The organism is Haematospirillum sp. H4485 (assembly GCF_012102745.1).
Classification (GTDB): Bacteria; Pseudomonadota; Alphaproteobacteria; order Rhodospirillales; family Rhodospirillaceae; genus Haematospirillum.
The window spans coordinates 1-56038 of sequence record NZ_JAAVSY010000011.1 but is presented as its reverse complement, the minus strand read 5'-3'; the positions used below and the strand labels follow the sequence as shown (position 1 = coordinate 56038).

Below are 56038 nucleotides of genomic sequence, written 5' to 3'. Positions count from 1 at the left end.
AGCGTTGTTTGACATCGTAGCTTTTCCCTAGCATCCCGCAAGTGCCAGGAAATGCCATGCACAGTCATACCAAGAGAGGCTGCCATGGCCTCGTTGGAAAATCCGGCAAGGGACATATGTAAAATTTTCAGCGTGTTCTCGTGCAAATCAATGGACACAGGAACCGGCGGAGATTTTTTGACATACTCCTGCACAAAACCAAATGACAATCCTGCCAGAGCAGACCGGACAGGCTTGGTTACCTCTTCTTTCCGCGCCGTTGCAAAACTCAGAAGGTAGACCCTTCGGGGCAAACGGACAGGCACCGAGAGACCGGTACACAAACCAAAGGAACGAGCTTCGTCAAAAAAGTCTGGCGCCAGACGACGCAGCTTGCTCCAGATCATGACCGTGGATCCAAACGGAGCCAAACGCACAGTCGGATCGAGCTTATGGTACGAGCAATCAATATACCTCCGCTGCCATTCCACTGGAAGCGATGACAAAACAAAGGGGTAGCCAAGCGCGAAGGAGGCGGCGTCATCACCGGCAACACCAAGAAAGGCAACATGCTCGAACCCCAAGCCTGATGCCTCAGAACAAATGCTTTCAAATAATTCTTTCGTGCTTTTGCAGTCTACTAGACTCTTCACATCTTCAACCACCGAAACAATCCCCTGACAAGGGTGTGGAAAAACTTGCAATTTTTATTACTACATGATGGTGTAGTAACACATCCCTGCACTGTAACAGCAGCATCGTATCAACCGAAACAAACCTTTTCCATCGAAGTTTTGGCTGCATGCATGTCTCGCTCGCCTGTCAGCAGGAAAACAGAAAAACATATTTGGTACCATGAGCAAGAGACCTGATTATACCCAATGATAACGTGCCCGCCCATCTACAGACAGCCGGCACCTGTCTGTACACAACCTTCCTTTTTCGTCTGCTTGTATCGAAGCCGGATCCGCGCCCCGCGTCTTTGCCGTCGGGGCAGCGGTATGCTGTGCAATTGACGATGCTGTGACGTTTGAACACGGAAGGTGTGCCAAGGAAAAGACCATGAGCAACCATAATACTGAACAACCGTTCTACGCACAGGGACGCTGTGTCTACCGTAGTACGCTCTGCCGGTACGACACCGACGGGCGCCTTCTGGCCATGACCTTCGGGAACCCGGTCTGCACGCTGTCGGGTCATGAAAACGAAGCCATCGCACAAACCATCGCCGATGCCCTGAACCGCTACACAACCTCACAACCATAGGTACTATGACACCACACTTCACGTTAAACAACAACGATAGGACATTAAACAATGAAAACGTCAATGAGAACCGAGAATTCCTATGGGTACGGCGAAGGTCAACCAAACCCGGTTGATATACACGTTGGCGCCAGGGTCCGTTTTTGCCGCACCGTACAGCGCATCAGCCAGACTACTCTGGCCGATGCGCTGGGGTTGACCTTTCAGCAAATCCAGAAATACGAGCGGGGAACAAACCGTATCAGCGCATCCCGCCTGTGGGATATCAGTCAGGCGCTGGGAGTCCCGGTAACCTATTTCTTTGATGATCTACCCGATGCGATGTCCCGTGAAGAGGCACACCAGCAAGAATCCGTACCTGAATTAACCCGCGAGCTTGTATCTCTTCTGGTTGCATTCAACAAGATCAACAAAAAGTCTGTCCGTCGTCAGATTTTTGATCTGACGCGTACGCTGGCTGACACACACCATGAAGCAGAAAAAAAGCGCATAGAGTATTCTATGAAACAACGCATCATGCAGGGTAAAATACAGCGGATCTCCATATCGTGCAGAAAAGGCAACAAGACTTTGCGTGCGCCTGTTTCTCGGGTAAAACCGGCATTTGGTCATCCTGACCCCTGACCTCTTCATCAACGAGGTGTCTGTGCAAGCCCTGCTTTCCGGTATACGGCCTTGGGTTATTCTAGCCCTGCTGTGTTGCGCCCTGTATCTGCCCGGCATGGCAATGCTTCCGGTCATGGACCGTGATGAGGCTCGTTTTGTGCAGGCCACGCGGCAAATGGCCGAAAGCAACGACTACATTGTTGTTCGATTCCAGGACGAGCTACGGGCCAAGAAGCCTGTCGGGATTTATTGGTTACAAGCTGCTGCCGTCAGTCTGTTCAGCCATCCCGCCGATACCGCAGTGTGGCCGTATCGCGTTCCATCGTTCCTTGCTGCACTGGCCACAGTACTTCTGGTATTCCGATTCGGCAGCACCTTATTTGACCGACGCACTGGCTTTGTCGGCGCCTTGGTCATGGCAAGCTCTTTGCTCCTGTTCAGCGAAAGCCACCTGGCCAAAACGGATGCCGTCCTTCTTGCCCTGACCACCGCCGTCATGGGTGGGATGGGAATGGTTTACATGCAGTCCTGTGGCGGGAAAGCAGCTCCGTCATGGGTCTCTCCGGCTCTATGGCTTGCAATGGGTGCAGCCATTCTGGTCAAGGGACCGGTCACGCCCATGATTGCCATCCTGGCGGTCATAAGCTTGTGTCTGGCAGATCGCAAGGCATCATGGCTGCACGGTCTACGCCCCGTGATGGGAGTGGTGCTCAGCATCGCCATGGTCGCCCCGTGGATGGCAGCCGTCTCTGCGGAAACGGAAGGCGCTTTCATAACACGAGCCATACAAGAAGACCTGATTCCCAAACTGCTCGGCGGGCAGGAAAGCCACGGTGCCCCGCCCGGCTATTACCTGCTTCTGGTCGGGGTAACGCTTTGGCCCGGGTCCCTGTTTCTGTGGCCTGCGGTGTGGCGTTCGTGGAAAGAGCGTGCCCTGCCCGGGCTGCGTTTCCTCCTCGCCTGGACTATCCCTGCGTGGTTGGTCCTGGAGATGATTCCAACCAAGCTGCCTCACTATACGCTGCCGCTGTACCCACCTCTGGCCTTGATGATTGCAACAACTGTTCTGGCCGTTCGCGACTCAACGCGCGCCGATTTATCGCGGCTTTCCCCCATGCTGTGGTACGGAGTCTGGAGTCTGGTCGGACTCGGACTGGCTGGAGCAGCTATTGCCCTGCCCATATACCTCCAGGGTGAGTTGTTCTTATGGTCACTCCTGCCTGCTGTTGCGTTGGGTGGGGTTATGCTATTGGTGTGGCGTAGTATCGTGCGCCAGCACTTTTTGCCTGCGCTTGTTTTTGCCATGGCGGGAGCTGCCGTGGCCTTCCCGATGATCATCGGAACTCTCTTGCCCAGCCTGAAAAGCCTGTGGGTCAGCCAAGAAATTGCCTCTGCCGTTGATCGTTATGCACCGGGCAAACGCCTTGCTGCAGCTGGCTATCATGAACCAAGCCTTGTCTTCCTGTGCGGAACTGAAACCCTGTTGCAGGATGCGGCGGGCGCAGCCCAATCCCTTATACAGGGAAAAGCAGGCGCCGCTGCTATAGAGGAAAGAGAGCTTCCCGCTTTTCTGTCTATGGCATCCCGTCAGCCCGATATACAGGAAGCAACTACCATCAGCGGCCTGAATTACTCACGCGGGAAGCCTGTTGTGCTTCATATCTTTATTAAAGGGAAAATACCGGAATGAAAGGTCATGGTCCCGCACGTTCATGGCTGGCGTGGGTCCGCAACATGCCGTGCACAACCGCACTGCTTGGCGCCTTCATCCTGTCCCTGCTTTTGCAGTGGACAATTGACCGCCCTCTAGCCTTCTTTATGCGTGACATGCGGGATACACCCATGGGGCACTTTTTTTCCTTTGTAACGGAAATTGGGCTCGGGTGGCCTTGGTATATCGGGTTCCTTCTGGCGGTCCTGATTTGTCTGTCGGCATCGAAGCTGGCCTTGACCATGGACCGGTATGATGTATGGCGGGCCCGGACACGCCGCTTCATTTTTGCACTGACTGCCCTGGTGGCATCAGGGCTGGCCGTAACCGTCCTCAAGCAGCTTTTTGGCCGCTATCGCCCGAAGATGCTGTTTGCCGAGGATCTGTATGGTTTTGCGCCGTTTTCAGGGCACACGTCTTTCCCCTCCGGTCATGCGCAGGTGATTTTTGCATCCATGGCTGCCCTGTGGTTCCTGTTCCCACGCTGGCGGCTTGTATGGGGGGCAACAGCGTGCCTGGTCGGTTTCTCACGTGTCGTAGTGACCGCTCACTATCTTTCCGACATTGTCATGGGGGGAACCTTGGCAATCGTCATAACCGTAGGCGTACACCGCTGGTTCGAACAGAATAGAACAACGTCTCTGACAGTGCGCTGATTCAGCAAGCCAGAAAAACCGTATAGACACTGGAACAAGAGAGAAGACTGTGCTACGTCCTCCCCTGTACACACATAATTTATAGGGGTTTGTGATGAAGGTCGGAATCATCGGCGCCGGGATGGTCGGCAGCGCAGCGGCCTATGCCCTTGTGATGCGGGGGGATGCCAGTGAAATCGTGCTGGTGGATCACAATGCACGGATGGCCGAAGCCCAGGCCCAGGACATTCTTCATGCAACGCCCTTTGCCCACGCCGCACGCGTGCGGGCGGGAAGCTGGTCAGACCTGGCTGGTGCCGGTGTTGTCATCATTACCGCCGGCGTGACCCAGAAACCAACCGAAACACGGTTGGAACTTCTGGAACGCAACACAGCCGTCTTTGCCGATATTATTCCAGCAATCCTGAATGTCGTCCCCGATCCGGTACTCTTGATTGCCACAAATCCGGTTGATGTCATGACCGAGGTGGCATGGCGCCTGTCCGGACTTCCCCGTGACCGGGTCATTGGATCAGGTACAATTCTTGACAGTGCCCGTTTCCGTGCGCTGCTGGGGGAGCATCTGGGGATCTGCTCGCGCTCCATCCATGCATGGGTTCTGGGGGAGCACGGTGACTCAGAAGTCCTGTGCTGGTCATCCGCATCGGCAGGCAGTGTGCCACTGGCTGATGTCGCGCAACAGGTCGGGCGCCCGCTGAGCAAGGATGTCCGTCAACGCATTGATGCCGGCGTACGGCGTGCTGCGTACCGGATTATTGAAGGCAAGGGAGCAACGTGGTTTGGCATCGGTGGCGGGCTTGCACGTATCATCCAGGCCATCCGCGCTGACGAGGATGCCATCCTGACGGTATCCCGCGTCGAGGACAGCGTGGAAGGCATCGGACCCGTGGCCCTTTCCCTGCCCCGGCTTGTCGGCGCCAAGGGTATTGCCGGCACCCTGATGCCAAAACTGGATGACGTGGAACGGGCGGAATTGCGGAATTCCGCTGCCGTACTTGTCCAAGCTTCGGGACGCACACCCTGAAGACGTGACAAGCGCCATAACATCGTGAAATATCGGCTCTATGGAAGAAGAGCGTACATCATCCGGATTGCTTGGTTGGCTCGCCGCGTTTGTTTTGACAGCGGTAGTGGCCGGTCTGGCTGTATTCTTTATCGATCTGGGACCCAAGAAAGAGGAACCGGCGATTCCGTCCATGGTCTCGGCCTTGTCACCGCCGCCGCCACCGCCCGAGGCAACATCGGCCAATGCAGAACCTGAAACACAGGCCGCAGAACAACCCGCCGAGATGAAGGACCAAAAACCGGCCAAGTCGGAGAAAGCCTCACCGCCAAAAGATGCCAAGGCGGCACACGGCACGGCAACCATGTCAGCCCCGCCCCAGCCGGCAGATGCACATCAAGGAACAGCGCCCGTTCCTGATGTGATATCCGGTGTTGCGGGACTGGACGATGCTGTTGGTCTGCCAACAGAATCAGAGGTAGCGGTATCCCTTCTCGAGAAATCAACATTCTGCCGCAAGGGTCGCATTGCTCACCGGGCTCCAAGCCTGTTCGGCACGCGCGGGTTTGCCATCACATACGGGACAAATACGTTTGCAAACGGCGGCGATCCATTTCCCCGTCTGGAAATCTTTGTCAACGAAACCAACGGGCAACGCTTTGCCTCCGTGCTCAGCCTGACGGCAGATCCGGTTCCGGGTTTCCCGAACAATCAGGAAACAGCCATGCCATGGGATGATGGTGCCCTGCGCAGCGTTATCGCCCGATGGGTGGAAGGAGCATCAGACGGGGTATGCCCTGTGAAGGGGCAAACAGATGGGTCCTAACCTGTGGCGCGATCCATAGCGCAGGCAACGCAAGAAGAGAGACGAACACAAATGCCCCTTCAGGACAAGGAAACATCCAGTAAAGATATTTGCGTTCTGTTTGTATGCACAGGGAACATCTGCCGTTCACCAACAGCCGAGGGGGTTTTCCGCACACTGGTGGAACGAGAAGGGCTGAGCCAGTATATCCGGACAGACTCAGCGGGAACAACAGCAGCCCATGTCGGTGAATATACCGATGCACGATCCCGCGAAACAGCGGCTCAACGTGGCGTTGATCTGTCAACAATACGGTCACGCAAGGTCAAGCCTGACGATTTCCGGGCTTTTGACCTGATCATTGCCATGGATCGCAGCCACGAGAAAATGCTCCATACGATCAGACCCAGGGACGTGGGGCCGGATAAGATACGGCGGCTTCTGGAATTTGCCCGCAATCGGTCACTTGATGATGTTCCCGATCCCTACTACGGCGGGCCGGACGGTTTTGAAAAAGTGTTCGAGATGATAGAAGACGGCTGCAGCGGGTTGCTTGAGTACATCCGGCAACGCCTTGCGAAAACAGGCATTCCAACCTCATGACAGAGGCTGCATTCCCCAGCCTGCCCCCCTTTGTACGTGCCATCGCCACCCGGTACGGGCGGGTTGTACGGGTTCAGGGAGATACGCCTCTTGGGGTAGGCTGGTCTACCGAAGAGGTTCAGCACCGGCGGTTTGATGTCCTCCTCTCCCTTCTGGATCCCGCCGCCCCGGATATCCCCGTCTCCGTCAGCGATCTGGGGTGCGGGTGGGGTGCCCTGTGGGACAGGATCAAGGATCACAAGACACCACCTGTTGCCCGCTATGTCGGCTACGATATCTCAACAGAAATGATAACCCTCGCCCGGCAGCGTACGGGCCACGATACGCGGGCACATTTTGTTCTTGCGAGGGGAAACACAGAAAGCGTTGACTATGGATTTGTGTCCGGAACCTTTAATTTTCATGACAATACGCCCCCCCAGGTCTGGGAAGACTATGTAAGGAACACCCTGGACCGCTTTTCTAAAACATGCAAAAAAGGGCTTGCCTTCAATCTTCTGCACCACAGGGCAAGAACAAAGCGCCCGATGTTCTACGCAGATCCAGCCCTATGGTTGGACAGAGCACACACATGGATCAAGGACAGAGGGGGACAAGGATCAGTACGGCTGGAAGAAGACTACCTGCCCGATGACTTCACGATCCTGGTTCATTTTGATACCAAAACAGATCCGGAACATATTCAGGTATAAAAGTCTCAGCCGTGATCTGGAAGCCCCATCAGGCTGCGGGCAAAATCAGTCGCAGAAAACGGTCGCAGATCCTCTGCTGTCTCTCCAACCCCGATGTAGTGCACCGGCAACCCATATGTTGCCGCCAAGGACACCACAACGCCGCCCTTGGCTGTTCCGTCCAGCTTGGTCAGGACAAGCCCGCTGACATCCACCATCCGGCGGAACGCTTCAACCTGCTGATGGGCATTCTGGCCAACCGTTGCATCCAGAACCAGAAGCGTGCTGTGTGGGGCCTGTGAGTCAATACGGGACAGGACACGGCGAATTTTTGCCAGCTCCTCCATCAAGCCAACCTTGTTATGCAAACGGCCTGCCGTATCAACCAAAAGCACGTCATCCTGACGAGCGCGCGCTTCCTGCAGGGCATCAAAAACAAGACCAGCAGCGTCAGCACCGGAATCGCGGGCCACAACAGGACAGCCTGTACGCTCTCCCCACACCTTCAGCTGTTCCACGGCCGCAGCCCGGAAGGTATCGCCTGCCGCCAGGGTCACAGACAAACCCTGATCCCGGAACTGACGGGCCAACTTTCCAATTGTGGTCGTCTTCCCGGCTCCGTTGACCCCGGCAACCAAGATCACAAAAGGCCGACACGCAGAATCCGGAACCAAGGGAACAGCAACGGGTTCAAGGATGCGGATCATTTCACCGGCCAGAACGGAACGGACCTCTTCCGATGTCACATCCTTGCCAAATCGTTCCCGTGCCAAAACCTCAGTCAGGCGGGTCGCTGTAGCAACGCCGATATCAGAGGTAATCAACAAATCCTGCAAGTCCTCCAGAGCCTGATCATCCAGACGCCGGCGCAGGAAAAGATCCCCAATTCCAGAAGAAAGACGCTCCGAAGAACGGGACAACCCGTCACGCAGCCTCTGCAACCAGCCCTTTCCGGACGGAACCGGAGACACAGGATCATCAGCAGGAACAGCCGGTGCTTCCGTATCGGTTGGCTGAGAGGGCTGGACAGACGCCTGATCAGCCTCGACGCTCTGATCAAGCTCCGAGGAAGACACCTTGCTGTCACCGCGACCCAAAAGCCGCCCAAACCAGCTTTTGCGCTGCACCGACACGTCATGTTCACTCATCAGACAACCGTTCCTTCAAGACCAACCCCGAACGAAGACATAATCCGGACCGCATGGATAACCCCGGGCTGGACCGGCGTTGCAACACGCACCTGCGCATACTCGGCCGAATGACCACTTGTTTCGGTTTCGAAAAGAACCGAGAGGGTGCGCCCCACCTGCTTCTCCAGGAAGGACGACAGAGCAAAGGCTCCCACTTCACGAAGGCGGGATGCACGGGCGCGGATCACATCACCGGGCACAGCCGGCATCCTTGCAGCAGGTGTCCCCGGACGAACAGAATAGGGGAAAACGTGCAGATAGGTCAGCCCTGCCTCTTCCACCAAACGCAGGGTGTTGTCGAACATGGGCTCTGTTTCGGTCGGGAAGCCCGCGATCAGATCAGCTCCGAACACGACATCCGGTCGCCGGCTACGCAGCAGCGCGCATACATCCAGCACATCCTGACGAAGATGCCGGCGCTTCATCCGCTTCAGGATCATGTCATCACCAGCCTGAACTGACAGATGAACATGGGGCAGCAAGCGAGGCTCGGAGCCAAAGAGATCAACCAGGTCAGGATCGATCTCGACAGGATCAAGGGATGTCAGACGCAGACGCGGCAGATCCGGCACCAGCTGAAGCAAGCGACGCACCATCTGCCCAAGGGGCGGCTTGCCCGGCAAATCCTGACCATAGGCAGTGATATCCACACCGGTCAGCACGACCTCCCGGTATCCCTTGTCAACAAGCTGCTGCACCTGCTCGACAATAGGGCCAAGGGCAACCGAACGATTGGGGCCACGGGCAAAGGGGATAATGCAGAACGTACAACGATGATCACAGCCCTGCTGAACCTGGATGAAGGCACGGTCACGCCCTTCAAATCCCCCCAGAAGATGACCGGCGGTTTCCCTCACCGTCATGATGTCATCAACCAGAACCGGCTGGTTAGCACCAAAGCGCCAATTCTCCGCCTTCAATTTTTCTGCATTCCCCAGAACGCGGTCAACCTCGGGCATCTTGGCAAAGCTGTCGGGATCCAGCTGGGCGGCACAACCCGTCACCACAATCCGGGCCCCGGGGTTCTCCCGGCGCAGCCTGCGAATGGCCTGCCGGGCCTGGCGCTCCGCCTCCCGCGTGACGGCACAGGTATTGACGATAACGGTATTGCCAAGCCCTGCAGCGCGCGCATGCTCGCGCATCACCTCGGACTCATAGGTATTCATCCGGCACCCGAACGTTACAAGGTGCGGCTCATCCTGTACATCAACAGCACGGGATACATCAACGGCAAGGGATTCTGTCATCTTGTAAAGGCCTCATCAAGAAGACCGGTATACACGGAAGCAACCGGCCCGCCCATCAGAACGTGGCCATCGGATTCACGCCACTCAATGGTTAATTCCCCCCCATCGCAAACAACACGGGCCCGGCGGTCGGCAAGCCCCCGCCGCACAGCGGCCACCAGCACAGCACAAGCCCCTGATCCACATGCAGGCGTCAGGCCGGCGCCACGTTCCCAAACCCTCATCTTCAGATGATCACGGGAGCAGACCTCGACAATTTCAACATTGGTACGATCCGGGAACAGCGGATAGCTCTCGATGCGTGGCCCCAGAACAGCAAGGGGCACATCATCAAGACGGGAGACAAAGAAAACAGCGTGGGGATTTCCCATCGACACCAGGGATGGCCGGGAAAGATCGCCGACGGACAGGGCAACCTCCAGCGTGTCAACCGCCTCGGATACAGGAATAGACTGCCAGTCCAGGGATGGGGCTCCCATATCGACAACAACACCGCCCATGGATACGTCACGAAAAGCCTCCAGCAATCCGGCATGGGTCTGGATCCGGATGGCGGATAAATCAGACTTGTCCCCCAGAAGCAGGCTTGCAACACACCGTGTAGCATTACCACAAGCCCCGGCTTCGGACCCATCCGGATTGAAAATACGCATAAAAACAGCCGCCGACTGATGCTGCGGAGGCTCCAGAACCACAAGCTGGTCAAACCCCACACCACACCGACGGTCACCAAGGCGGGCAATCATGCCAGGGGCAAGAGCCACCGGATTCTTTCGGGCATCAATGACAACAAAGTCATTCCCCAGACCATGCATCTTTCGGAACGGAAGCGCCCCGGTCATCGCGTACCCTCACTCTTTGCCCAAGCTCGCGGACTATGCCCCGCCTTCCCCAAAAACGGAAGCGCCCGCTTGAATACAGCGGGCGCACCAGATCAAAAAAACAGCAGGATAGAACCAATCAGGCTGCCAAAAGAAGCTTTTCCAGCTTGGCCGCCGCTGCATCGGTTTCAATCTGTTCCAGAGCAGCAAGTTCGCAGGAAAGCCGCTCCAGCGCCTGTTCATAGATCTGGCGCTCGGAGTACGACTGCTCCGGCTGGTTGGCATTCCGGTACAGATCACGCACAACCTCGGCAATCGCAACCGGATCACCCGAATTGATCTTCTGCTCGTACTCCTGAGCCCGACGACTCCACATCGCACGCCGAATCCGGGCACGCCCGGTCAACGTGGTCAAAGCTGTATCCATGGTTTTACGGGTTGAAAGACGCCGCAAACCCGATGCCTTGGCTTTCGCAAGCGGAACCCGAAGAATCATCCGGTCACGCTCGAAGCTGATGACAAACAGCTCCAGCTCTTGACCACCAATAACCCGCTTCTCGATTTCCAGAACCTTGCCCACGCCATGGGCAGGGTACACGACGTAATCACCAGCAGCAAAGGTCAGGCTGGACATTCTTGTTCTCTCTTTCTCAAATACAAACGTTCAAAACCAGCCGCATGACCAGTGCTTGAAGTCGCTTCCCAAAAACAGACGGGGCCCGGAAAAACCACACCCACCCGGCTTCCACCAAAAGCGGAGAAAGCCGTCAATCATGGCCGTCAAAAGCCCAAAACCAGAAGAACCCGGAACATTCCGGGCCAAGAACGTAAAATTCAAAGGCGAGAAACAAAGACCCGGCCACAACCCGGGCTAACAACAGCGTTTATACCACGAACGGCCCTGCAACGTCAGACGAAAATACAATAGATTCTGTAGGGGAATAATACGACCCAACATAAATCCATATAAATCAATGGCTTTCAATTATGCATAGGTGGCATGCATCCAACGCAGAGGCAGGCCGATGCGCAAGAAAGAGGGGGATATTCATCCCCCCGGCTTCAAGCTGACCATATCTTTCTTTCCCGGCTTGTTCTGCCACTGATCCGCGTCAGGCAGAGGATCTTTCTTTCGGGTAAGGTTAGGCCAGAGCTTGGACTGCTCCCGGTTGAACTCAGCCCACTCGGCTGCTCTTGGTTCAGAATCAGGGAAAATAGCTTCAGCCGGACATTCCGGTTCGCAAACGCCACAGTCTATGCATTCGTCCGGATTGATAACCAGAATATTCTCACCCTCGTAAAAACAATCAACAGGGCACACCTCCACACAGTCGGTGTACTTACACTTTACACAGTTTTCAGTAACAACGTACGTCATCTGCGGCTTTATCTCCGCTTTGTGGACAATCAACTCCCGGCTACAAGAACAGGCCGGGAAGACTACGCGCCCCTGACCCTTGCGGCCCGGGACAATTGCAGGAAAACCCGCGCTACAATTTCAACCTCTGGCATGCCGGTCCTTTTGCAGTTCATCTCTGCCTCTAACAAAAGGTCCAAGGCACGGACAGTTCGAGTCGGCGACCACCGGGCGAGCTGGGCGAGAAAACGTGCCCTCAGCTTCCAGAACACAGGTGGCTTCAACAAGCCCAAAGCCCGGTCGCGGTCATATCCAGAAGCCAAAGCCCCACCAACCAGATGCAGGCGCTGGAAATGACGCACGGCAGCCCGTAACAAGGATACTCCCACAACGCCCTCCCCCGAAAGCCGGTCCAGGAGACGTTGCGAGCCTGCAATATCTCCATCGGCCACAGCAAACAGAAAATCATCAATGGCCAAGGCCGAAGCGTCACCAATGCAGGCCAGAACATCATCTGCCTGTATTATCGTACCACCACCGGCACCAACATACAGGATCAGCTTCTCAAGCTCCTGCCGGGTCACCGAGCGATCGCCACCCAAACAAGCCAGAAGGCAGGCCATGGCATCGCGGGATACCTCGAAACCCGAACGCACAATATGCGACCGTATCACAGCCTCCAGTGCAGCTCCTTCATCCAGATAGCAAGGCACGGCAGCAGCCAGTGCATGGGACTCGCAGAAGCGGCGCAGGGATGACTTGGCATCGCAGACACCAGCCTGAAGAACGACAAGGGAATCTCCCCTCCAGTCTTCTACCAGATCAGCCAATCCCCTGGACAGTGAATCACCGGCATCACGTATACGGATAACACGCCGCCCCCCGGTCAATGAAAGGGCAGAGATCTCCTCACCCAACCGGGCAAGGTCTTTTGCAACACCCGAACAGGATAACTCGGAAACCCGGAAGGGATCACCCGGATCACCAGCGACAGACGCCACCAGTGTCTGGGCACGCTCGCGCACCAACCCTTCATCCGGACCATAGAGCAAGACTATCCGGACACACGAGTCAGGCCGCTGGCAGAAGGCATCCGCACGCTCTGCGCTGATTTTCACGGCATCTGGTCCCGCTCGCCGGAAACCCCGGAAGAGAAGTACACGGCCAAAGACCGCGCAATATCATCGGCCAGTTGCTCCATGGCCCGTGTCCTGGCATCGCGCTCGGACACCACAGCAGCATAGTTCTCGGGCAACAGATTCCAGGCTACCAGCGCCTGGGAATGGCCCCGCCACAGAACTTTTGACTTTCCCGTCCGGTCTTCCGGGGCAGCCTGATCTTGGCCTACCCCGGGAATCTCGACCAGCACAGCCTTCGCAACAGTACGAAGAGACGCCCGGGTACCAAATCCTCCCTTTTGGAAGGCCTGATCCGCACGACTTTCTGTTACCGTGACGTCAAGCTTGTAACGCTTACGAACAGAACCGCCCGCACGTTCCAGCTTCCGCTCCAAGGCATTGCGCAGAATCTGCCCGCTCCGGTCATTGATAATACCAACATCCACAGCGGCCAACTGCCTGGCTACTCCCGCATCCTGGGTCTCACCCGCCGAATACAAGGGCGAAAAGCCACAACCAGCCAGCAACAGCGTACAGGCCAGAACACCCGCCCGCACCGCTTTGGTTCGATCAGGCCACCACATTGACAATCTTGCCCGGAACAATGATAACCCTCCGCACAGGATGCCCGGCAATCTGGGCCTGAACCGTGTCCAGTGCCAGGGCTATAGACTGGATTTCTTCCTCGGAGGCCGAACGGGCAACTTCAATCGTGCCCCGCAACTTGCCCCGAACCTGCACCGCCATGGTTACCGTCTCATCTTCCAGGAGCGCTGGATCAAAAACAGGCCATGACGTTTCAGCCAGTATGGCAGTATGCCCGAACTCTTCCCAAAGTTCCTCAGCAATATGAGGGGTCATCGGCGCCAGCAAGCGTACAGCCGTCTGCACGGCAAACCGGAAAGCGGCACAGGCCTGGCCATCCGCCTTGTCTAAAGCGGCAGCAGCATTGACCAGCTCACGGACACGAGCAACCGCTGTATTGAAGCGCAGCCGTTCAAGATCTTCAGTGACTTGGGCTATCGTCTTGTGCGTAAAACGTACCAGAGCCCCGGCAGCGGATGTATCAATGGGAAGGGCAGGGACCGCGTCCACAGCCATAGCTTCTCCAGCCATGCGCCATAGCCGGTTGACAAAGCGCCAGGCTCCTTCGATACCGGCATCACTCCAGTCAAAATCCCGTTCTGGCGGACAATCCGAGAGCATGAACAAACGGGCAGCATCCGCCCCATAAGCTTCAAGAATGCTGTCCGGATCAACACCGTTCTTCTTTGACTTGGACATCTTTTCGGACCGACCGACCACAACGGGCTTGCCATCGGCCACACACATCCAAGACCCATTCGGCGCCTTGTCTATCTCACCCTTCTCAAGCCAACGGCCATCAGAGGATCGGTAGGTCTCCATGCAAACCATGCCTTGGGTAAACAAGCCGTCAAAGGGTTCATCAAGATCCAGATACCCACAAGCCTTAAGGGCCCGGGTAAAGAAACGGGCATACAGAAGGTGGAGCACAGCATGCTCCACACCACCGATATACTGGTCAACCGGCAACCAGTAACGGACCAGCTCGCGGGCAAAGGCTTCCGTGCTGTTCTTGGGATCACAGAAACGGGCAAAATACCAAGATGATTCGAAGAACGTATCGAAGGTATCCGTTTCCCTCTGCGCGGCCGTTCCGCATGAAGGGCAGGCGACATGCTTCCATGTCGGGTGGTGTTCCAGTGGATTGCCGGGCTTGTCAAAAGAAACGTCATCGGGCAAACGCACCGGAAGATCAGCATCAGGCACCGGTACGGCACCACACGCCGGACAATGGATCACCGGTATCGGGCAGCCCCAGTACCGCTGACGCGAGACACCCCAGTCGCGAAGACGATACTGGATGGTCCCTTCGCCGGCTCCCGATTCTTCAAGCCGCGCAATGACAGCTCTGCGGGCAGCAGCTGTATCCAGGCCATCCAGAAACGATGAATTGACCATAACCCCGTCACCGGTCCATGCCTCGGATACTTGGTCCTGACGCGCGATAAAGGCAACAGCATCACCATCGGCGGGGGCTACAACAGTCCGAACCGACAGGCCATACTTGCGGGCAAAATCCATATCGCGCTGATCATGGGCCGGGCAGCCGAATACAGCACCAGTGCCATAATCCATCAGCACGAAGTTGGCCACATACAACGGGATGCTCAATGACGGATCAAGGGGATGCACAACGCATAACCCTGTATCGAAGCCCTTCTTCTCGGCTGTCTCAACAGCTTCCTCCGACGTTCCCAAGCGATCACATTCAGCAATGAATGCTTTCAGGTCCGCATTGCTTTCAGCCAAAGATGTCGTGAAAGGATGATGCGCAGAAAGAGCGACAAAAGAGGCCCCGAACAGAGTATCCGGACGGGTTGTGAAAACATCAATCACATCATCCCGGCCCTGTACGGCCCAACGCACTCGCGCGCCCTCGGACCGCCCGATCCAGTTTGCCTGCATGGTGCGGACCTTGTCCGGCCAGCGGTCCAGCGTTTTCAGGCTGTCCAGAAGTTCGTCGGCAAAATGGGTGATTTTCAGAAACCACTGGCTGAGCTTGCGCCGCTCCACAAGGGCACCGGTACGCCAGCCCCGACCGTCCACCACCTGCTCGTTGGCCAACACCGTATTATCCACCGGATCCCAGTTGACCCAAGATTCCTTGCGATAGGCCAGACCAGCCTTCAAGAAATCCAGGAACATCTTCTGTTCATGGCGGTAGTAATCCGGCGAGCAGGTCGCGAATTCGCGCTGCCAGTCCACAGAAAGACCCATTGGCTTCATCTGGGCGCGCATGGCGTCAATGTTCTGCATGGTCCAGGCACCGGGATGCGCACCACGCTCGATAGCCGCGTTTTCTGCAGGCAAACCAAAGGCATCCCACCCCATGGGATGAAGCACATTGTATCCCCGCGCCCGCTTGAAGCGGCTGACAACATCGCCAAGGGTATAATTCCGGACGTGCCCCATGTGGATACGCCCCGAAGGGTAGGGAAACATTTCCAGGACGTAGTACTTCGGGCGCGACGGGTCCGGGCGGGCTTCAAAACAACGCCGGTCTTTCCAGCGTTTCTGCCACTTCTGTTCCGTTTCCTTGATATTATAGCGATCCGGACGTGTCATACCTATCAGCCTTGCAGTATTTCTGTCCTGCATACCGCCGGGCAAAGCAGAACACTACAGCCGGGGAAACAGGAAAAACGGAAAACGGGGAGGGCAACGCCGCACCACGACGACCGGCCCATCCCCCGTTCAACAGGCAAAAACAAAAAGATCTCAGGAACCAGCCGCGCTGCGCAGCTGGCGGGCCCGGGTCAGGACCGCATTCTCGAATTCGGTCGTCACAGCGGGGGCAACAGCGGCATCAACCCACTGCCCGGAACGCCCACGCTCCTGACGGAAGACCGAAACCTTCAGGCCATCAGAGCGAAGTGCACGCCCAAGAATGTAGACATTGACCTTGAAACGCTCATTCGGCGTTTCCGGAGGCGTGTACCAGTCTGTGATGATGACACCACCAAACGGATCCGCCGAAGACAGGGGCATGAATGAAACCGTGTCCAGAGACGCACGCCACAGGAATGCGTTGACGGCAACACCGGCACCACCGGCATCTTCATCCTTGGACTTTCCGCCCAGCAAGTTGATGCCACCCTTGCCAAAGATGGTGTCGCGCTCTTCCTCGCCACGGCCCCAGCTGCCATCGGCACGCTTTTCATAGGGGCGGCTGTCAACAGCGGTTCCCTGACAGGCGGTCAAGGTCAATGCAGCAAACGCAACCAGCCCGGCGCGGAGCACCGTGGCCATGGACTGCCGGCCACGGCAGGCGCGAACGGAAGAACCGGTAAGGATGTTATCGATACGTTTCATAGCGATCCGTAAACTCTTGCTGTCGGGTCAGGGCCCGGGCCACAGGGCCGCAGACGGTGATACCCGCCCTTATACCAGTCCTTGCAAGAAAGGGGGAACGGAAAAACTGTCTGCACGGACAGAACTTCACGATCAAGGCTTCACAGCGCCCATCCTGTTCATATTGCGGGGGCGACAGAAAGCGTTGCACAAAGGCCACAGTGTGGGTAAATAAGCACAATTTCGCGTGCAATATGTTGACGCAACACGGCATGGATGTATTGATAATCCCACCTTCGGGGGAAGGTTTCCGTCCTGCGCCCTGCTTTCGTTTGGGCTGCCACCCGAAAAAAGGGCCTGAAATGTTCTCCTGTATGGAACGCGCGCGTGCGCAATGCCGGGGTTCCGGCCAACCAGATTCAGGGATGTTGAAACAATGAAAAAAATCCTTATCGGCACAAGTGCCCTTGTTGCGGCCTCCGCTCTGGCCGGTGTAGCCAATGCGGCAGAGCCGCTGAAGCTGTCTGTCGGCGGCTTTGGTTCCGTTTTTGTCGGGTACGCTTCCCAAGAAGACAAGTATCTGAAGGCATTGCGCAGCATTGGCGACGGCAGTGAAGTGTCATCCGTTGACGTCAAGGGCGACAACGAACTGCACTTCAAGGCCAAAAGCACGCTCGACAACGGCCTGACCGTTGCCTTCAAGGTGGAAATGGAAGCCGGCGGCAAGGATCCCGTTGGCAGGGTTGTGGATGAGTACCACATCAGCTTGGGCGGGGCCTTCGGGACCATCATCGCCGGGGCCGACGACAATGCCTTGGCAGCCATTGCCAACCGTGCCCCGCACATGGGTGGCCGCCTGCTTGGCGCCGGCCTGTCGGATGGTGATATGGTCGAAGGCCTGTGGATCCTGAAGCCGAAGTCGCTGTCGGCAAAGGATACCTCAACCCCAGCAAAAGACATTACACTGGACGGTGCAAAAGGTGGCTATGCCACATACGTTGACACCAACAGCGACAGCGAATCGATCAGCTATCTGACGCCGTCAATTGCTGGCTTCATGCTTGGTGCCACCTATATTCCGGATGCCGCACAGGGACGCAACAAGGCAGACCAGCCATTTGGAAGCAATACCCTGGATGCCTATGGCGTTGGCTTGGCCTATGCCGGCAAGTTCGGGGATCTGGGCGTGAATGCCGATATCGGCTGGCTGACCGGCGACCAGCCGACAGCCGACAGCCACAATGAGTACCAAGCCGGCTTGTCTCTCTCCTATGGCGGGTTCATGATTGGCGGTGGCTATCGTCTGATTGACCAAGACTACAGCAAGACCGCCGGAACGCCGGCAGCCAACAAGGTTGTCACCAGTGATGCCGATGCTTGGGAAGTCGGCGTTGGCTACAAGAGCGGCCCGTACGGGATCGCGCTTGGCTACACCGAAACTTCAATTGACAAGAAGCGCAATATCAACATTACAGCACTTGGCACGTCTGCCTTGGCCCTCGATGGGGAAACATCAGGCAAAGACAAGACCCGGATTGTCCAGCTGACCTCGGAATACACCATGGGTCCGGGTGTCATGCTGGTTGGTGGCTTGGGCTATGCCAAGTATGATGACAGAACAGTAACCAAAGCACCAATAGGGGCTGACAACCAGAAACTCGGCAAGAACAGCGGCTGGGTTGCGGTGACTGGTCTGTCACTGGCGTTCTGATAAAACGTGGCCCTGCCACGGCGGGGCCGGGCTGAAAAACAGAAAGGGAGCTGCTCGTCAGCTCCCTTTTTTTGCCTTGTTTATGCCACAACACACAATCAAACGTCTGCATTATATACTTGAATGTATATTGTTGGTTTTTTGCCTGTGTTATATCTGCAACACTTATAAAAATACGTGCAAAGTATCGTTGCTACACGATTGACGTTGCGCGCGTGTATCCCCTAGATAGCCGTCACTGCATCACATGTACGCACGCTTTTCCGGTCTGGAAAGGCACTGCGTGGTGTGTATGCATAACCAGATAGACAGGGATCAGAACTGTTATGAAAAAAATTCTTGTTGGCACCAGCGCCCTTGTCGCTGCTTCTGCCATTGCCGGTTCCGCCGTTGCTGCTGAACCGATCCAGCTGTCTGTTGGCGGCTTTGGCTCCGTGTTCGTTGGCCATGCGACCCAGAGCAAAAGCTACCTGAACGCGATCAAAAAAGACGCGATGTCGACTGACGTCAAGGGCGACAACGAAATCCACTTCAAGGGCAAGACCACCCTGGACAACGGCCTGACCGTTGCCGTGAAGTATGAACTGGAAGCCGGCGGCACCAACAACACCAACGACGACCATATCTCCAAGTATGCCATCTCTCTGGGGGGTGCATTCGGTACCGTGATCGCCGGCGTGGACGACAACGCCATGACCGCCTTGGCCGCCCGTTCCCCGCACATGGGCAACCGTCTGTTCGGCGGCGGCATTTCGGAAGGCAGCCTGATCGGCGGCGACTGGGTTCTGAAGCCGAAGAGCAAGATCGATGATCTTCCTGATAACCCAGATGCTAATCAAAAAGCTAAATACCGTGCCGACCAGCTGCTGAAGCAGACTGACTACATCGACGCCAGCTACATCACCACCGGCAATGGCACGGAAAGCATCAGCTACCTGTCGCCTTCCATCGCCGGCTTCACCCTTGGTGCCAGCTACATACCGGACACCAACCAGAAGAAGCACGACGAGAAGCAGCCAACCGGTAAAAAAATCGCCCGCGCCTATGGCGTTGGTCTTGGCTATGCCAACACCTTTGGTGGCGTCGGCGTGCAGGCTGATATCGGCTGGCTGAATGGCGGCAGCAAGCTCAAGGCCGAAGAACTGGACATGAGTGGTGCCACAGCAAAGAGCAAGGGCCGCAACGAATACCAGGCCGGCCTGAGCCTGTCCTACTCCGGCGTAACAGTCGGTGGTGGTTACCACATGATCAAGGAAAAGCTGGGTATCGATACAGGTGCCAACAAGGAAGTCAAGGGATCCTTTGACCATTCCGCTTGGGAAGCCGGTATTGGCTACAAGACCGGTCCGTTTGGTATTGCGGTGTCCTACCTCGACCTCAAGCAGGCTGACCTTGGCCTGAAGGGTGACCTGAAGGACAAAAGCCAGAAGGGCCGTCGTTCGCGCGCTGTTCAGCTGACCTCGGAATACACCATGGGCCCGGGCGTCATGCTGGTTGGTGGCGTTGGCTACACGAAGTTCGAAGACAAGGACTCCAAGAAAGCCAGCGATCGCAACAAGGGCTGGGTGGCCGTTACCGGTCTGTCCCTGGCATTCTGATGCGTGACACCTGATAGCCGGCAACGGTTTCAGGTACGGGGAAAGGGCAGCTTCGGCTGCCCTTTTCTTATGGGTATCAGACTCAGGCCAGCGCAGACACCGCAGCAACACCCCAGGCACCGCTTCCGTACAAACGGGGCAGGGTGGATGCCGAAATCCCCCCTAGGGCAAGAACCGGCACCCGGGATCTCTGGACCAAGGCCCGGAAGCGAAAAACCCCCAGCGCAGCAGCACCCGGATGGCTGACTGTCGGAAAAACCGGTGAAACCAGCGCCGCATCCACACCAAAACTGCCCGCCATAACCAAGGCTTGGTGCGAATGAACAGCGGCTGTCACCAGCCCACCAGCTCGACGCCAATCAACAAGCTCCGAACACAGGGCACGACGCAAAAGGCCCTCTGGCAGATGCACACCATCGGCAGCACAGGCCACGGCAAGGGCATGGTCTGCTGCAACCAGCAAACGGATGTCCCGCTTCTGGGTAGCATCACGCAGGCGCAAGGCCAGATCAGAGCGAAACCGGTCATCATAATGGCGCAGGATCACCGCACTGCCGGGTGGAAGCCGGCGTACAATCGCGACTGGATCCCCCACACGTGGATCTGTCATGAAGACAAGCCATGGCACGGGACATGCCGCAGGCCAGTTTCCACGTGCAGAAGCATTGAGTTTCGCAGCCTGTATCGCTAGGGTCCGAAAGGACATCTGCCGACACACTCCTTTGAATCAGGATAGAACACGCATGGCTTCCCCTGATCTTTTACCGGGACATCCGGACACGGTACAGCACTGGCACACCGTACGGGAACAGATCGCGCACAACGCGCTGGAAGCGGGGCGGGACCCTGCATCAGTCAACCTGATTGCCGTGTCCAAAACATTTTCCGCGTCGGCCATTACCCCGGTTCTGGATGCCGGACAACGCCTTTTCGGTGAGAACAGGGTTCAGGAGGCTTCTTCAAAATGGCCGGCATTGAAAAACCGCTTCCCTGACATTGAACTCCACCTGATCGGCCCTCTGCAGTCGAACAAGGTCCGGGAAGCGGTTGCCCTGTTCGACGTTATTGAAACAGTGGACCGCCCGAAGATTGCCACGGCGCTTGCCACAGAAATGAAGCGCCAGAACCGTTTTCTTCCCTGTCTGGTACAGGTCAATATCGGGAATGAACCACAGAAAGCCGGCATAGCGCCTGATCAGGCCGACGGCTTCATCCAGGATTGCCGTGAGCAGGGTTTGGCAATAGCTGGTTTGATGTGCATTCCCCCTGTCAATCATCCGCCCGGACCTTTCTTTGAAACCATGCAGGCCTTGGCACAACGTTACCAGCTTCATACCTTGAGCATGGGCATGAGCGCCGATTACACTGAAGCCATCCGGTATGGGGCCACCCACGTCCGGGTTGGATCGGCAATCTTCGGGCACCGGACTCCATAGAAAACCCCTGACCAAAGCCAGGGGTTTCAAACAGGGTATCTTGGGATTTTCAGCCTTGATCAGACAGACTGGTCAATGTGCCCAACCGGCGCTGGCGCATCGTCTCCGCCTGCAGGTGCATCATCCCGCTTTGGCCCGCCCTTGGAAACAACAACCATGGCCGGACGCAACAGACGATCATGCAGGGTCCACGCATCCTGATAAACCTGGACAACGGTTCCTGTCGGGACGTCTGTACGTTCGACCTCCTGCATGGCCTGATGGTGATGCGGGTCAAAGGGACAATTCAGACTTTCAATCCGGGTTACGCCATGACGGGACAAGACGGACAACAGTTCCTTCTCTGTCATCTCGACACCTACCGCCAAGGTTCCAAGCTCTGCATTGGACAGCCGTGACTCTGCCGGAGCAGCCAGAAGGGCACGCCCAAGATTGTCGGCAACCGCCAGCACATCACGGGCAAAATTGGTCACCGCGTAGCGATTGTTGTCCTCGATCTGTTTCTGGGCCATACGCCGCGTATTCTGGGAATCCGCAAGGGCACGCAGATATTCGGTCCTCAGGCGTTCCACCTCGGCTTCCAGTTCGGCAATGCGGGCCTCGGGTGTTGCTTCTGCGGCACCCTCTACTTCCGGAAGCTCTGTGGCTTCAGTCTCCTGAACAACTGCATCAGGTGCCGTGTCCGGGGTTGGAATGATCTTGTCAGTCTCTTCGGTCATGTCTCTTCCATACAATACTCCGGCAGGCCCACGCACAGCAGACCACAGCCTTTTTTATCCAATAAGCTGCCCGATAACCCGCGCAGTATAATCCACCATCGGGATAATACGGGCATAATTCAGCCGTGTCGGCCCAATCACCCCAATCGCCCCGACAATCTGTTCGCGGCTGTTCTGATAGGGGGCCACGATCAGGGAACATCCTGCAGCCCCGAACAGGTCATTGTCCGAACCAATAAAGATCTGGACACCTTCACCCGTTTGCACAAGATCCAGGAGGCGCAACATTTGCTGACGCGCCTCCAGGGTTTCAAAAAGGGAGCGGATACGTTCAAGATCTTCGATGGCATGCACATCCTGCAACAGGTTGGACTGCCCCCGTATAATCAGCGCACCCTGATCCTCGTCACCACCCCATATCGCAAGACCAGCCTCTACAACCCGGGCAGTCAGTTCGTCAAGCTCGGCACGCCGGCTGTCAAGATCGGCAGAAACAAGGCGGCGCACATCAGCCAAGGTCTGCCCGCCCAGACGAACCGACAGGAAATTTGATGCCTGCTGCAAAACACTGGGAGGAAGACCGGCCGGCACCTCGATCAGGCGATTCTCGACCAGACCATCGCTGGTCACCATAACCACCAAGGCACGCCCGGGGCCCAGGCTGACAAACTCGATATGACGCAACGTGCTGTCTGTCTTGGGAGCCAGAACCAAGCTGGCACAACGCGACAAGCCGGACAAAGCCGTCGTTGCCTCGGACAGCATTTGCTCCATACTGCGGCCTGTTGACTGACAATGGCTGTCAATACGGCTGCGCTCGTCATCACTCAGGCGCCCAACTTCCAGAAGGCCAGAGACAAACATACGCAAACCATGTTCAGTCGGCAGACGACCCGCCGAAACATGAGGCGCATACAGAAGCCCAAGATCTTCCAGGTCAGCCATAACAGAGCGAATGCTGGCCGGCGACAAGCCAACCGACAGGCGACGGGACACGGTACGGGAACCAACCGGCTCCCCATCATGGACCCACGACTCAACGACCAGCCGCAAAACCTCGCGGCTACGCTCGTTCAGCTCTGCTATTGGCAGCATGGTTTTCACGGCCTTGCCCGAACCTTTTGCATCGAATCCGGAACCGTACCACACAATGGTCCCATACGTGTTGGAATGTAGTCAGCCACTCCCCCCGACGTCAATGTACCGGCAGGAGATGCGCCCTCTTTCAATATAACATGCAGTACTCAGGTAACATAAACAGATCCGGGAAGCGGCTGCACGACAAACAAAAAGCTTGGCGTAGGGGTGTGAACAGTGAAACATTGCTCTTATCCGTTGCATGACAGAATGCCGGAAAAGCCGGGGGAAAGATGGTTCGCCACACCGCTGAAGACAGAGAATTGTACAACAGGATTGTTGCCGCCCACGAACGCAACATGATTGGGCTTCTGGTCAACTACCGGAAGCTGAATGGCGTTTCCTCCCCGATTTTCAATCCGTGGGAGGCTATTGGTCCACTCTTGGTTCCTGTCATCGTATCGCTTCTGGTTCTCATCTTTGGGGGTGTTGTTGCGGGAACCATGGCACTTCTGTTTACCATGCTGCTTTACGGCGTGCTGCTTCGCCCATGGACCCAGCGCAAGATTCACGATCGCGCCCGCCGTGTTATCGGGCACAGTTTCGGCGCATTTGAAACTCTGTGGAAATTCGGGGGGTTCGCTCTCTACATCACGGACCGCCCGACAACAATGGTGGAGGCACCACAGGGTGACTGGCGCTCCTTTGTCCGTCGCAATCTTCCCAAACCCGCACCGGGTGAAGACGTGGGGGCCCCGTTCAGGGCATCCTTGTCAGGAAGTGGGGATTTTGTGCCGCCGGTCCGGTCACAGGCCGTCACAGGCGATGAGCAACCCGCGCCCGGACGCAGGATCAGACCGACATAATCCATCCGGCACATAGACCCGGTGAACGATGCGTGTTACAGCTCGCCGCAGGAAGAGAGCGGCCCGAGGCAATGGACACGAATAAACGGCGGCATTACCGACGTACCCTGACACAGGACGAAGCCCGGCTTTGGGAGGAGATTGCCCGCACGGTCAATCCCATATCCGGTCGCTTGCCCTTTGTCAGGACCGATGCCCCGGAAACAGATACTCCGGAAACAGACTTACCTTTAAACACACCACCTTCCGGCAAACCGATCCAGTCACCTGCCTTGTTGAGGACAGCCACGCCGAGGAACAAACCGTTCCTACCCCTGGAGCCCGGAAAAAGCCCGGGCGTTGACCATAGAACAGCCCTGAAATTCAAACGGGGCAAAATGCATGTGGATGCCCGTATCGACCTGCATGGTATGGGCAAGGATACAGCCCACGCCAATCTCCTGAATTTTATGAACAGGGCAATACGCAGCGGCTACCGGTGCCTTCTTGTCATCACCGGCAAGGGAACGCGGGGCGAGGGGGTTTTGCGACGGGCTCTCCCCGGCTGGCTGAATGATGCCCGCATCCGGCCGCATATCCTGTCATTCAGCGCCGCCAGGCCGGAACATGGCGGAGAAGGGGCCTTTTACATCCTTCTCCGCCGCAACAGGGACTGATGTTTCACGTGAAACGACGGCACATCACGATGATTGCACCAGGGCCCCGATAATCGCATTCAACACCGGCATGCCGCGATCCGTGACCCGAAGTGGCCAGCCCTCTGCGACAAGTCCCTCGGCACGCAACATGGCCAGCATTGGCCAGTCCAGAAGATCAGACAGGTCAAAGCCATGACAGGCCAAGCGGAACTCATCCGGGTCAATACCACGACGCAACCTCAACCCCATCATGATGTTCTCTTCGGCCCGCGCGCGTGCCGTCAGCGGTTCGTTTTGCCGCGTTGCATGACCGTCACGCAGCACCGTTTTCAGCCACACATCTGGCGCACGATGCTGGCGTGTTGCGTGAAACATCCCATCGACACAGATCCGGCCATGCGCGCCGGGTCCAATGCCAACATATTCACCACCAAGCCAATACAGGAGATTATGGCGGCTTTCCTGCCCGGGAACCGCATGGTTTGAAACCTCGTAATAGGGCATACCGCTGGCTGCGGTCAGGGCATGGGTAACAGCCCACAATTCCAGCGCAAGATCATCTTCGGGAAGGGTAAAGACACCCCGGGCCAGATCCTGCTGGAAACGGGTTCCTTGCTCGATGGTCAGTTGATACAGAGAAATATGACCACCCGTCGCCAGATCAAGAGCCTGCGACAGCTCTGCCTCCCACTGTGCGGGGGTCTGTCCGGGACGGGCATAGATCAAGTCAAAGGAGAAGCGGGGAAACAGCCGGGCTGCGGTCTCGATCGCCTCCAGTGCCTCACGGACACCATGCCGCCGTTCCAGAAAGCCAAGACTTTCAGGCACGAGGGACTGGACTCCCAGCGAAACACGATTGATTCCGGCATACCGAAAGGCCTGAAAACGCTCGCGGTCTATGGCACCGGGATTCGCCTCCAGCGTCAGTTCAATGTCCGCAGCCCACGTCCAGTGGGCAGCAGCACGCTCCAGAACAGCCTCAACCGTACGCGGCGCCATCAGCGAAGGCGTACCACCGCCAAAGAAAATACTGCCAAGCACACGCCCGGGAGTAAGGGCCGCGTAGTAATCCAGTTCACGCAGCAGCGCCTGACACCAACGATCATGGTCAACATGATTGGCAACATGACTGTTGAAATCACAGTACGGGCACTTCGACACACAAAAAGGCCAATGCACATACAAACCAAACAGCGAGGGTACGTTAGTCAAAACACGCCTTCACAAGCTGTTGGAATGCACGGGCACGGTGGCTGATGGCATGTTTCTCTTCCGGAACAAACTCGGCAAAGGTACGGCTGTACCCGTCCGGAACAAAAAACGGGTCATAGCCAAAACCACGATCACCACGCGGTGGCCAGCAGATGGACCCATCGACCTGTCCGACAAACGTTTCCGTGTGCCCGTCCGGCCAAGCCAGGCACAATGCGCACACAAAGCAAGCCGACCGGTCGGGATGATCACTCAGACGGTCATGAACAGTACGCATGGCACCGGCAAAATCTTTCTCCGGGCCAGCCCAGCGGGCCGAGTAAATCCCCGGCTCGCCGCCAAGCGCAGAAACTGACAGACCAGAATCATCGGACAGGGCAGGAAGCCCGGAAGCCTTTGCAGCAGCAAGGGCTTTGATAGCTGCGTTACCCGAAAATGTTGCTGCCGTCTCTTCGGGTTCCGGCAAATCCAGATCAGCAGAGGACACGACATCAACCTGAAATGCACGAAAAAGGTCACGGATTTCCCGCACCTTCCCCGCATTATGGCTGGCAACAACCAGTCGGGAACCATCAAACCGGCGTGCCATGCCTTATGCCTCCACCAGCAAGGCCCGGTTCTGCAAGGCAACAAGCTCGCGCACACCTTTTTCCGCCAGATCCATGAGGGCATCCAGTTCTGCACGGGAAAAGGGCGCCTCTTCGGCTGTTCCCTGCACTTCAATCACCTTCCCGGTACCGGTCAGAACAAAATTGGCATCGGCTTGGGCTGATGAATCCTCTTCATAGTCCAGGTCCAGAACCGGCACACCATTCACAAGACCACACGATACGGCTGCAACACTGTCTGTCAGGGGAAATGCAGACACAAGCCCGGCAGACAAGGCATGACGGAATGCTTGGGCTAGGGCCACATAGGCCCCGGTAATGGAGGCTGTCCGGGTTCCTCCATCCGCCTGAAGTACGTCACAGTCGATCCGGACCTGCATCTCACCCATCTTTGACAGGTCTGTTACGGCCCTCAAGGATCGTCCGATCAGACGTTGTATTTCCTGTGTGCGCCCGGATTGCTTGCCCCGGGCGGCTTCCCGGTCGGTGCGTGTTCCTGTTGAACGGGGCAACATACCATATTCTGCCGTAATCCATCCCTTGCCCTGTCCCCGCAACCAAGGGGGAACACGGGTATCGACAGAGGCCGTGCAAATAACGTGGGTATCTCCGAACTTCACCAGACACGACCCCTCTGCATGCTTGATAAAGCCGGTCTCAAGGGTCACTGGGCGAAGTTGGTCAGCAAGGCGGCCGGAAGGTCTCATGGAATATATCTCTCTGTCAGGCTGGAAAAATTAATGGGTCGGCGCACTGTGCCGGGGTAAAAGCAAATACCAGGTTCCCGCACTTTTCATGCGCCCGGCCTTGGCTAGGGCCTGCTCACCGGGACCCCAGAAGAAATCACCACGAACCACGCCCTTGATGGCCGATCCCGTGTCCTGTGCCACCATAAGCCGGCGCAGGGGTTTATGATCTGGATCTACCGAATTGAGCCACAGCGGCACCCCAAGCGGAACATACCGCGGATCGACTGCAATGGAACGCCGGGCTGTCAAGGGAACCGACAGAGCCCCTACAGGCCCATCCCCGCGAATAACGCGAAAGAACGTATAGCGCGGGTTCTCACGCATCAAGGCACCCGCCCGATCCGGGTTTTCCTTCAGCCACGCACGAATGAACGGCATGGTAGCTTGCCCGGGCCCCAGAATGCCATGATCCAGCAAGATGCGACCCAGTCCCTTGAACGCATGGCCGTTGCTGCCGGCAAAACCAAGCCGCTGCACCTTGCCATCAGGCAGGATAACGCGACCCGACCCCTGTATCTGCATGATATGCACATCAACGGGATCTTCGGCATACATCAGGACAGGCGCACGCCCGTTCAGGGCACCATTTTCAATTGCCGCGCGCGAGGGCAGGGGAGGAACCTTCCTGGTATCCGTGACAACACCCGGCGGAGGCCCATAAAGAGGCACCTGACAGCGCGGCGTTTTCTTCAGGCATCCTTTCAGCTCCGCCTCATAATACCCGGTAAATGTGCCGGAAGGACGACCGGAAGAACTGACAGACCAAGGCTGCATACGCGCCTCAAGAAATTCCCTGACAGAAGCAGAAGACGCGGAGCGTGAGGGCGGGAATTCACGATGCAGGTCGGAACAGAAACGCTGCCAATCCTCTACGGTCCCGCCCAAGGAACCGGGGCCAACCCATCGGCTTGCATCAGGACGACGCTGGAAGGAATCGCAGGAACGCCTGAGAGCGGGCAGGGCCTCTACCTGCATATCCTGATCCCAACCGGGAAGAGCCGAAAAAGACACCGGCTTCAGCTGCTGTTCAGAGGGAATGGGAGGCGGTTCACCCGGCCCACGACCACCGCAGGAAGCCAAGGCCAACAGACAAACCCCGGCCAACAGCCGGGGTAGAACGGTACGAACAGATACAGTCATAGAAAGAAACCCATTCAGGCAGATGGAGCTGCTGTTGAAACCAGCTTCCAGTTGGGGTCATCAGAACGTGGATCCCTCATGAATGTCCAATCATCGGTAATCACGACCGTCTCATTGGGATCCCCCTCGACGATTCGGCCTTCCGAATCACGGGTAACCGATATCTGCTCGCTTACAAAGCGAACAGACACCAAGACAACATCCTTGGCGAGTTCAGCTTTTATGAAGGAAATTGAACGGATAAACTCAAGTCCCGTCTCCAGGAACAGGTTTTTGCTCTCCCGGGTCTGGATTTCCCCCTCGAAGCTGCGGTATACGTCCTCAGCCAGAAGGAAGCGCAGAGTCTCCCTGTCGCCGCGGGCAAAGGCTTCGATCACCATTTCGAAGGCACGCCGGGCGCCACCAAGAAACTCCTCGGGCACAAAGGAAGGATCAGCCTTCATCACATCCACCAGCCCCGGAACAGACAGACTTTCATCTGAGATGTCGCTGTCGTAACGACCGGGCAGGGGGATCACGTTGTCCCCGGTATCCTGGTCCAGCGTACGACCGTGCAGATCGCGCGGCCTCTCATTGCCGTTTTTCTGGCCCAGAACACTGCGCAGCCGCAGGATCAGAAACCCGGCGACAAGGGCCAAAAAGATGATGTCGATGAACGCGATTCCCTGGTTCATGGCAGTCCTGACTGTCGGTAAACACTGGGTCTGTAACACCACCGCCACAGACCACACACACTGGCATCGGGAATCCCGGACCAGCTCTGAAGGTCTAGATAAGGGTTGTAGCAGTATAGGGCAAGCATGACACAGGTTCTTCTTATTTTATTTGTTATCTTTCCCGTGGCCGAGATAACCATGTTTCGCCTTGTTGATCTTGCGATCGGCCTGTGGCCAACCGTCTTTCTGGTTGTCGTAACGGGGGTGAGCGGGATTCTTGTCCTGAACAGGGCCGGGCTAGCACCTCTGGACAGCCGGACCTGGGCAAAGAATACTATCTCTCTACAAGACATGGTTGAGGCAACCCTTATGGTCGTATCCGGGTTGCTTCTGGTCACACCGGGTTTCCTCACGGATGCCTTGGGGCTTTTCCTGCTGATCCCGTCCATGCGTCGCACCACGGCAGTCCTTCTGGCCCAAAGGCGCAAGAAACACGAAGACCAACCTACCCCATCGGATGATGCAGGAGAAAGCCATGCAACATCAGGTCCTGCAATAGACGGTGAATACCGCGATATTTCTGCCGGATATGACCGGAATGGCCAGACCCGATCCTGCTGAATGAACAAGGTGGATAACGCAGGGTTCCGTGGTTATGCATTCCATGCTAGGGGTATGCCAACCAATCTGAAACGGGGAGCCCCTTATGACCGACGCACAGAATCATACAACGACACCGGAAGACAATACGTCAGACACGCCACCACTGATGTTGGCCATTGAAAGCCAGTACATCAAGGACCTGTCTTTCGAAGCACCGCAAACGCCGGTCATTTTCCACAAAATGCGCGAACAGGCTCCGGCCGTATCCTTTGGGGCTGATGCCAAGGCACGCCACCTGGATGGCAATGTCTTCGAAGTTGTTTTGCATGTTGAAGTCAAGGCTGACGTTGGGGCCGAGACCGCCTTCATGTTGGAGCTTGCCTACGGTGCCGTTGTTCAGGCAAACCCGGTTGAAGCAGATCACCTGCAACCCCTGCTGCTGATCGAGGCGCCAAGAATGCTGTTCCCGTTTGTCCGGAACATTATCGCCGATGTGACACGCGACGGCGGCTTCCCGCAGCTGATGCTGCAGCCGATCGACTTTGCCGCTCTTTATCGGCATCGACTGGCAGAAGCCGCGCGCCCTGAACAGGAAAATACTCCAGAGCAGGTATAGCAGGACACAGCACGTGACCCCGTTTGGAGCCAGAATTCGTGACCTGAGACGCCAGCGGGGCATAACCCTGCAACAGATGGCTGCTGATCTCAATGTATCCGCAGCCTATCTGTCTGCCCTGGAACATGGCAAACGGGGCAAACCTGGTCCCGGCCTTGTTCTGGAGTTATGCGGTTATTTCGGACTTATCTGGGATGAAGCCGAAGCCCTGAAAAACCTGGCCGAGGTTTCAAGACCCAAAGTAACGCTTGATACCTCTGGCCTGTCGCCGCAGGCCACAGCATTTGCCAACCGCCTCGGGGCCTGTATTCGATACCTGGACGATGAAGCTGTTGCCACTCTGGATGCCCTGTTGGTACGCATACAGCCCCCCCTGCCTGCAAAACGCAGCAGACGCTCCTGATACCTTACGTCTCTTTATGTTTCACGTGAAACATCCTGTCAGGATGTAACCGGCGCACTTTGCTCAAAACGCAAAAGCCAGGCCTTGCTCTGCAGGCCATCAAACGCAGAATACCCACCAAGACGCCCTCCCGAAGCTAAAACCCGATGACAGGGAACAAGTATAGGCAAGGGATTGCGCGCACACGCCATACCCACAGCACGTGGAGACGATGATACAGCCTGCGCCAGATCGCCATAGGTTCGTGTTGTGCCAAAAGGAATAGCGCAAAGGGCATCGCGTACACGGGCAGAGAATGTAGTACCGGCCGGGGCAAGGGGCAGGTCAAAGTGCTCCAGGCGACGGTCAAACCATGCCTCCAGCTGCTTCCCGGCTTCTTTCAGAAGGGGGGTCTCCTCACAGCCCGCCTCCATACCCCGCCCCCAATCCAGGGAAACAAGGCAATTATCAGCCTCAAACAGGGTCATCCACCCGAGGGGACTGTGCAAAACAACATGAGGCACTCTAGAAATCCATCCAGACAGACAAAACCAAAGCCAAATTAGCGGCGGTCTTGCCACGCAGGCAAGTCTGTCACAAAACAAATTTTAGCCGGGATATTCACAGGTAGAGTGTGCAGGCACGGCAGACCGGGGGGGTTCTCCGGAAAAGCGCTTTCCGTATCAACCAGATCGTAGGGTTGGCATGAAAATCGAGATTGATATCGACTGTACACCTGAAGAAGCCCGCACCTTTCTGGGATTACCGGACGTCCGCCCCATGCAGGATGCGCTTCTGGCCGAAATACATAAACAAATGATGAACCAGTTGCAGGCAGTTGACCCGGACACCCTTATGAAAAGCTGGTTACCGGCCCAGGTTCAGGGCCTGGAGCAGATGCAGAAATTTTTCTGGTCGCACTTCACAGGGGATGACAAAAGCGGCAACAGGGGCCCATAAAAGGAGCGCCAGAGAATCCTGTACGAGGAATACCCCGTGTCCTGCCCGGATCCCGACCTTTATTACCGCATCCATGTTTTTATCTGCACAAACGAACGCCCGGAAGGCCACAGCCGTGGTTCCTGCGCCCGGTCAGGTGCCGTAAAACTACGTGACTACATGAAGGCACGCGCAAAAGAGCTGGGGCTGACAGACCGTATCCGCACCCAGCAGGCAGGGTGCCTAGACCGGTGCGAGCTGGGACCAGTGCTGGTCATCTACCCGGAAGGTGTGTGGTACGCCCCACGAACACGGGAGGATATTGATGCCATCCTGGTTGACCATATCCGTGACGGAAAACGTGTGGAGCGCTTGATGCTGAATCCACAGGATCGCATCCCCGCTGACCTGGAAGCCCGTCAGGCATCCCAATGATCACCAACGATACCATTGTTGCAACAGCCACAGCGCCGGGCCGGGCTGGTGTTGCCGTAACCCGCGTTTCCGGCACACGGGCACGCAACGTGATTACCTCACTCTGTGGCCGCTTGCCAGAAGCACGCAAGGCAACACGATTCCTGTTTCGTGACCCCGGAACAGGGGATGTTATCGATGACGGACTTGTCCTGTGGTTCCCGGGGCCGGCCAGCTTTACGGGCGAAGATACCGCTGAATTCCAGGGACATGGTGGAAAGGCCGTAACTGATGCCTTGCTGCAGGCCATTCGTCGTCTGGATGGGGTGCGGATTGCCGAACCCGGCGAGTTCTCGCGCCGGGCCTTTCTGAATGGCAAACTGGATCTGACCCGGGTCGAAGGCCTGGCAGACCTGATACAGGCCGAAACGGATGCTCAACGCCGCCAGGCACTCCAGCAAATGGACGGTGCCTTGGCACGCTTATATGACATCTGGCGGGAGGAGCTGGTTCGGCGTCTGGCGTGGATGGAAGCGCACATAGACTTTCCGGATGAAGACATCCCGCCCGATCTGGATCGTTCGGCACGAAACGGGCTGGAAGAACTGGCGCAAGCCATTGATACCTATCTCTCGGACAACCGACGCGGTGAGCGCATCCGTGACGGCATCCAGATTGCTGTCCTCGGTCGTCCCAATGCCGGAAAATCCAGCCTGGTCAATGCGCTTGCACAGCGGGAAGCCGCCATTGTTTCCGACCGGGCCGGCACCACACGCGATATCATCGAAGTCCATCTGGATCTGGGAGGATTCCCGGTCACCATTGCCGATACAGCCGGCCTGCGCAGCAGCAATGAGGACATAGAGGCAGAGGGGATACGCCGGGCACGGGTACGTGCCAGTAGTGCTGATCTCAAGATTGCCGTGTTTGACCTGACAGAGTGGCCTGAACTGGATGAAGAAACCCTGTCTCTTGTTGACTCCAGCACGCTGGTGGTACTGAACAAGAGCGACGTGGCAACAACGCATCCAGACAGAATGATAAAAATTTCTGGCACGCGCCCCTTGCTGCTGTCAACGCACAGCGGGGAGGGCATGGCGGAACTGCTGTCAACATTGACAGCCATGGTGGCGAAGTGTCTGAACGCAGGGGCATGTGCACCCCCGGCGCTGACACGCCAAAGGCACAGGGATGCCCTGGAGGATTGCCGCGACAGCCTGTTACGCGCCATACACGCCCCAATGCTTGAGCTTATGGCGGAAGACGTTCGTCTTGCAGCCCGTGCCCTAGGCCGTATTACAGGCCGGGTAGAGGTTGATGATTTGCTGGATGTTATTTTCAGCGACTTCTGTATTGGTAAATAAAAAAATCAAGATAAAGCATGAAGTTGATGAGTCTGTCGTAGTGTTATCCCCTGCAACAGGGTTGGCCGTATACCACCGGCTTGCGTTTCATGCTATGCATGTGCATGTTTTGGCCGCTTGTCGCCACGACAGGATAGTGATCACCACTGATTGTTTAATGCAATGAAAAGCCACTTTGACGTTATCGTAATCGGGGGCGGACACGCCGGCACCGAAGCGGCAGCCGCAGCAGCCCGTATGGGCGCTCGCACACTTCTGCTGACCCAACGCATAGAAACCATAGGGGATATGTCCTGCAACCCCGCCATAGGCGGCTTGGCAAAGGGACACCTTGTGCGCGAGATTGATGCGCTCGATGGCGTCATGGGGCGGGCAATAGACCAGGGCGGTATCCAGTTCCGCATGCTGAACCGGAGCAAGGGACCGGCGGTACGCGGACCGAGAGCACAGGCCGACCGATCCCTGTACAGAAAGGCTGTCCAGGACATCTTGGCCGGTACCCCCAATCTGACCATGGAAGCCGGATCGGCCGAAGACCTGATCCTGGACCGGTCCGGACGTGTGTCGGGCGTACTGACAGCAAGCGGGCGTGCATACAAGGCTGGTGCTGTTGTTCTGACGACCGGCACATTCCTGCGGGGTGTCATTCACCTGGGTGAAAAAACATGGCCTGCCGGACGGATTGATGAGCCGCCATCACTCGGCTTGTCCAATACGCTGGAGCGCCTGGGGCTTGTTCTCGGGCGCCTGAAAACCGGTACTCCGGCACGCCTTGACGGGCGAACAATCAACTGGAAAGGGCTGGAGATGCAACCCGGCGACGACCCGCCGGAACCCTTCTCCTTCATGACAGGGCATATTACAACGCCCCAAATCGCCTGTGGCATGACCTGGACCACCGAAGAAACGCACGCCATCATTCGTGCCAACCTTGATCGTGCCCCGATGTACTCCGGCCAGATCCAGAGTGTGGGGCCACGCTATTGCCCTTCCATTGAAGACAAGGTGGTTCGCTTTTCGGAAAAGGACCGCCACCAAGTCTTTCTGGAACCAGAGGGCCTGAACGACCCGACTGTCTACCCGAATGGCATATCAACCAGCCTGCCGGAAGATGTGCAGACGGCTCTGATCCGCTCCATTCCGGGGCTGGAGGCTGTCACGATCCTGCGCCCGGGCTATGCCATAGAATATGATTTTGTTGATCCACGCGAATTGCGCCCATCGCTTGAACTGAAGAAAGCAAAGGGTCTGTTTCTTGCCGGCCAGATCAACGGAACAACGGGCTATGAAGAGGCAGGGGCACAGGGTCTTGTCGCCGGGATCAACGCAGCCCTTCTGGCGGGTGGTGCTGCCGCCGATGATGCTTTTGTGCCCGATCGGGCCGAGGGCTATCTTGGTGTCATGATTGACGACCTGGTCACACTGGGGACACAGGAACCGTACCGTATGTTCACAAGCCGCGCGGAATATCGGCTGCAACTGCGTGCTGACAACGCAGACCTGCGCCTGACCGGAAAGGGAATCGCTGTCGGTGTCGTGGGTTCGGATCGCACGGTCGCTTTCCGTAAAAAGGAAAAGGCCATGGCAGAAGGTCGGGCGCTGATGGAAAGTCTTTCCGCAACCCCGAGAGAGCTGGAGCCTTACGACATCCGCATCAACCAGGATGGGGTTCGTCGCAACGCCCTCGCCCTTTTCAGCTATCCGAATGTAACGTTTGACCGCTTGCATCAGATCTGGCCAGAACTTGGCGTAATTGCTCCCGATATCGCAACACAGCTGGAAATCGAAGGGCGCTATGCCGGGTACATAGGACGTCAAATGGCCGACATTGCGGCCTATCGGCGTGATGAAGATCTTCTTCTGCCAGATGATCTCGACTACCACAGCATTGGAAGTCTTTCGGCTGAAGTCCGACTCAAGCTGGATGCGACCAAGCCCACAACACTGGGCGCTGCCGCGCGAATACCGGGTATCACACCTGCAGCCCTGACAGCCCTCTTGGTTCATGTCCGGAAACGACGCGATACTGCAGCCTGAAGGCTTTCCAATAAAGATACGACCGGGTATACAGAGGGAAGGTTTTCAGCCCTTCCCCGTTGTTTCACGTGAAACACCTATCCGATATAACGGAGCACCCGTCGTTGTCTGTCCCGCTGACATGCGAAGAATTTCAGGCCGCATCGCGCGTTTCACGTGAAACGATGGAGCGTCTTTCCCTTTATGCAGACCTGCTCTGCAAATGGCAGAAAAGCATCAACCTTGTTTCTTCATCTACACTGGAAGATCTCTGGCGCAGGCATTTCCTTGACTCTGCACAACTGTGGGCACTGCTCCCACAAGGGGCAAAGACCTTGGTAGATATGGGAAGCGGTGCTGGGTTTCCCGGCATGGTCCTTGCGATAATGGGGTTTGATACCGTTCATCTTATTGAATCAGACCAACGCAAGTGTGCATTCTTGCGTGAGGTCGCCAGGGAAACAGGTACATCCGTTACCGTTCATGCCACCCGTATTGAATCCGCCACTGTGTGCCCGGCCGATGTTGTCACATCGCGGGCATTGGCATCGCTGGACAAGCTACTGGATCTTTCATCCAGGTTCAGGACTGAGCACACAATTTGCCTGTTCCCCAAAGGGCAGACTGCCGATATCGAGTTGACCGGAGCCCAACAAACATGGACACTACGCACCGAAACGTTCCCCAGCCTGACCGATGCAAACGCGACCATTCTGCGACTGAGCGAGGTGCGCCGTGAGCTATGATCTACCGGCCAAAAGCCCAAAAATTATTGCCGTGGCCAATCAAAAAGGTGGGGTAGGGAAAACCACAACCACCATAAACCTTGGCACCGCGATGGCTGCGGTCAAGAAGCGTGTCCTTGTCATCGACATGGATCCACAGGGGAATGCATCAACCGGCCTTGGTGTCGAGCGCGCACAACGTCAGCGCAATGCATACGCAATCCTGACCGAAGATCTCCCGCTGGCGGAAGTTGTGTGCCGAACATCCGTCCCCGGACTGAGCATTATCCCGTCCGGTGTTGATCTTGCGGGGGCAGAGCTGGAGCTTGTGGATATGACAGAGCGGGAATTCCGACTGAAGAAAGCCCTGTCATCGGCGGTACAGGACTACGATTACGTCCTGATAGACTGTCCCCCTGCGCTGGGTCTGCTGACTTTGAATGCCCTTGTTGCCGCGCATGAGGTTCTGGTTCCTCTTCAGTGTGAATTCTTTGCCCTGGAGGGTATTTCCCATTTGATGAAGACGATTGACCGGGTCAAACGGACCCTTAATCCACACCTTGGTATTCAAGGTATTGTTCTGACCATGTTCGACAAACGCAATAACCTGTCGGGTATGGTCGAAAGTGACGTACGCGGCTATTTTGGTGACAAGGTTTTCAATACGGTTATTCCGCGTAACGTACGGGTATCCGAAGCACCGTCGCATGGAAAACCTGTTTTGCTGTATGACCTGCGCAGCTCCGGGGCACAGGCTTACGTTCACCTGGCCGGGGAAGTGTTCAAACGCGAGCGGGAGATGGCGATATGAGCGAGGAGAAACCACGCCGGGGACTGGGAAGAGGGCTCTCTGCCCTGTTCGGGGAAGACAGCGATGAAGCTGTCTCCGAAACAGGGAAGGTCGGAAGCGTACGCGCAACAACACGAACCTCCGTTGATGTTCCTGTCGAACTTCTGCAATCCGGTCGGTTCCAGCCGCGCCAACAGTTTGATGAAGAGGGCCTGGATGACCTGGCCCAAAGCATACGCGAAAAAGGCATCATCCAGCCTATTCTGGTCCGCCGGCTTCCCGAGGATTCAAAGCGCTACGAAATCATTGCCGGGGAGCGGCGCTGGCGGGCCGCACAGATTGCCCGGAGACAGACAGTCCCTGTTCTCATTCGTGATTTTTCCGACCGGGATGCCGCTGAGGTTGCACTGATCGAAAACCTCCAGCGTCGCGACCTGTCAGCCCTTGAGGAGGCAGAGGGATATCGCCGTCTACAGGAAGAGTTTCAGCACAATCAGGATGACCTGTCACGAACACTGGGAAAAAGCCGCAGTCATGTTGCCAACATGATGCGCCTTCTGGGGCTGCCCGATCCCGTGAAAGTTCTCCTGCGCAATGGGTCCCTTTCTGCCGGACACGCCCGTGCCCTGCTGAATGCGGAAGACCCGGTGTCACTGGCAGATGTTGTGGTCAAGAAAGGCCTGAATGTTCGCCAAACCGAACGCTTGGCAACAGAAAAGGGAGGTGTGCGCAAACGCAAGGCCCCAGCAAACAAGGTAACCAAGCCCGAACAGGGCAGGGCAAGCAAAGACTCTGACACCATGGCCCTGGAAAAAGACCTTGCCCGTATCCTGGGCCTAAAAGTCAACATAGAGTTTGAAGGGCGCGGCGGGCGGATTCTTATTCACTATGAAAGCCTGGCGCAGCTTGATGATATCCTCTACCGTCTGAACAACCCGACAGACAACAGCTCGGACCAACGCCGCGCAGAAGGGAACGAGGAAGAGGGCGACTATGCCTTTGCCATGGGCTTTGCAAAGAAACAGGAGCATCCTCCCCGAAAAGAAGAGGTGAAGAAGCCATCCCTTCTTCTGCCTGAAGATGCGCTGATTGACGCATGGGACGATGCTCTGAAGAACGAGGAAAACGAAATGGCAGGTCTTTTCGACTAAATACGTCCGGAATATTTTCGCAGAACTTATATAAAAAACGGGAAACTATAAACAAAGTCTCCCGTTTCGTTTTGGGTTATGACAAACAGCTCTCAACCCCAAGGAGCCAGTACGGTGCCCCGGCGCTTTTTCCCATGGTGATGTTTGCCGCCCGTCTCTTTCAGATGAATTTATTTTACGGTCGTGCGGATGTATACCGTATTCCTGCGCCATACTCTGAAGAGCCTTGATCCGGTTAGCCGTTGCGGGGTGTGTTGAGAAAAGATTGTCCATCGACCGTGCGTGCAGGGGGTTCACGATGAACATATGGGCCGTTGCCGGGTTGGCTTCTGCTGCATGATTGTCAATCTGGCTAGCTCCGCGTTCCAGCTTTGCAAGAGCACTGGCAAGCCACAGAGGGTTGCCGCAAATGGCAGCACCAATACGATCAGCTTCATACTCCCGGCTACGGGAAATTCCGGTCTGCACCAACATTGCCGCCAAGGGGGCCAAGATCATCAGCAGAAGGGACCCAACAAACCCGAGTGGGCTGCCGTTGCTTTCTTCAGAACCCCGTGATGCTCCCATGAAAAGAACCATGTTACCAAGCATGGAGATCGCACCAGCCAATGTCGCTGTAATGGTCATGGTCAAGGTATCGCGGTTGCGCACATGGGCCAGTTCGTGGGCCATCACACCGGCAATTTCTTCTTCATTCAGAAGAGCCAACAGGCCTGTTGTTGCGGCAACCGCTGCATTCTCGGGGTTACGGCCCGTTGCAAAAGCATTGGGTTGCGGGTTGTCTATGACATAGACCTTTGGCATCGGCATGGAAGCACGGCGTGCCAGATGCTCCACAACCCCATAAAGCCCGGGTGCAGACGTACGATCAACGGGCCGGGCCCCATACATGGACAGAACCAGACGATCGGAGTTCCAGTACGCAAACATGTTCATCGCCCCGGCCATAAACAGGGCCATCAGCGCACCACCAGCTCCGCCAACCAGATAGCCAACGGCCAGAAAAAGCCCGGTCATCGCAGCGAGAAGAACAGCCGTACGGGCAAAATGCATAACCTTAAATCCTTAGCCTGTTACCTTCTGACGCAGACACACGCCTGCGTTCCGTCTATGCTATGACGTGGGGCGCAATATCCATACGTCAAGTCTTCATTACTAACATTCTGTTCTGCAAGGATTTTATTATGTCTGCTCCTCCAGACCCTGTCCCGGGTAATCCTGCTGGAACCCCGTCCCCTGATCCAGAGCCAGAAAAACAACAAGAAGAAGCCTCTGTGACCGAAATTGGCGGCCCAAGAGGGGCGGAACCAACGCGCTTCGGTGACTGGGAACGCAACGGTCGATGCAGTGATTTCTAGGGATTCATAGCGATTTCCTGATCGTGATTCGTGGCATCCCCGGCACGAATCGAGGCATCGGCCTTGAAGGAAAGGCGCGATAACCGTACCGTTCTTGCAGGAAAGATCAGCCAGGCTACAGGACATCCATGTCGTTTTTTGATGTTTTGATGGATATCCTGAAGGCAATATTCGGAGCGCTTTCAGGAAAACCAGGGGGGGCCGGGGACGTTGATGAAGACGATTCTGGCGGGTCAGCTGCGCTTCGCGTTCTTCTACTGACATTCGAAAATGACACAAACGGCTCGGTAACAGAGGCGATTGCAAAGTCTTTGGCCAAGATACCCGGCCTGTCGATCGTACGTACCACCGAAATCACAGCGCCTGTTGATGACAACGAGGTTTTGCCAAGCTCTTTGGCGGCCATGGTCAGAAAAGCCAGAATAATGGCGGCATCTGAAGAGGTTGGCGGCATTCTGGGAGGACATATAACCGCCAACAATACCCTTCGCCTGCGCCTTATACCCGCTAGGCTGGATACGGAAGCTGTAAGCTGCGTTCTGTTCTCCGGTGATCTTGTCGAATTTCCACTCCCCCTGAATGGAACAGACGAGATTGTAGGAGTTGCGGCCCTGACGACCATATGCTGTGACACAGACGGTACACGCCGTAATCGTTCAGACCGGCTAAGAGAGCTTCCGCAAAGCATAGACGAACTTGTTAGCAGCATGGGTGGACTGTCCCCCGCAGGGGAAGCATCGATTCAACTCTTCTATGCTGGGGCACTGATAACCTCTGGCTTTCGTACAGATCAGAAAGCATTGCTGGAAAAGGCTCTAGACCTGACCAAGGATGCCTTGGCCAAGGCCAAGGAAGGCCTGACAGCAGCACAGGTTGGTGCGGCTAGGGCGCGCTTTGCCGTTTTATCCACCGATCTGGCATTACGCAACGATGACTTCCAGAAAACAGAAGAGTTTGTCAGCCACTTCCGTATGGCGGCGGAAACATACCCACTGGAACTGTTCCCGGATGAAAATGCCTTCCTGAACACCCAGATGGCCCGGGTCCTGGCCCGCCTTGGACAGTCAACGGGTAAAATCCCTTTCATGCGTTCTGCTGTTGATGCCTACTTTGAAGCCTCACGATCCTGGAACAAGGCATGGCGGCCGGATTCATGGGCAGAGCTTCAGAACAACATGGGGTCCGTCATGACCCAGATAGGGGAATTCTCGGGAAACAGTGAAATACTGGGACGTGCCAGTCGCGTTTTTGAGTCCATCACCGAAGTCTGGAGCCGGGAAAAGAAGCCAAAACAATGGGCCAACATACAAAACAATATCGGCGCGTGCCGTTTTGCCGAAGGAAAGCGCAGCAATGACATGGCTATATTGCGGGAAGCGCTGGAGCGTTTCTCGCTGGCTCTGGAAGTTTATGCTGCCGAAGGCATGACCAAGAATGTAACCGTCACCCAGAAAAACATAGCCCGTGTCGAACGCGTGATCGGATCACAGGAAGCAGGGGCCTCTGCCCCGAAGGCAGAAAAGCCTGAGTGAGATGTTTCACGTGAAACATCTCACCCTTCCACCATCTCAATGACGGAAATGACGCATGCCCGTAAAGACCATGGCAAGGCCTGCATCATCAGCGGCCTTGATCACTTCTTCATCACGAATGGAACCACCCGGCTGTATCACGGCTGTTGCACCGGCCTCTGCTGCAGCAAGGAGACCATCTGCAAAGGGAAAAAATGCATCTGAGGATACAACGGACCCCACAGCCCAGCTCTGGCTCTCGCCGTTGGCTTCTGCAGCCTGAGCCGCACGGAAGGCAGCTATGCGGGAGGAATTAACCCGACTCATTTGCCCTGCACCAATGCCAACGGTCATCAAATTCCGTGCATAAACAATCGCGTTCGATTTGACATGCTTGCCAACCGTAAAGGCAAACAGCATATCTCGCATTTCCTGCTCCGATGGCTGACGCTTGGTGACAACCCTTAAATCCTCGCCTGCCACCAAAGTGTCACGATCCTGCATCAAAAGACCGCCTGCAATCGCCTTGACCTGCGGCCCACCTGAACGGGGATCCGGAAGAGAGGACGTTACAAGAACACGGACATTCTTTTTTGCAGAAAGAATACGGCTGGCCTCAGGATCAATGCCAGGCGCAATAATAACCTCAAGAAACAGGTCGCAGAGATCCCGTGCTGTCTCTGCATCCAGAGAGCGGTTGAAAGCAACAATACCCCCGAAGGCGCTCTCTTTATCACATGAGAGGGCCTTGTGGTATGCCTCGCGCACTGTATTGGCAACAGCAACCCCACACGGGTTGGCATGCTTGACAATAACGCAGGCAGTTTGAGGAAACTCGGCAACCAGCTCGAAAGCCGCATCGGTATCGTTAAAGTTATTGTAGGATAGTTCCTTACCTTGAATCTGCGTTGCTGTTGCAACACCGGGACGCTGCTCTCCCGTAAGATAAATAGCCCCGCTCTGGTGAGGATTCTCACCATAGCGCATGGTTTGCTTCAAACGACCGGCAAGAACCATACAAGACGGGAAGGTGCTTCCAACCTGCCGGGAGAACCAATCTGAGATAGCGGCATCATAGCATGCCGTCCGGCCATAAGCCGCAGCGGCCAATTGCCGACGCAAATCATGGCTGGTTGCCCCGTCGTGCACGGTCATATCTTCCATGACACGGGCATAGTCAGATGGGTCAACAACAACCGTCACGGAATCATGGTTCTTTGCCGCGGCGCGGATCATGGCCGGCCCACCGATATCAATCTGTTCTACGCAGTCCTGGAAATCTGAACCCGCTGCAACCGTTTCCTCAAACGGATACAAGTTGACTACCACAAGATCTATTGGCTTGATCTCGTATTGCTCCATTTGTTCTTCATGAAGCCTGTTACCCCGTACACCAAGGAGACCACCATGAATTTTGGGATGGAGGGTTTTGACACGCCCATCCAGCAGTTCAGGAAAACCGGTTACGTCAGAAACCTCGCGCACAGCGATCCCGTTTTTGGCAAGAAGGGCGGCAGACCCACCAGTAGACAGGATTTCCACACCCTTACCCACAAGGAAGCGGGCGAAATCAACAAGGCCTTTCTTGTCAGAAACGGAAACCAGCGCCCTGCGAATACGGAGAATAGCACCAGAAGCAGACATGGACAGATCTTTCCTGAATCTTGTGAGAGCTGGATCTGCTGATAGCACAAAGCGGTCACCCGCGTATATCCCCAGAGAGCCATGAACCATCGCATCATTTCATCTTGCACACAAAAAAGTGCACATATTGTTTCTTTAATGGTCATGTATATTAATATTTATTATAAATAAACAATGGTGATACTTAAAAAATAAGGTTGTATTACATTTTACTTATTACCTTAAGGGGAAATTTAGGCAGGTGTCCCGCTCACCTTAACCATATGTGTTTGATCTACATTTTAGATATCAATTGCACTCAATACGGGCTACCTGTCATGCCTTTCAACTAGCATAAGGAAAAAAGGGTCGCTATTGTTCAATCAAGAATGACGATACTTCTAAAATCTGAAAACATCATGGTGTCCAAGGTGAATAGTGAGAGCAGAATAAAGATCCGCCGCAGACAACCAATCACGACGAAAGAATACGGACCAGACCCTGTTGATATACACGTTGGAAAACGCCTGAAACTGCGCAGGCGACTCATGAAGTTGAGTCAAGAACAACTTGGAGAAGCTGTCCGCGTCACATTCCAGCAAATACAAAAATATGAGCGCGGGCATAACCGTGTGTCAGCATCCCGCCTGTATGATATTGCAAGTGTCCTTGGCGTCGATGTTTCTTTTTTCTTCAAGGATATTGGACAAGACGTCACAGAACATCGCCCAACACAGAACTTGCTCCAAAACGCAGGATTGGGCGAAAATCCCATGCCCGCCTATGAGCAAGACCCTCTCTCGCGCAACGAAACCATGGAGCTGGTCCGCCTTTTCTGGAAACTCCCCAGCACCGAAATGCGTCGCAATATTCTGGAATTGCTGAACAGTATGAGCCGACGCGACTAAATCAGAAACGCAAAAAAAAGCACAGCGCCATGGCCGGTCATACCACGTGATCGGCCATAATTTCTTCTACAATGGCCTGCGAAACGTCGAGGAAGTGAATGACTTCACCACAGCGGCGATCGATCACCCTTCCTTCTTCAAGATCTTTCTTCAGACCTTCCAAGGCACCATGGACGCCCCGCAAAAGACGGAGCACCTCACGAGTACTAAACTGATCAGTTGTACAATCCGAGCGAAGAACCGAATTCACACCCTATACCTCTCTTGGCAGAAACTCGCAAGCCGTTGATCCTATACAGTCTTGCGCAAAACAGCCAAACCCTGACAGGCACGGACTATAATGGTTATTCCGTAAAAACACAATTCTTGATTGTTCGCTGTCGATAGAGTGTTGACCCGTCTATTACAATGGCCCATTTAGGGATTTCGGAAACACTGTGTTTCCGTACAACGTGCTTTTTTGGAAACGCTGACCCATGTCTGATTCATCTCCTGCCGTGTGGCACGGCACTACAATTCTTTCTGTGCGAAAAAACGGTCGGGTTGTTGTTGCTGGAGACGGGCAGGTCACTCTCGGCTCCACGGTCATAAAATCCAATGCAACAAAAGTGCGTTACATTGGTGACGGCACTGCGCTGGTCGGATTTGCAGGGGCAACTGCTGATGCCTTTACTCTGTTCGAACGCCTTGAGGAAAAGCTCCGTCAACATCCCGGCAGGTTGGCCCATGCCTGTGTTGAACTGGCAAAGGACTGGCGAACCGATCGTTATCTGCGCCGCCTTGAAGCCATGATGGCCGTTGTTGATCGCGATGTTTCCCTTGTTCTGTCAGGAACCGGTGATGTTCTTGAACCCGAGGATGGCTTGATTGGTATCGGTTCTGGGGGAAGCTTTGCCCTTTCAGCCGCGCGGGCACTGGTTGATATCGAAGCCCTTGATGCAGAAGAGATCGCGCGACGCTCCATGAAGATCGCTGCCGATATTTGCGTATACACAAACCGAAATATTGTTCTGGAGAGCCTGTAAATGACAGCGTTCAGCCCCCGTGAAATTGTCTCTGAACTGGATCGCCATATTGTCGGGCAGGCTGATGCCAAACGGGCTGTAGCCGTAGCGCTGCGAAACCGGTGGCGTCGCCAGCAATTGCCCGAAGCTTTGCGTGAAGAAATCTTGCCCAAGAATATTCTTATGATCGGGCCAACGGGGGTCGGAAAGACAGAGATTGCGCGCCGTCTGGCAAAACTGGCCGAAGCACCTTTCATTAAGGTTGAAGCAACAAAATTCACCGAAGTGGGGTATGTCGGCCGTGATGTTGAAAGCATCATCCGCGACCTGACAGAAACCGCTGTTCAGGATACACGTGTCCGCCTGAGGCGACAGGTTAATGCCAAGGCAGAGGTGAACGCCGAAGAGCGGGTTCTCGATGCCTTGGTCGGGGAAAAGGCAAGTACGGAAACACGTCAGAAATTCCGCAAGATGTTGCGCGAGGGCAGCCTGAACGACCGGGAAATTGAACTGCAGCTCCGCGATACGGCCAATCCATCCATGCCAACAATTGATATCCCCGGCATGCCCGGATCGCAGATGGGGATGCTTAACCTGAATGACCTGTTCGGCAAGGCATTTGGCGGAATGACCAAAACACGCAAGATGACCGTACAGGACAGTTACGATATTCTCCTGCGCGAGGAGGCCGACAAGCTTCTGGACGAAGAGCAGGTCGTCAAGGAGGCTATATTCTCTGTTGAGAACAATGGCATCGTCTTTCTGGATGAAGTGGACAAAATCACAGTCCGGTCAGAAAGCCGAGGGGCAGATGTATCCCGGGAAGGAGTTCAGAGAGATCTGCTGCCCCTGATCGAAGGAACCATCGTAACGACCAAGCACGGCCCGGTGCGGACAGACCATATCCTGTTTATTGCATCCGGCGCATTCCACGTTGCCAAGCCATCCGATCTCCTTCCGGAATTGCAGGGTCGTCTTCCAATTCGTGTTGAGCTTCAGCCGCTTTGCCAGAATGATTTCCGCCGCATCCTGACAGAGCCGGAAGCCAACCTGATCGAACAATACAAGGCCCTGATCGGGACCGAGGGCGTGACACTGGCTTTTACAGATGATGCCATTGACGCTGTGGCCAAACTTGCGACCGAGATCAATGCGGCTGTCGAGAATATCGGTGCCAGGCGTTTACACACCGTTCTGGAAAAACTTCTGGAGGAAATCAGCTTCTCGGCAACCGATCGGAGTGGCGAAAGCATTACCCTGACAGCAAACGATGTACACGAAAGGCTGGATGGCATGGCAAACAAGTCTGATCTTTCCCGCTTTATCCTTTAGATCAGGATTTGCGCCGGGCAAGAAAATTTTGTCTCAGCTCTTATCGTATTGAAGCCATAACGCTTCTTTTACCATGCTACAAACAAAGTTCTGATGTGCCTCCACTTCTTCTGGGGTGGGGGCATGCGGACGGGGTTCACGGTAGGTACGGGGGGAAGCTTTCTCCCCGCCAACCTTGCCGGAAGAAGGGGCATTTGACAGCACCAAGCCGGGCTGTCGGCCACCACGTAATTCCAGATAAACTTCAGCCAGAAGTTCAGAGTCCAGAAGAGCACCGTGCTTGTCACGGCGGCTGTTATCAATATTGAATCGCTTGCACAGGGCATCCAGGCTTGCTGGTGCACCGGGAAACTGGCGGCGTGCCATCAGGAGCGTATCAACAGCCCGCTCGAACGGAACGGGCGGAAAGCCATGGGCAACCAGCTCCGCATTGATGAACTTCATATCAAAAGCGGCATTGTGGATAACCAGCGGGGAGTCCGCAATGAAATCAAGAAAGTCCTGTGCTTTCTCAGAAAACAGCGGCTTCCCGGACAGGAACTCTGTTGTCAGCCCATGAACACGGGCCGCATCGGCCGGCACATCCCGTTGAGGGTCCAGATACGTATGAAAGGTTCTTCCTGTCGGAACAAGATGAACCAATTCCAGACACCCGATTTCAACAAGCCTGTGACCCTCTGCAGGATCAAAGCCCGTTGTTTCCGTATCAAAGACAACCTCACGCATCCTGTTTCAACTCGCTGATCTTGAAGAGAGCAACCGGACAATACGGCGCAGGCTGCGAAAGGTTACCCCACGCCCAAGCCCCGTAGGCACAACCCAGTCCGCACGCCTGCGTTTTTCATGATCCGGCATTTGCCGTGCCAGAATAGCGCACAGACGCTCCTCCGTCATTCCTTTACGGGACAAAACCCGGGCTTTCTGGATGGAAAACGGTGCACTGACAACGGCAACATAATCACAGCGATCCTCTCCCCCTGTTTCAAACAACAGAGGGATATCCAGGGCAACAAGGGGAAAGCCCGCACGCTGATACTGTTTGAGGAAACGTTGCTCCGATTGACGGACCAACGGATGAACAATGTTTTCCAGACGGGAAAGGGCCTCCGGATCCTGAAAAACACAAGCACCGAGGGCAGCCCGATCAATCACGCCATTACGGACAACACCGGAAAAGGCCGCAGCAACAGCCTGAACAGCGGCACCCGCCGGGCCAAGCAGGGCATGCACCGTCGCATCAGCATCATGAACGGGAACGCCAAGAACACGCAGCATACGGCAGGCCGTGGATTTCCCCATTCCGACCGAACCTGTGATTCCCAGAATATTCATACTAAATTCAGGCTCTTGATAACGTGATCACGCAACACATTATCCACAGTTGGCATCACACCAAACCAAGACCGGAACCCCGGGCATGCTTGGTGCAAGAGCATTCCAAGGCCATCAACCACCCTGTTGCCACGTCTGCGTGCCGTGGCGAGAAATGTCGTCTCCAGCGGTTTATACACAATATCACATACAACAGCCTGTTTCGACAGGGTATCCAGGGACAGCGATAACGGCGGACAACCTGTCATTCCCAGACTTGTTGTATTGACCAGAAGGGAAAGTGACGGAAAAAATCGCTTGTGGTTATCCCATTCAACAACTGTAATTCCCGCCCCTAGGTCACGCGCAATGGCTTCTGCTTTTTCAGGTGTTCTGTTGGCAATCAAAACATCCTGAAACCCGGCCCTGATCAGAGCGAGCACGATTGACCGGGCTGCACCACCCGCACCAAGAACCAATACCGGACCTTTAGAATCAACAGGACCAGCCTGGTCCTGCACATTGCGCATAAAGCCATCCCCATCCGTCGTATCGCCGTATATTGATCCATCTGTGGAAAACGTCAGGGTATTGACCGATCCTGCCGCACGAGCTGTTTCTGAAAGACTGTCACACAGGTTCAATACCACCTCCTTGTGCGGGATTGTCACGTTGACACCACAAAACCCCATACGCGGCAAGGCCCGCACAACCAACTCAAGATCATCCGGGTGAACGGGCAAGGGAACAAAGGCACCATCAACACCATAGGCATCAAGCCAGAACCCATGCAAACAAGGACTAGCTGAGTGAGATACCGGCCATCCCAGAATACCCGCCAATTTTGCATGTCCACTTATTATCATGGATCCACAATCCCATGCTGACGCAAAACATCCAGAACCGGCAAAAGCGGGAGACCAAGGATCGTGAACCAGCTCCCCTCCATCTGTTCAAAAAGATGAACACCCAAAGCTTCCACCTGATAAGATCCAACGGATGCCAAGATTTTATCCCCAGCTTTATAAAGGTACTTTTCAATGTGTTTTTCACAGAGTGAACGCATTGTCATAAAAGCATTATCTGTTTTTTTCCACATAACATGATCATTCATGCATAGGGCTACGCCAGATACCAAACGATGCGTTTTTCCGGAAAGTATCATCAACTGCTTTTTTGCCTGTCCATAATCACCGGGTTTGTCAAACCATATCCCGTCACACTCCAGAATTTGGTCTGCCCCCAAGACAAGGGTTTCCGGATAACGCTCTGACACCTGAAGCGCCTTGGCACAAGCAAGTTCCAGCGCAGTCTGCTCCACCGTCAAGCCGTTATCACGGCAGGACTGTTTCAAGGCGCCTTCACCAACATGTGGAATATCAACATGGAACGGTACACCGGCATCACTCAGGATACGACGACGGGTCACACTGCCAGAGGCAAGAACAAGACCGGGTTGGGACACTGTTTCCATAGCTCCTGTTATACACTGCCCCGTTTCTGTGCATAAAGCTGCATAACCGTAACAGCTGCTTCTTCAATCGATTTACGGGTCATATCAATAACCGGAATGGCGTGCCGGGTAAAAAGCCTTCTGGCTTGGTTCATTTCGTCCCGAACCCGATCTTCGTCGGCATAATCCACAGAACCGATATCTCCCCCCATCATTTTGAGCCGATGACGCCGGATATCGGCAAGAACAGAGGGATCCCGGGTCAACCCCACAATCAGCGGCCCGGGGATTGAAAATAAGTCGGATGGCAGGATAACACCGGGAACAACAGGAATATTGGCCGCTTTCAGGCCACGGTTGGCAAGATACATACACATCGGTGTCTTGGATGTTCTTGAAACCCCGAACACAATGACATCCGCCTCGGAAAGACCATCCAGTAACTGACCGTCATCATGGTCAATCGTGAACTGGATCGCATCCATACGGCGCAGATAATGGGCATCAACGACATGCTGCCGTCCAGGTTTGCCGTAGACCGGACTTCCCAGATATGCGGACAGGGCATTCAGAACCGGGTCCAGGACCGGGATGCACGGGACATCCAGGTCCATGAATTCCTGCTCCAGGGATGCACGGATATCAGGATCAACAACTGTATACAAAACAGGTCCGGGATCATCCCTGATTCCTTGTATCAACCGGCGGGTCTGCCCTGATGTACGAATCAGGAACCAATCGTGCTGGCGCAAGGCAAGGTGTTCAAACTGGGCCAGACAGGCACGGGCAATACCGGAAATGGTTTCTCCGCTGGAGTCAGATACCAGATGAATTGACAGGACCCGTGTATCCGCCATCACCACATTGTCCCTTCTGTCCACAAGATAACCCAAACGCCGTTGATAACAGGGGATAAGACCCAGATTCTAAAAACAGGTTATTTTTCATACCTGTTTTCCCTGCTTTCAGTCACGGGACAATCCCCTTGTTCATAAGAATCCGATAGTGAATGTGAAGACCGTGTACAAGTTGCCACAACGGATGAAACCCACATCATCAACAGCCTGTGACAAAAAGAGCGACTCTTGTTACACAGGGGCATAGCGTCACATTTTCCCCTGTTTTTTCACGTGGATCAGTGCCCACATAATTATCCACCGTGATAATGTGGACAGGATCGTGAACAACGGTAATCCCCTTTATTCACAGGGATCAACAAGTCACTACATTTCCTTTAACAAGAAACTTTTATATTCAGATGGAAAACAAGGAAAAGGATTGACCGTGCCACCTGTTACAAAACCTTTGCTAAAAGCCCTTGCAGGACAGAAAACAGCAGAAATTCCCCTGTGGCTGATGCGCCAGGCTGGACGCTACCTGCCGGAATACAGGGAAACACGGACAAAGGCAGGCGACTTCCTGTCCCTGTGTTATACGCCAGAGCTGGCAACAGAGGTCACACTCCAACCCATAAGCCGCTACCGGATGGATGCAGCCATCCTGTTTTCAGATATCCTGGTTATTCCCGATGCACTTGGGCAGAATGTATCCTTCCGCGAAGGGGAGGGACCATGCTTACCACCCCTGGAAGGACCACAGTCCCTTGATGCCCTGAATTCCGACAGAGTTCGTTCTCACCTTGATCCGGTGTTCAGGACGGTATCCAGTCTTGCTTCACGACTTCCACAACACACAACCCTCATCGGTTTTTGTGGAGCACCGTGGACTGTTGCGACGTACATGATAGAGGGAAAATCCTCAAAGGATTTTTCCAGAACAAAAACTTGGGCGTATTCAAGGCCAAAAGACTTCGCGCGATTGATTGCCCTTCTGGAAGATGCGTCCGTTGACTACCTGTGTGGGCAGATAGAAGCTGGTGCTGAAGCGCTGCAAATTTTTGACAGTTGGGCGGGGGTACTGCCCGAAAAAGAATTTTACCGATGGGCTTTGGAACCTGTGCAACGCATTGTCAGTGCGATAAAGGATCGTCATCCCGATATCCCGATTATAGGATTTCCGCGCGGGGCTGGTCTTCTATACGAGCGGTTTGTCCGCGAGAGTGGTTGTCATGCGGTCAGTCTGGATACCACAGTCCCCTTGGAATGGGCTGCCCGGACACTACAGCCACACATGACGGTACAAGGAAACCTGGATCCGGTTGCTCTTTTGGCAGGGGGAGAGTACCTTGACCAAGCCGTTGATGCCATTCTCCATTCCCTTGGGCATGGTCCCTTTGTCTTCAATCTGGGGCACGGCATTTTGCCTGCAACACCACCGGAAAACGTAAGTCGTCTTGTCGAGCGTGTCCGTTCTTTTACCCCCGGGAGAGTAGCGTGAAAAGGTTGGCTGTTGTCGTCTTCAATCTGGGGGGACCGGATCGCCCGGAAGCAGTAAAACCTTTTCTGTTCAATCTTTTCAATGATCCGGCGATTATTGGTGCACCAAAGCCTGTACGTTGGCTTCTGGCAAAGCTTATTTCCTCGCGGAGGGCGCCGGTTGCCCGTGAAATTTACGAGCATCTGGGGGGAAAATCGCCACTGCTTGAGCAAACAAAAGCTCAGGCAACAAGCTTGGAAAAGGAGCTGTCTGGCGTTGCCGAGACGGTAAAAGTCTTTGTTGCCATGCGCTACTGGCATCCGATGACGGTGGAAACGGTCCAGTCTGTCAAAGAGTTTTCCCCAGACCGGATTGTTCTTCTTCCCCTTTATCCGCAGTATTCATCAACAACATCAGGATCCTCACTCAAGCTCTGGGCCGAAGAAGCCTTGAAGCAGAAGCTTGATGTGCCCACGTCCACATTGTGTTGTTACCCCGATGAACCTGGCTTGATCGATGCCCTGGCCCTGAAAATTCGAGATGCCCTTTCGAACCTTCCTACGAAGGTACGCGTCCTTTTTTCGGCCCACGGCTTGCCAAAAAAAGTGATCGCAGCCGGAGATCCCTATCAGGATCAAGTGGAGCAGACCTGTGATGCCTTGGTCCGTCGTTTGGGGTTTCTGGGGGTGGATACCACAAACCTGGACTGGACGGTCTGCTATCAAAGCCGTGTTGGTCCCCTGGAATGGATTGGCCCGTCAACGGATGATGAAATTATCCGGGCCGGAAAAGACGGGGTTGCGGTTGTGATGGTGCCGGTTGCTTTTGTGTCCGAACATTCCGAGACCTTGGTGGAGCTGGACATCGAATATGGGGCCCTTGCCCGTGAAAGCGGCGTGCCATCCTATAACAGGATTATGACGGTCCAGTGTGACCCGCATTTTATCAGGGGATTGGCTGACCAGGTCCGGAAAACGCTCTTGGTCCCCGGTCAGCTTCGTTCCTGCCATGACCGGAAACTGTGCCGCGATGATAAAACACGGTGCCCTCATGCACCGGATCGTACGACAAAGGATAAAGCGGATGTTTGCATCGATGCCTGTGGGGTCTGACCCATACCTGTGGATCAAGGCCCTGCATGTGACCGCGGTTATCACCTGGATGGCCGGCCTGTTCTATCTGCCGCGGCTTTATGTGTATCACGCCGCAGAAGGGGAAGGGAATTCAGCGCTTTCTGAAACCTTCAAGGTCATGGAACGCCGTTTGTTGCGGGCAATCATGAATCCTTCAATGGTGATTGTATTCTCAACCGGCCTTCTTTTGGCTCCAGACTGGCTGAAAGGGCAGGGGTGGTTGCATGCGAAGATTGTCCTGGCCCTTGGCATGGCGGTTTGCCACGCTTTTTATGCCCGTTGGCGCAGGGATTTCGAAGCCGGGCAGAATACGCGTTCCCATCGTTTTTACCGCATTGCCAACGAGATCCCCACACTTCTTCTGCTGGGAATTATTATTCTGGTTATTATCAAACCGTTCTGAAACATTGCGCCGTATACGGAAAACGTTGACACGGGACACGGTTCATTTTAACGGTACCGGTATGGAAGTTACGGTCATGTATTTGGTCCGTGCTTCTTCCCTCCCTTATCCGCTACCTTTTCCAGACACGTTTCTGTCCTTGTTCCCCAAGATTGGTTCATGCCGTTCGGAACGGGGTTTTGTATCCAGTGCAGAAAAGGTCCAGGCGGCTTCTCCATCGTCTCCGACCGTGCCTCCTGATCGTTCAGAACAGGCGAAGACCGGAACCGGGGCATACTGACTGGTAGACCTGTATGCATCTGAAGGACCTGAAAAAGAAAACACCGGCCGATCTTCTGAAATTGGCCGAAGAACTTGATGTTGAGAATGCCAGCAGTCTGCGGAAACAGGATATCCTGTTCGGGATTCTGAAGTCGCTTGCCGGACGTGGTACGGCAATTTATGGAACCGGTGTTCTGGAGGTTTTGCAGGATGGTTTCGGCTTTCTGCGCTCTCCCGAAGCCAACTATCTTCCAGGTCCGGATGATATCTATGTCAGCCCGACCCAGGTTCGTCATTTCGGCCTGAGGACGGGTGACACGGTTGAAGGCCAGATCCGTGCCCCCAATAACGGGGAGCGGTACTTTGCCTTGTTGCGTATCGACACGATCAATTTCGAGGATCCGGAATCGGTCCGGCACCGCATTAACTTTGATAACCTGACGCCTCTGTATCCCTCGCGGAAGATCAAGCTGGAAACGCATGATCCGACCAACCGGAACATGATGCCCCGTGTTATTGAAATGGTATCGCCGCTTGGTTTCGGGCAACGTGGCCTGATTGTCGCACCACCGCGAACCGGTAAAACGGTGATGTTGCAGAACATTGCGACCTCAATTGCCGCCAATCATCCCGATGCCTATCTGATTGTTCTTCTGATCGACGAACGCCCGGAAGAAGTGACCGACATGGCCCGCAGTGTCCGGGGGGAGGTGATTTCCTCAACGTTCGATGAACCGGCCAACCGCCATGTTCAGGTTGCGGAAATGGTGATCGAGAAGGCCAAGCGGCTGGTTGAGCACAAACGGGATGTGATTATTCTCCTTGATTCCATTACCCGTCTTGCCCGGGCCTACAACACGGTTGTTCCATCTTCAGGAAAAGTTCTGACCGGTGGCGTTGACGCCAATGCCCTGCAAAGGCCCAAGCGCTTTTTCGGTGCAGCACGCAATATCGAAGAAGGCGGGTCCCTGACCATTATTGCAACGGCCCTGATCGATACGGGTTCCCGTATGGATGAAGTGATCTTCGAAGAGTTCAAGGGAACCGGTAACTCCGAACTGATTCTGGACCGTAAACTTGCTGACAGGCGGACATTCCCGGCAATTGACATCAATCGTTCCGGTACCCGCAAGGAAGAGCTTTTGGTTGATCGCCAGACTTTACAGAAAATGTGGGTTCTGCGCCGCATTCTCAACCCGCTGGGTACGCAGGATGGTATGGACTTCCTTCTTGGGAAGTTGAAGGAAACGAAAGATAACAATGACTTCTTTGAAGCCATGAACAACTGATTGTTATTTGGGGTCTTGAAGACGAAAAAGGAGGGATAATCCCTCCTTTTTTCATGCGGGCAGAAGTTCCAGAACATTCTCTGGCGGACGGGCGAGACAGGCTTTTTCCTCATGTGTGACGACAGGTCGTTCAATCACCTTGGGGTGAGCGCACATAAAGGCAATGAGATCATTGTCTGACAATGTTTCCGGAGACATTCCCTCCTCACGTGCTTCCTTCTGTCGCACCAGCTCGATGGGTCTCATACCAAGTTTTGAGAGGACAGATTTCAGGACATCCGGCGTTGGGGGTGTTTTCAGGTACAAAACCACATCAGGCTCTACCCCTTTGCTTTGCAAAAGGGAAAGCGCCTGGCGTGATTTTGAGCAGTGTGGATTATGCCAAATGGTAAAGGTCATAAAGTTTCCTTTAGTTATAGAGAGGTGCTGACACCGTTCACCCACGTTGCCAATATATCCATATCCTGACTTAGCAGGGTAAGGTTGGCGCGCATTCCCTTTCTTATATGTCCCATGCTCTGGTCCAGTCCCAGAAACTGACATGGATAAAGGGATGCCATACGCCATGCTTCTTCCCGCTTTATGTCTGTCATCGACAGAACCCATTTAAGTCCATGGAGAATAGAGATATCAGCGCCGGCAAGCGTTCCATTTTCTGTTTCCAGCCGCCCGTTCCGTCTGAACACGGGTGTTCCATACAGTGAAAATACACTGTCCCCGGTTCCCAACAGGGGCATAGAATCACTGACAAGGAAAGGCTTGCACCCCTTGTTTTGCGCCTCCCGCAAAAAAAGACGAACCAAAGCCGGATGGACGTGAATACCATCAGCTATCAATCCACCCCAAGTCCCTGGTGCTGATAAAAGAGCTGCCCCCAGAAGGCCGGGATCTTGCCCCCGGACAGGGCTCATCGCATTGCCCAGGTGTGTGAAACCCGAAAAGCCATGCCGTAAGGCGGTCAAGGCTTGTTCATAGGTCGCCTCGCTATGCCCCATGGACAGAACAACACCTGACCTGACAAGATGCCGGGCAAAAACCTCTGGCATTGTCTCCGGTGCAGCCGTCAGCAAGAGACGAGTGCCTTTTTCTTGTAAAGCAAGGCCCAGTCTTTCGAGAAAACGGATGTCTTCTTCCTCTGGACAACGAACAAAGTCGTCGTTGTGGCATCCTCGTTTTATCGGATTGATAAAAGGCCCCTCAAGATGAAGGCCTGAAATACTGCTTTCTTTGTCATCCACCAAATGGAGAATAGTGTCGGCAGCTTGCCGCATTTTTTCAGGGTTATCGGTAATCAGGGTTGGAAGAAAGCCCGTTACGCCAAACGTCCGTAGGATACGGTCCATATGACGGGCTGTCTTTTCGTTGGGCGCATCGTTGAAAAGCAGGCCCCCGGCACCATTGACCTGTGCATCAAAAAAGCCCGGAACAAGGAAGCTGTCATCAGGCAGGTTAATGCGATAGGTGCCCCTTGGTGCTTTATCCGATGGCAGTACGTCAGAGACAATTCCATTCTGTATCAGAATACCATGACCAACCAGGACCTCCATTCCGGTAAAAATAGCCGGTCCTGCAAGGAATGTTGTTTGATCAGGGAACATGAAACACACCTTAAAGTAGATTTACTTGAAAATTAAAATCAAAAGAATGCGTCAGGCAGCCCCGGAGAGAGCATTCTGCATTTTTTTTGTTATTTGTTTAAGGAATTGTGTTGACGATTTTTGGATTGGGGCTTAGAAGGTGCGTCCCGACGCTGAGGGACTGGTTTTTCTGGTTTTGTTGGTGTCTGGTGCTGTTTTACAGAGTGAAGAGACGGAAGG

The 56038-nt window shown here is 55.1% G+C and carries 61 protein-coding genes (1 of these 61 cut by a window edge); 32 read left to right on the top strand and 29 right to left on the bottom strand.

What is annotated here, in order from left to right; translation table 11 throughout:
• On the bottom strand, nt 1–632 hold the 5' portion of the coding sequence (locus HEQ61_RS08850; protein ID WP_322099237.1) for a helix-turn-helix transcriptional regulator. It extends 46 nt beyond the left edge of the window; only the first 632 of its 678 coding nucleotides appear in the window; the start codon lies at nt 630–632; its stop codon lies off the left edge, out of view.
• Between the two features lie 409 nt (nt 633–1041).
• Here HEQ61_RS08850 and HEQ61_RS08845 point away from each other — a divergent pair, with 409 nt between their 5' ends.
• The 8 genes from HEQ61_RS08845 to HEQ61_RS08810 all read left to right on the top strand — a co-directional run bounded on the left by HEQ61_RS08845 (nt 1042) and on the right by HEQ61_RS08810 (nt 7321).
• On the top strand, nt 1042–1245 hold the full coding sequence (locus HEQ61_RS08845; protein ID WP_168020821.1) for a hypothetical protein: 204 nt from the start codon (nt 1042–1044) through the stop codon (nt 1243–1245).
• Between the two features lie 63 nt (nt 1246–1308).
• Nucleotides 1309–1869: a helix-turn-helix domain-containing protein gene (locus tag HEQ61_RS08840; RefSeq protein WP_245183219.1), complete on the top strand. Its 561-nt coding sequence runs from the start codon at nt 1309–1311 to the stop codon at nt 1867–1869.
• Nucleotides 1850–3541 (top strand): ArnT family glycosyltransferase, encoded by a 1692-nt coding sequence (locus tag HEQ61_RS08835; RefSeq protein WP_245183218.1) that lies wholly within the window; start codon nt 1850–1852, stop codon nt 3539–3541. Before HEQ61_RS08840 ends, HEQ61_RS08835 begins: the two co-directional genes overlap by 20 nt.
• Nucleotides 3538–4218, top strand: coding sequence for a phosphatase PAP2 family protein (locus HEQ61_RS08830; protein ID WP_168020819.1), 681 nt, complete (start codon nt 3538–3540; stop codon nt 4216–4218). Before HEQ61_RS08835 ends, HEQ61_RS08830 begins: the two co-directional genes overlap by 4 nt.
• 94 nt (nt 4219–4312) lie before the next feature.
• Nucleotides 4313–5242, top strand: a complete 930-nt coding sequence (locus HEQ61_RS08825; RefSeq protein ID WP_168020818.1) for an L-lactate dehydrogenase — start codon at nt 4313–4315, stop codon at nt 5240–5242.
• 40 nt (nt 5243–5282) lie between these two features.
• Nucleotides 5283–6047, top strand: coding sequence for a hypothetical protein (locus HEQ61_RS08820; RefSeq protein WP_168020817.1), 765 nt, complete (start codon nt 5283–5285; stop codon nt 6045–6047).
• 3 nt (nt 6048–6050) lie between these two features.
• The gene (locus tag HEQ61_RS08815) at nt 6051–6629 is read left to right on the top strand and encodes a low molecular weight protein-tyrosine-phosphatase (protein ID WP_322099231.1); all 579 of its coding nucleotides are present in this window, start codon (nt 6051–6053) and stop codon (nt 6627–6629) included.
• The gene (locus HEQ61_RS08810) at nt 6626–7321 is read left to right on the top strand and encodes a class I SAM-dependent methyltransferase (RefSeq protein WP_168020816.1); all 696 of its coding nucleotides are present in this window, start codon (nt 6626–6628) and stop codon (nt 7319–7321) included. The genes HEQ61_RS08815 and HEQ61_RS08810 overlap by 4 nt, the downstream gene beginning before the upstream one ends.
• Nucleotides 7322–7326: 5 nt before the next feature.
• Here the strand turns inward: HEQ61_RS08810 and ftsY are convergent, their stop codons facing one another.
• From ftsY to HEQ61_RS08765, 9 genes are all read right to left on the bottom strand, one after another.
• The gene (gene ftsY / locus HEQ61_RS08805) at nt 7327–8448 is read right to left on the bottom strand and encodes a signal recognition particle-docking protein FtsY (RefSeq protein WP_168020815.1); all 1122 of its coding nucleotides are present in this window, start codon (nt 8446–8448) and stop codon (nt 7327–7329) included.
• Nucleotides 8448–9737, bottom strand: coding sequence for a tRNA (N(6)-L-threonylcarbamoyladenosine(37)-C(2))-methylthiotransferase MtaB (mtaB, locus tag HEQ61_RS08800; protein ID WP_168020814.1), 1290 nt, complete (start codon nt 9735–9737; stop codon nt 8448–8450). The genes ftsY and mtaB overlap by 1 nt, the downstream gene beginning before the upstream one ends.
• Nucleotides 9734–10579 carry a diaminopimelate epimerase gene (gene dapF / locus HEQ61_RS08795; protein WP_168020813.1) on the bottom strand — a complete coding sequence of 282 codons (846 nt, stop codon included), beginning with the start codon at nt 10577–10579 and terminating at the stop codon, nt 9734–9736. Before dapF ends, mtaB begins: the two co-directional genes overlap by 4 nt.
• Nucleotides 10580–10697: 118 nt before the next feature.
• Nucleotides 10698–11192 (bottom strand): CarD family transcriptional regulator, encoded by a 495-nt coding sequence (locus HEQ61_RS08790; RefSeq protein ID WP_168020812.1) that lies wholly within the window; start codon nt 11190–11192, stop codon nt 10698–10700.
• 414 nt (nt 11193–11606) lie between these two features.
• A complete protein-coding gene (gene fdxA, locus HEQ61_RS08785) occupies nt 11607–11936 on the bottom strand; it encodes a ferredoxin FdxA (protein WP_066136481.1) in 330 nt (109 codons plus the stop codon).
• A gap of 62 nt (nt 11937–11998) precedes the next feature.
• Complete coding sequence (gene holA, locus HEQ61_RS08780; protein WP_168020810.1) at nt 11999–13033, bottom strand: DNA polymerase III subunit delta; 1035 nt, start codon at nt 13031–13033, stop codon at nt 11999–12001.
• Nucleotides 13030–13617, bottom strand: coding sequence for an LPS assembly lipoprotein LptE (lptE, locus tag HEQ61_RS08775; RefSeq protein ID WP_168020808.1), 588 nt, complete (start codon nt 13615–13617; stop codon nt 13030–13032). Before lptE ends, holA begins: the two co-directional genes overlap by 4 nt.
• Complete coding sequence (gene leuS, locus HEQ61_RS08770; RefSeq protein ID WP_168020806.1) at nt 13604–16183, bottom strand: leucine--tRNA ligase; 2580 nt, start codon at nt 16181–16183, stop codon at nt 13604–13606. The genes lptE and leuS overlap by 14 nt, the downstream gene beginning before the upstream one ends.
• 153 nt (nt 16184–16336) lie before the next feature.
• Nucleotides 16337–16930 (bottom strand): DUF3576 domain-containing protein, encoded by a 594-nt coding sequence (locus HEQ61_RS08765; protein ID WP_245183217.1) that lies wholly within the window; start codon nt 16928–16930, stop codon nt 16337–16339.
• Between the two features lie 415 nt (nt 16931–17345).
• On the opposite strand from HEQ61_RS08765, the gene HEQ61_RS08760 reads away from it, so the two are divergent.
• A complete protein-coding gene (locus HEQ61_RS08760; protein ID WP_168020804.1) occupies nt 17346–18620 on the top strand; it encodes a porin in 1275 nt (424 codons plus the stop codon).
• A gap of 326 nt (nt 18621–18946) precedes the next feature.
• A complete protein-coding gene (locus HEQ61_RS08755; protein WP_168020802.1) occupies nt 18947–20218 on the top strand; it encodes a porin in 1272 nt (423 codons plus the stop codon).
• An 82-nt stretch (nt 20219–20300) separates the two neighbouring features.
• Here HEQ61_RS08755 and HEQ61_RS08750 read toward each other — a convergent pair whose 3' ends face one another.
• Nucleotides 20301–20924 (bottom strand): thiamine phosphate synthase, encoded by a 624-nt coding sequence (locus tag HEQ61_RS08750; RefSeq protein WP_168020800.1) that lies wholly within the window; start codon nt 20922–20924, stop codon nt 20301–20303.
• A gap of 37 nt (nt 20925–20961) precedes the next feature.
• Here HEQ61_RS08750 and HEQ61_RS08745 point away from each other — a divergent pair, with 37 nt between their 5' ends.
• Entirely contained in the window at nt 20962–21654 is a 693-nt protein-coding gene (locus tag HEQ61_RS08745) for a YggS family pyridoxal phosphate-dependent enzyme (protein WP_168020798.1), read from the top strand.
• A 59-nt stretch (nt 21655–21713) separates the two neighbouring features.
• Here HEQ61_RS08745 and grpE read toward each other — a convergent pair whose 3' ends face one another.
• Nucleotides 21714–22373: a nucleotide exchange factor GrpE gene (gene grpE / locus HEQ61_RS08740; protein ID WP_168020796.1), complete on the bottom strand. Its 660-nt coding sequence runs from the start codon at nt 22371–22373 to the stop codon at nt 21714–21716.
• 54 nt (nt 22374–22427) lie between these two features.
• The gene (gene hrcA, locus HEQ61_RS08735; RefSeq protein ID WP_168020864.1) at nt 22428–23468 is read right to left on the bottom strand and encodes a heat-inducible transcriptional repressor HrcA; all 1041 of its coding nucleotides are present in this window, start codon (nt 23466–23468) and stop codon (nt 22428–22430) included.
• Nucleotides 23469–23743: 275 nt separating this feature from the next.
• Here hrcA and HEQ61_RS08730 point away from each other — a divergent pair, with 275 nt between their 5' ends.
• Together HEQ61_RS08730 and HEQ61_RS08725 are read left to right on the top strand one after the other, a co-directional pair.
• Nucleotides 23744–24316, top strand: coding sequence for a hypothetical protein (locus tag HEQ61_RS08730; RefSeq protein ID WP_168020794.1), 573 nt, complete (start codon nt 23744–23746; stop codon nt 24314–24316).
• Between the two features lie 71 nt (nt 24317–24387).
• Nucleotides 24388–24972 carry a Smr/MutS family protein gene (locus tag HEQ61_RS08725; RefSeq protein WP_168020792.1) on the top strand — a complete coding sequence of 195 codons (585 nt, stop codon included), beginning with the start codon at nt 24388–24390 and terminating at the stop codon, nt 24970–24972.
• A 24-nt stretch (nt 24973–24996) separates the two neighbouring features.
• On the opposite strand, the gene hemW is transcribed toward HEQ61_RS08725, so the two are convergent.
• Genes hemW through HEQ61_RS08700 form a run of 5 tightly spaced genes read right to left on the bottom strand, consistent with a single transcriptional unit; the run spans nt 24997 to nt 29337 of the window.
• Nucleotides 24997–26133, bottom strand: coding sequence for a radical SAM family heme chaperone HemW (gene hemW / locus HEQ61_RS08720; protein ID WP_322099236.1), 1137 nt, complete (start codon nt 26131–26133; stop codon nt 24997–24999).
• A gap of 25 nt (nt 26134–26158) precedes the next feature.
• Entirely contained in the window at nt 26159–26755 is a 597-nt protein-coding gene (gene rdgB, locus HEQ61_RS08715) for an RdgB/HAM1 family non-canonical purine NTP pyrophosphatase (protein ID WP_168020790.1), read from the bottom strand.
• 3 nt (nt 26756–26758) lie between these two features.
• Entirely contained in the window at nt 26759–27481 is a 723-nt protein-coding gene (rph, locus tag HEQ61_RS08710; protein ID WP_168020788.1) for a ribonuclease PH, read from the bottom strand.
• A gap of 30 nt (nt 27482–27511) precedes the next feature.
• Nucleotides 27512–28663 carry a murein transglycosylase A gene (locus HEQ61_RS08705; RefSeq protein WP_168020785.1) on the bottom strand — a complete coding sequence of 384 codons (1152 nt, stop codon included), beginning with the start codon at nt 28661–28663 and terminating at the stop codon, nt 27512–27514.
• 14 nt (nt 28664–28677) lie between these two features.
• Nucleotides 28678–29337: a Tim44/TimA family putative adaptor protein gene (locus tag HEQ61_RS08700; RefSeq protein ID WP_066133626.1), complete on the bottom strand. Its 660-nt coding sequence runs from the start codon at nt 29335–29337 to the stop codon at nt 28678–28680.
• 126 nt (nt 29338–29463) lie between these two features.
• On the opposite strand from HEQ61_RS08700, the gene HEQ61_RS08695 reads away from it, so the two are divergent.
• The 3 genes from HEQ61_RS08695 (at nt 29464) to HEQ61_RS08685 (ending at nt 30941) form a co-directional block, all read left to right on the top strand.
• Nucleotides 29464–29940, top strand: coding sequence for an FxsA family protein (locus tag HEQ61_RS08695; RefSeq protein WP_168020783.1), 477 nt, complete (start codon nt 29464–29466; stop codon nt 29938–29940).
• An 85-nt stretch (nt 29941–30025) separates the two neighbouring features.
• The gene (secB, locus tag HEQ61_RS08690) at nt 30026–30538 is read left to right on the top strand and encodes a protein-export chaperone SecB (RefSeq protein WP_168020781.1); all 513 of its coding nucleotides are present in this window, start codon (nt 30026–30028) and stop codon (nt 30536–30538) included.
• A 13-nt stretch (nt 30539–30551) separates the two neighbouring features.
• Nucleotides 30552–30941 (top strand): helix-turn-helix domain-containing protein, encoded by a 390-nt coding sequence (locus HEQ61_RS08685; protein ID WP_168020779.1) that lies wholly within the window; start codon nt 30552–30554, stop codon nt 30939–30941.
• Nucleotides 30942–30979: 38 nt separating this feature from the next.
• Here the strand turns inward: HEQ61_RS08685 and HEQ61_RS08680 are convergent, their stop codons facing one another.
• Entirely contained in the window at nt 30980–31444 is a 465-nt protein-coding gene (locus tag HEQ61_RS08680; RefSeq protein WP_168020777.1) for a methylated-DNA--[protein]-cysteine S-methyltransferase, read from the bottom strand.
• Between the two features lie 181 nt (nt 31445–31625).
• Between HEQ61_RS08680 and HEQ61_RS08675 the strand changes: the two genes are divergently transcribed.
• From HEQ61_RS08675 to HEQ61_RS08645, 7 genes are all read left to right on the top strand, one after another.
• Nucleotides 31626–31880, top strand: coding sequence for a DUF6489 family protein (locus tag HEQ61_RS08675; RefSeq protein ID WP_168020775.1), 255 nt, complete (start codon nt 31626–31628; stop codon nt 31878–31880).
• Nucleotides 31881–31916: 36 nt separating this feature from the next.
• Nucleotides 31917–32294, top strand: a complete 378-nt coding sequence (locus tag HEQ61_RS08670) for a (2Fe-2S) ferredoxin domain-containing protein (protein WP_168020773.1) — start codon at nt 31917–31919, stop codon at nt 32292–32294.
• Complete coding sequence (mnmE, locus tag HEQ61_RS08665) at nt 32294–33637, top strand: tRNA uridine-5-carboxymethylaminomethyl(34) synthesis GTPase MnmE (protein WP_168020862.1); 1344 nt, start codon at nt 32294–32296, stop codon at nt 33635–33637. The genes HEQ61_RS08670 and mnmE overlap by 1 nt, the downstream gene beginning before the upstream one ends.
• A gap of 162 nt (nt 33638–33799) precedes the next feature.
• On the top strand, nt 33800–35674 hold the full coding sequence (mnmG, locus tag HEQ61_RS08660; protein WP_168020772.1) for a tRNA uridine-5-carboxymethylaminomethyl(34) synthesis enzyme MnmG: 1875 nt from the start codon (nt 33800–33802) through the stop codon (nt 35672–35674).
• Nucleotides 35675–35790: 116 nt separating this feature from the next.
• Nucleotides 35791–36399, top strand: a complete 609-nt coding sequence (rsmG, locus tag HEQ61_RS08655) for a 16S rRNA (guanine(527)-N(7))-methyltransferase RsmG (protein WP_415877255.1) — start codon at nt 35791–35793, stop codon at nt 36397–36399.
• On the top strand, nt 36389–37189 hold the full coding sequence (locus HEQ61_RS08650; RefSeq protein ID WP_168020771.1) for a ParA family protein: 801 nt from the start codon (nt 36389–36391) through the stop codon (nt 37187–37189). Before rsmG ends, HEQ61_RS08650 begins: the two co-directional genes overlap by 11 nt.
• Entirely contained in the window at nt 37186–38319 is a 1134-nt protein-coding gene (locus HEQ61_RS08645; RefSeq protein ID WP_168020770.1) for a ParB/RepB/Spo0J family partition protein, read from the top strand. Before HEQ61_RS08650 ends, HEQ61_RS08645 begins: the two co-directional genes overlap by 4 nt.
• Before the next feature lie 45 nt (nt 38320–38364).
• Here the strand turns inward: HEQ61_RS08645 and htpX are convergent, their stop codons facing one another.
• Entirely contained in the window at nt 38365–39372 is a 1008-nt protein-coding gene (gene htpX, locus HEQ61_RS08640) for a zinc metalloprotease HtpX (RefSeq protein WP_168020769.1), read from the bottom strand.
• Between the two features lie 131 nt (nt 39373–39503).
• On the opposite strand from htpX, the gene HEQ61_RS08635 reads away from it, so the two are divergent.
• Both HEQ61_RS08635 and HEQ61_RS08630 read left to right on the top strand, forming a co-directional pair.
• Nucleotides 39504–39677, top strand: coding sequence for a DUF1674 domain-containing protein (locus HEQ61_RS08635; RefSeq protein ID WP_168020768.1), 174 nt, complete (start codon nt 39504–39506; stop codon nt 39675–39677).
• 128 nt (nt 39678–39805) lie between these two features.
• Nucleotides 39806–41209 carry a hypothetical protein gene (locus HEQ61_RS08630; RefSeq protein WP_168020767.1) on the top strand — a complete coding sequence of 468 codons (1404 nt, stop codon included), beginning with the start codon at nt 39806–39808 and terminating at the stop codon, nt 41207–41209.
• Between the two features lie 36 nt (nt 41210–41245).
• Here HEQ61_RS08630 and purH read toward each other — a convergent pair whose 3' ends face one another.
• Nucleotides 41246–42832, bottom strand: coding sequence for a bifunctional phosphoribosylaminoimidazolecarboxamide formyltransferase/IMP cyclohydrolase (gene purH, locus HEQ61_RS08625; RefSeq protein WP_168020766.1), 1587 nt, complete (start codon nt 42830–42832; stop codon nt 41246–41248).
• A 368-nt stretch (nt 42833–43200) separates the two neighbouring features.
• Here purH and HEQ61_RS08620 point away from each other — a divergent pair, with 368 nt between their 5' ends.
• Nucleotides 43201–43719, top strand: coding sequence for a helix-turn-helix domain-containing protein (locus HEQ61_RS08620; RefSeq protein ID WP_245183216.1), 519 nt, complete (start codon nt 43201–43203; stop codon nt 43717–43719).
• Between the two features lie 37 nt (nt 43720–43756).
• Here the strand turns inward: HEQ61_RS08620 and HEQ61_RS08615 are convergent, their stop codons facing one another.
• The gene (locus HEQ61_RS08615) at nt 43757–43969 is read right to left on the bottom strand and encodes a hypothetical protein (RefSeq protein WP_168020765.1); all 213 of its coding nucleotides are present in this window, start codon (nt 43967–43969) and stop codon (nt 43757–43759) included.
• A gap of 226 nt (nt 43970–44195) precedes the next feature.
• Between HEQ61_RS08615 and hslV the strand changes: the two genes are divergently transcribed.
• Nucleotides 44196–44744, top strand: a complete 549-nt coding sequence (gene hslV / locus HEQ61_RS08610) for an ATP-dependent protease subunit HslV (protein ID WP_168020763.1) — start codon at nt 44196–44198, stop codon at nt 44742–44744.
• Nucleotides 44745–46055, top strand: coding sequence for an ATP-dependent protease ATPase subunit HslU (gene hslU, locus HEQ61_RS08605; protein ID WP_168020761.1), 1311 nt, complete (start codon nt 44745–44747; stop codon nt 46053–46055). It begins immediately after the preceding gene.
• Between the two features lie 33 nt (nt 46056–46088).
• Here the strand turns inward: hslU and dnaQ are convergent, their stop codons facing one another.
• The 5 genes from dnaQ to HEQ61_RS08580 are packed head-to-tail and all read right to left on the bottom strand — an operon-like array spanning nt 46089 to nt 49676.
• A complete protein-coding gene (dnaQ, locus tag HEQ61_RS08600; protein ID WP_168020759.1) occupies nt 46089–46781 on the bottom strand; it encodes a DNA polymerase III subunit epsilon in 693 nt (230 codons plus the stop codon).
• A 6-nt stretch (nt 46782–46787) separates the two neighbouring features.
• Nucleotides 46788–47387, bottom strand: coding sequence for a dephospho-CoA kinase (gene coaE / locus HEQ61_RS08595; protein ID WP_168020757.1), 600 nt, complete (start codon nt 47385–47387; stop codon nt 46788–46790).
• Nucleotides 47384–48232 (bottom strand): shikimate dehydrogenase, encoded by an 849-nt coding sequence (locus tag HEQ61_RS08590; RefSeq protein ID WP_168020756.1) that lies wholly within the window; start codon nt 48230–48232, stop codon nt 47384–47386. The genes coaE and HEQ61_RS08590 overlap by 4 nt, the downstream gene beginning before the upstream one ends.
• Nucleotides 48229–48840 carry a Maf family protein gene (locus tag HEQ61_RS08585; RefSeq protein WP_168020755.1) on the bottom strand — a complete coding sequence of 204 codons (612 nt, stop codon included), beginning with the start codon at nt 48838–48840 and terminating at the stop codon, nt 48229–48231. Before HEQ61_RS08585 ends, HEQ61_RS08590 begins: the two co-directional genes overlap by 4 nt.
• Nucleotides 48841–48848: 8 nt before the next feature.
• Complete coding sequence (locus HEQ61_RS08580; RefSeq protein WP_168020754.1) at nt 48849–49676, bottom strand: pyruvate, water dikinase regulatory protein; 828 nt, start codon at nt 49674–49676, stop codon at nt 48849–48851.
• Between the two features lie 421 nt (nt 49677–50097).
• Here HEQ61_RS08580 and hemE point away from each other — a divergent pair, with 421 nt between their 5' ends.
• The 4 genes from hemE (at nt 50098) to rho (ending at nt 54221) form a co-directional block, all read left to right on the top strand.
• A complete protein-coding gene (hemE, locus tag HEQ61_RS08575) occupies nt 50098–51156 on the top strand; it encodes a uroporphyrinogen decarboxylase (protein WP_209315690.1) in 1059 nt (352 codons plus the stop codon).
• Nucleotides 51153–52247 carry a ferrochelatase gene (gene hemH / locus HEQ61_RS08570; RefSeq protein ID WP_168020752.1) on the top strand — a complete coding sequence of 365 codons (1095 nt, stop codon included), beginning with the start codon at nt 51153–51155 and terminating at the stop codon, nt 52245–52247. The genes hemE and hemH overlap by 4 nt, the downstream gene beginning before the upstream one ends.
• Complete coding sequence (hemJ, locus tag HEQ61_RS08565; protein WP_245183215.1) at nt 52219–52671, top strand: protoporphyrinogen oxidase HemJ; 453 nt, start codon at nt 52219–52221, stop codon at nt 52669–52671. The genes hemH and hemJ overlap by 29 nt, the downstream gene beginning before the upstream one ends.
• 293 nt (nt 52672–52964) lie before the next feature.
• On the top strand, nt 52965–54221 hold the full coding sequence (rho, locus tag HEQ61_RS08560) for a transcription termination factor Rho (protein ID WP_066133694.1): 1257 nt from the start codon (nt 52965–52967) through the stop codon (nt 54219–54221).
• A gap of 51 nt (nt 54222–54272) precedes the next feature.
• On the opposite strand, the gene arsC is transcribed toward rho, so the two are convergent.
• A complete protein-coding gene (gene arsC / locus HEQ61_RS08555) occupies nt 54273–54620 on the bottom strand; it encodes an arsenate reductase (glutaredoxin) (protein ID WP_168020751.1) in 348 nt (115 codons plus the stop codon).
• A gap of 14 nt (nt 54621–54634) precedes the next feature.
• Nucleotides 54635–55819, bottom strand: a complete 1185-nt coding sequence (gene nagA / locus HEQ61_RS08550; protein WP_168020750.1) for an N-acetylglucosamine-6-phosphate deacetylase — start codon at nt 55817–55819, stop codon at nt 54635–54637.
• Between the last annotated feature and the right edge of the window lie 219 nt (nt 55820–56038).

Excerpts from the sequence above, each read along its gene's own strand:
- lptE (WP_168020808.1), bottom strand. The coding sequence starts at position 13,617 with ATGTGGTGGCCTGATCGAACCAAAGCGGTGCGGGCGGGTGTTCTGGCC.
- HEQ61_RS08745 (WP_168020798.1), top strand. The coding sequence starts at position 20,962 with ATGGCTTCCCCTGATCTTTTACCGGGACATCCGGACACGGTACAGCAC.
- fdxA (WP_066136481.1), bottom strand. The coding sequence starts at position 11,936 with ATGACGTACGTTGTTACTGAAAACTGTGTAAAGTGTAAGTACACCGAC.
- HEQ61_RS08765 (WP_245183217.1), bottom strand. The coding sequence starts at position 16,930 with ATGAAACGTATCGATAACATCCTTACCGGTTCTTCCGTTCGCGCCTGC.
- HEQ61_RS08705 (WP_168020785.1), bottom strand. The coding sequence starts at position 28,663 with ATGACTGTATCTGTTCGTACCGTTCTACCCCGGCTGTTGGCCGGGGTT.
- HEQ61_RS08675 (WP_168020775.1), top strand. The coding sequence starts at position 31,626 with ATGAAAATCGAGATTGATATCGACTGTACACCTGAAGAAGCCCGCACC.
- HEQ61_RS08755 (WP_168020802.1), top strand. The coding sequence starts at position 18,947 with ATGAAAAAAATTCTTGTTGGCACCAGCGCCCTTGTCGCTGCTTCTGCC.
- HEQ61_RS08580 (WP_168020754.1), bottom strand. The coding sequence starts at position 49,676 with ATGGCGGATACACGGGTCCTGTCAATTCATCTGGTATCTGACTCCAGC.
- leuS (WP_168020806.1), bottom strand. The coding sequence starts at position 16,183 with ATGACACGTCCGGATCGCTATAATATCAAGGAAACGGAACAGAAGTGG.
- hslV (WP_168020763.1), top strand. The coding sequence starts at position 44,196 with ATGTCTGATTCATCTCCTGCCGTGTGGCACGGCACTACAATTCTTTCT.
- HEQ61_RS08585 (WP_168020755.1), bottom strand. The coding sequence starts at position 48,840 with ATGGAAACAGTGTCCCAACCCGGTCTTGTTCTTGCCTCTGGCAGTGTG.
- HEQ61_RS08695 (WP_168020783.1), top strand. The coding sequence starts at position 29,464 with ATGACACAGGTTCTTCTTATTTTATTTGTTATCTTTCCCGTGGCCGAG.
- HEQ61_RS08630 (WP_168020767.1), top strand. The coding sequence starts at position 39,806 with ATGTCGTTTTTTGATGTTTTGATGGATATCCTGAAGGCAATATTCGGA.
- purH (WP_168020766.1), bottom strand. The coding sequence starts at position 42,832 with ATGTCTGCTTCTGGTGCTATTCTCCGTATTCGCAGGGCGCTGGTTTCC.
- HEQ61_RS08590 (WP_168020756.1), bottom strand. The coding sequence starts at position 48,232 with ATGATAATAAGTGGACATGCAAAATTGGCGGGTATTCTGGGATGGCCG.
- rdgB (WP_168020790.1), bottom strand. The coding sequence starts at position 26,755 with ATGGCACGCCGGTTTGATGGTTCCCGACTGGTTGTTGCCAGCCATAAT.
- HEQ61_RS08700 (WP_066133626.1), bottom strand. The coding sequence starts at position 29,337 with ATGAACCAGGGAATCGCGTTCATCGACATCATCTTTTTGGCCCTTGTC.
- HEQ61_RS08760 (WP_168020804.1), top strand. The coding sequence starts at position 17,346 with ATGAAAAAAATCCTTATCGGCACAAGTGCCCTTGTTGCGGCCTCCGCT.
- ftsY (WP_168020815.1), bottom strand. The coding sequence starts at position 8,448 with ATGAGTGAACATGACGTGTCGGTGCAGCGCAAAAGCTGGTTTGGGCGG.
- nagA (WP_168020750.1), bottom strand. The coding sequence starts at position 55,819 with ATGTTCCCTGATCAAACAACATTCCTTGCAGGACCGGCTATTTTTACC.
- HEQ61_RS08725 (WP_168020792.1), top strand. The coding sequence starts at position 24,388 with ATGGACACGAATAAACGGCGGCATTACCGACGTACCCTGACACAGGAC.
- mnmG (WP_168020772.1), top strand. The coding sequence starts at position 33,800 with ATGAAAAGCCACTTTGACGTTATCGTAATCGGGGGCGGACACGCCGGC.
- rho (WP_066133694.1), top strand. The coding sequence starts at position 52,965 with ATGCATCTGAAGGACCTGAAAAAGAAAACACCGGCCGATCTTCTGAAA.
- HEQ61_RS08620 (WP_245183216.1), top strand. The coding sequence starts at position 43,201 with ATGACGATACTTCTAAAATCTGAAAACATCATGGTGTCCAAGGTGAAT.
- grpE (WP_168020796.1), bottom strand. The coding sequence starts at position 22,373 with ATGACCGAAGAGACTGACAAGATCATTCCAACCCCGGACACGGCACCT.
- hrcA (WP_168020864.1), bottom strand. The coding sequence starts at position 23,468 with ATGCTGCCAATAGCAGAGCTGAACGAGCGTAGCCGCGAGGTTTTGCGG.
- hslU (WP_168020761.1), top strand. The coding sequence starts at position 44,745 with ATGACAGCGTTCAGCCCCCGTGAAATTGTCTCTGAACTGGATCGCCAT.
- HEQ61_RS08840 (WP_245183219.1), top strand. The coding sequence starts at position 1,309 with ATGAGAACCGAGAATTCCTATGGGTACGGCGAAGGTCAACCAAACCCG.
- HEQ61_RS08635 (WP_168020768.1), top strand. The coding sequence starts at position 39,504 with ATGTCTGCTCCTCCAGACCCTGTCCCGGGTAATCCTGCTGGAACCCCG.
- hemJ (WP_245183215.1), top strand. The coding sequence starts at position 52,219 with ATGTTTGCATCGATGCCTGTGGGGTCTGACCCATACCTGTGGATCAAG.
- dnaQ (WP_168020759.1), bottom strand. The coding sequence starts at position 46,781 with ATGCGTGAGGTTGTCTTTGATACGGAAACAACGGGCTTTGATCCTGCA.
- htpX (WP_168020769.1), bottom strand. The coding sequence starts at position 39,372 with ATGCATTTTGCCCGTACGGCTGTTCTTCTCGCTGCGATGACCGGGCTT.
- HEQ61_RS08845 (WP_168020821.1), top strand. The coding sequence starts at position 1,042 with ATGAGCAACCATAATACTGAACAACCGTTCTACGCACAGGGACGCTGT.
- HEQ61_RS08810 (WP_168020816.1), top strand. The coding sequence starts at position 6,626 with ATGACAGAGGCTGCATTCCCCAGCCTGCCCCCCTTTGTACGTGCCATC.
- coaE (WP_168020757.1), bottom strand. The coding sequence starts at position 47,387 with ATGAATATTCTGGGAATCACAGGTTCGGTCGGAATGGGGAAATCCACG.
- HEQ61_RS08820 (WP_168020817.1), top strand. The coding sequence starts at position 5,283 with ATGGAAGAAGAGCGTACATCATCCGGATTGCTTGGTTGGCTCGCCGCG.
- HEQ61_RS08825 (WP_168020818.1), top strand. The coding sequence starts at position 4,313 with ATGAAGGTCGGAATCATCGGCGCCGGGATGGTCGGCAGCGCAGCGGCC.
- HEQ61_RS08750 (WP_168020800.1), bottom strand. The coding sequence starts at position 20,924 with ATGTCCTTTCGGACCCTAGCGATACAGGCTGCGAAACTCAATGCTTCT.
- secB (WP_168020781.1), top strand. The coding sequence starts at position 30,026 with ATGACCGACGCACAGAATCATACAACGACACCGGAAGACAATACGTCA.
- mtaB (WP_168020814.1), bottom strand. The coding sequence starts at position 9,737 with ATGACAGAATCCCTTGCCGTTGATGTATCCCGTGCTGTTGATGTACAG.
- HEQ61_RS08645 (WP_168020770.1), top strand. The coding sequence starts at position 37,186 with ATGAGCGAGGAGAAACCACGCCGGGGACTGGGAAGAGGGCTCTCTGCC.
- HEQ61_RS08830 (WP_168020819.1), top strand. The coding sequence starts at position 3,538 with ATGAAAGGTCATGGTCCCGCACGTTCATGGCTGGCGTGGGTCCGCAAC.
- arsC (WP_168020751.1), bottom strand. The coding sequence starts at position 54,620 with ATGACCTTTACCATTTGGCATAATCCACACTGCTCAAAATCACGCCAG.
- dapF (WP_168020813.1), bottom strand. The coding sequence starts at position 10,579 with ATGACCGGGGCGCTTCCGTTCCGAAAGATGCATGGTCTGGGGAATGAC.
- HEQ61_RS08790 (WP_168020812.1), bottom strand. The coding sequence starts at position 11,192 with ATGTCCAGCCTGACCTTTGCTGCTGGTGATTACGTCGTGTACCCTGCC.
- HEQ61_RS08730 (WP_168020794.1), top strand. The coding sequence starts at position 23,744 with ATGGTTCGCCACACCGCTGAAGACAGAGAATTGTACAACAGGATTGTT.
- rph (WP_168020788.1), bottom strand. The coding sequence starts at position 27,481 with ATGAGACCTTCCGGCCGCCTTGCTGACCAACTTCGCCCAGTGACCCTT.